The sequence below is a fragment of the Pseudomonas cichorii genome, from assembly GCF_015471405.1.
In the GTDB taxonomy this organism is placed as follows: domain Bacteria; phylum Pseudomonadota; class Gammaproteobacteria; order Pseudomonadales; family Pseudomonadaceae; genus Aquipseudomonas; species Aquipseudomonas serbiensis.
On sequence record NZ_BLVZ01000005.1, the window covers coordinates 403,335 to 448,848 of the forward strand.

General features: G+C 58.3%; 40 protein-coding genes and 1 pseudogene (1 of these 41 running past the window's edge). 23 read left to right on the forward strand and 18 right to left on the reverse strand.

Features of this window, described 5'->3' with window-relative positions; all coding sequences use genetic code 11:
* The 4 genes from mdoH to pip form a co-directional block, all read right to left on the reverse strand.
* A protein-coding gene (gene mdoH / locus JL015_RS09885; RefSeq protein WP_201018335.1) for a glucans biosynthesis glucosyltransferase MdoH crosses the window boundary here: on the reverse strand, positions 1-2,094 show its 5' portion. It extends 489 nt beyond the left edge of the window; the window shows 2,094 of its 2,583 coding nt (coding positions 1-2,094); it begins with the start codon at positions 2,092-2,094; its stop codon lies off the left edge, out of view.
* Positions 2,087-4,033, reverse strand: a complete 1,947-nt coding sequence (locus JL015_RS09890; protein ID WP_201018336.1) for a glucan biosynthesis protein G — start codon at positions 4,031-4,033, stop codon at positions 2,087-2,089. Before JL015_RS09890 ends, mdoH begins: the two co-directional genes overlap by 8 nt.
* 263 nt (positions 4,034-4,296) lie before the next feature.
* The gene (gene dtd, locus JL015_RS09895; protein ID WP_201001439.1) at positions 4,297-4,734 is read right to left on the reverse strand and encodes a D-aminoacyl-tRNA deacylase; all 438 of its coding nucleotides are present in this window, start codon (positions 4,732-4,734) and stop codon (positions 4,297-4,299) included.
* A gap of 89 nt (positions 4,735-4,823) precedes the next feature.
* Positions 4,824-5,795, reverse strand: a complete 972-nt coding sequence (pip, locus tag JL015_RS09900) for a prolyl aminopeptidase (protein WP_201001438.1) — start codon at positions 5,793-5,795, stop codon at positions 4,824-4,826.
* Positions 5,796-6,074: 279 nt separating this feature from the next.
* Between pip and JL015_RS09905 the strand changes: the two genes are divergently transcribed.
* The 6 genes from JL015_RS09905 to JL015_RS09930 all read left to right on the forward strand — a co-directional run bounded on the left by JL015_RS09905 (position 6,075) and on the right by JL015_RS09930 (position 12,863).
* Complete coding sequence (locus JL015_RS09905) at positions 6,075-8,525, forward strand: glycogen/starch/alpha-glucan phosphorylase (protein ID WP_201001437.1); 2,451 nt, start codon at positions 6,075-6,077, stop codon at positions 8,523-8,525.
* A 248-nt stretch (positions 8,526-8,773) separates the two neighbouring features.
* Complete coding sequence (locus tag JL015_RS09910; RefSeq protein ID WP_236250196.1) at positions 8,774-10,123, forward strand: DUF3999 domain-containing protein; 1,350 nt, start codon at positions 8,774-8,776, stop codon at positions 10,121-10,123.
* A gap of 146 nt (positions 10,124-10,269) precedes the next feature.
* Entirely contained in the window at positions 10,270-11,280 is a 1,011-nt protein-coding gene (locus JL015_RS09915) for a class 1 fructose-bisphosphatase (protein ID WP_201018337.1), read from the forward strand.
* A 4-nt stretch (positions 11,281-11,284) separates the two neighbouring features.
* Positions 11,285-11,887 (forward strand): DUF924 family protein, encoded by a 603-nt coding sequence (locus JL015_RS09920; RefSeq protein ID WP_201018338.1) that lies wholly within the window; start codon positions 11,285-11,287, stop codon positions 11,885-11,887.
* Positions 11,888-12,035: 148 nt separating this feature from the next.
* Positions 12,036-12,290 (forward strand): outer membrane protein assembly factor BamE domain-containing protein, encoded by a 255-nt coding sequence (gene bamE, locus JL015_RS09925; protein ID WP_201001434.1) that lies wholly within the window; start codon positions 12,036-12,038, stop codon positions 12,288-12,290.
* A 3-nt stretch (positions 12,291-12,293) separates the two neighbouring features.
* A complete protein-coding gene (locus JL015_RS09930; protein ID WP_201018339.1) occupies positions 12,294-12,863 on the forward strand; it encodes a lipocalin family protein in 570 nt (189 codons plus the stop codon).
* A gap of 43 nt (positions 12,864-12,906) precedes the next feature.
* Here the strand turns inward: JL015_RS09930 and JL015_RS09935 are convergent, their stop codons facing one another.
* A complete protein-coding gene (locus tag JL015_RS09935; protein ID WP_201018340.1) occupies positions 12,907-14,277 on the reverse strand; it encodes a formimidoylglutamate deiminase in 1,371 nt (456 codons plus the stop codon).
* 186 nt (positions 14,278-14,463) lie between these two features.
* On the opposite strand from JL015_RS09935, the gene hutC reads away from it, so the two are divergent.
* From hutC to JL015_RS09965, 6 genes are all read left to right on the forward strand, one after another.
* Entirely contained in the window at positions 14,464-15,174 is a 711-nt protein-coding gene (hutC, locus tag JL015_RS09940; protein WP_201001856.1) for a histidine utilization repressor, read from the forward strand.
* Positions 15,171-15,767 carry a HutD/Ves family protein gene (locus JL015_RS09945; protein WP_201018341.1) on the forward strand — a complete coding sequence of 199 codons (597 nt, stop codon included), beginning with the start codon at positions 15,171-15,173 and terminating at the stop codon, positions 15,765-15,767. The genes hutC and JL015_RS09945 overlap by 4 nt, the downstream gene beginning before the upstream one ends.
* A 34-nt stretch (positions 15,768-15,801) precedes the next feature.
* Complete coding sequence (gene nhaA / locus JL015_RS09950) at positions 15,802-16,977, forward strand: Na+/H+ antiporter NhaA (RefSeq protein ID WP_201018342.1); 1,176 nt, start codon at positions 15,802-15,804, stop codon at positions 16,975-16,977.
* Between the two features lie 106 nt (positions 16,978-17,083).
* Positions 17,084-17,617 carry a DUF3455 domain-containing protein gene (locus JL015_RS09955; RefSeq protein ID WP_122321715.1) on the forward strand — a complete coding sequence of 178 codons (534 nt, stop codon included), beginning with the start codon at positions 17,084-17,086 and terminating at the stop codon, positions 17,615-17,617.
* 104 nt (positions 17,618-17,721) lie between these two features.
* On the forward strand, positions 17,722-18,288 hold the full coding sequence (locus JL015_RS09960; RefSeq protein ID WP_122321717.1) for a sigma-70 family RNA polymerase sigma factor: 567 nt from the start codon (positions 17,722-17,724) through the stop codon (positions 18,286-18,288).
* Positions 18,285-18,986, forward strand: a complete 702-nt coding sequence (locus tag JL015_RS09965; protein WP_122321719.1) for an anti-sigma factor — start codon at positions 18,285-18,287, stop codon at positions 18,984-18,986. The genes JL015_RS09960 and JL015_RS09965 overlap by 4 nt, the downstream gene beginning before the upstream one ends.
* Positions 18,987-19,007: 21 nt before the next feature.
* On the opposite strand, the gene JL015_RS09970 is transcribed toward JL015_RS09965, so the two are convergent.
* The 5 genes from JL015_RS09970 to JL015_RS09990 all read right to left on the reverse strand — a co-directional run bounded on the left by JL015_RS09970 (position 19,008) and on the right by JL015_RS09990 (position 23,835).
* Positions 19,008-20,195: a cyanate transporter gene (locus JL015_RS09970; RefSeq protein ID WP_201018343.1), complete on the reverse strand. Its 1,188-nt coding sequence runs from the start codon at positions 20,193-20,195 to the stop codon at positions 19,008-19,010.
* 284 nt (positions 20,196-20,479) lie between these two features.
* Positions 20,480-21,262, reverse strand: coding sequence for a hypothetical protein (locus JL015_RS09975; protein ID WP_201018344.1), 783 nt, complete (start codon positions 21,260-21,262; stop codon positions 20,480-20,482).
* Complete coding sequence (locus tag JL015_RS09980; protein WP_201018345.1) at positions 21,207-21,635, reverse strand: hypothetical protein; 429 nt, start codon at positions 21,633-21,635, stop codon at positions 21,207-21,209. The genes JL015_RS09975 and JL015_RS09980 overlap by 56 nt, the downstream gene beginning before the upstream one ends.
* Positions 21,636-22,265: 630 nt before the next feature.
* Positions 22,266-23,528 carry a type II toxin-antitoxin system HipA family toxin gene (locus JL015_RS09985; RefSeq protein WP_025262340.1) on the reverse strand — a complete coding sequence of 421 codons (1,263 nt, stop codon included), beginning with the start codon at positions 23,526-23,528 and terminating at the stop codon, positions 22,266-22,268.
* On the reverse strand, positions 23,521-23,835 hold the full coding sequence (locus tag JL015_RS09990) for a helix-turn-helix domain-containing protein (RefSeq protein WP_025262341.1): 315 nt from the start codon (positions 23,833-23,835) through the stop codon (positions 23,521-23,523). The genes JL015_RS09985 and JL015_RS09990 overlap by 8 nt, the downstream gene beginning before the upstream one ends.
* 408 nt (positions 23,836-24,243) lie before the next feature.
* Here JL015_RS09990 and hutU point away from each other — a divergent pair, with 408 nt between their 5' ends.
* The 9 genes from hutU (at position 24,244) to hutG (ending at position 35,474) form a co-directional block, all read left to right on the forward strand.
* Positions 24,244-25,941, forward strand: coding sequence for a urocanate hydratase (gene hutU, locus JL015_RS09995; RefSeq protein WP_201018346.1), 1,698 nt, complete (start codon positions 24,244-24,246; stop codon positions 25,939-25,941).
* A gap of 131 nt (positions 25,942-26,072) precedes the next feature.
* Positions 26,073-27,038, forward strand: a complete 966-nt coding sequence (locus JL015_RS10000) for an ABC transporter substrate-binding protein (RefSeq protein ID WP_201018347.1) — start codon at positions 26,073-26,075, stop codon at positions 27,036-27,038.
* Positions 27,039-27,110: 72 nt separating this feature from the next.
* A complete protein-coding gene (locus JL015_RS10005) occupies positions 27,111-27,962 on the forward strand; it encodes an ABC transporter permease (protein WP_201018348.1) in 852 nt (283 codons plus the stop codon).
* Positions 27,962-28,789 (forward strand): quaternary amine ABC transporter ATP-binding protein, encoded by an 828-nt coding sequence (locus JL015_RS10010; RefSeq protein ID WP_374063405.1) that lies wholly within the window; start codon positions 27,962-27,964, stop codon positions 28,787-28,789. The genes JL015_RS10005 and JL015_RS10010 overlap by 1 nt, the downstream gene beginning before the upstream one ends.
* A gap of 11 nt (positions 28,790-28,800) precedes the next feature.
* A complete protein-coding gene (locus tag JL015_RS10015; protein WP_201018349.1) occupies positions 28,801-30,342 on the forward strand; it encodes an HAL/PAL/TAL family ammonia-lyase in 1,542 nt (513 codons plus the stop codon).
* 69 nt (positions 30,343-30,411) lie between these two features.
* Complete coding sequence (gene hutH / locus JL015_RS10020) at positions 30,412-31,959, forward strand: histidine ammonia-lyase (protein WP_201018350.1); 1,548 nt, start codon at positions 30,412-30,414, stop codon at positions 31,957-31,959.
* A 104-nt stretch (positions 31,960-32,063) separates the two neighbouring features.
* Positions 32,064-33,440, forward strand: a complete 1,377-nt coding sequence (locus JL015_RS10025) for an amino acid permease (protein WP_201018351.1) — start codon at positions 32,064-32,066, stop codon at positions 33,438-33,440.
* A gap of 16 nt (positions 33,441-33,456) precedes the next feature.
* A complete protein-coding gene (gene hutI, locus JL015_RS10030) occupies positions 33,457-34,662 on the forward strand; it encodes an imidazolonepropionase (protein WP_201018352.1) in 1,206 nt (401 codons plus the stop codon).
* A gap of 11 nt (positions 34,663-34,673) precedes the next feature.
* Complete coding sequence (hutG, locus tag JL015_RS10035) at positions 34,674-35,474, forward strand: N-formylglutamate deformylase (protein WP_201018353.1); 801 nt, start codon at positions 34,674-34,676, stop codon at positions 35,472-35,474.
* 69 nt (positions 35,475-35,543) lie between these two features.
* Here the strand turns inward: hutG and JL015_RS10040 are convergent, their stop codons facing one another.
* Positions 35,544-37,781 (reverse strand): heavy metal translocating P-type ATPase, encoded by a 2,238-nt coding sequence (locus tag JL015_RS10040; protein WP_201018354.1) that lies wholly within the window; start codon positions 37,779-37,781, stop codon positions 35,544-35,546.
* 82 nt (positions 37,782-37,863) lie between these two features.
* Here JL015_RS10040 and cadR point away from each other — a divergent pair, with 82 nt between their 5' ends.
* Positions 37,864-38,310 (forward strand): Cd(II)/Pb(II)-responsive transcriptional regulator, encoded by a 447-nt coding sequence (gene cadR / locus JL015_RS10045; RefSeq protein ID WP_201018355.1) that lies wholly within the window; start codon positions 37,864-37,866, stop codon positions 38,308-38,310.
* A 63-nt stretch (positions 38,311-38,373) separates the two neighbouring features.
* Here the strand turns inward: cadR and JL015_RS10050 are convergent, their stop codons facing one another.
* The 5 genes from JL015_RS10050 to JL015_RS10070 form a co-directional block, all read right to left on the reverse strand.
* On the reverse strand, positions 38,374-39,345 hold the full coding sequence (locus JL015_RS10050; protein WP_201001402.1) for a thymidylate synthase: 972 nt from the start codon (positions 39,343-39,345) through the stop codon (positions 38,374-38,376).
* A gap of 52 nt (positions 39,346-39,397) precedes the next feature.
* Positions 39,398-40,204 (reverse strand): prolipoprotein diacylglyceryl transferase, encoded by an 807-nt coding sequence (gene lgt / locus JL015_RS10055; protein ID WP_201001401.1) that lies wholly within the window; start codon positions 40,202-40,204, stop codon positions 39,398-39,400.
* Positions 40,205-40,255: 51 nt separating this feature from the next.
* Positions 40,256-41,038 (reverse strand): sulfite exporter TauE/SafE family protein, encoded by a 783-nt coding sequence (locus JL015_RS10060; RefSeq protein WP_201018356.1) that lies wholly within the window; start codon positions 41,036-41,038, stop codon positions 40,256-40,258.
* Positions 41,039-41,208: 170 nt separating this feature from the next.
* Positions 41,209-43,488, reverse strand: coding sequence for a phosphoenolpyruvate--protein phosphotransferase (gene ptsP, locus JL015_RS10065; RefSeq protein ID WP_201018357.1), 2,280 nt, complete (start codon positions 43,486-43,488; stop codon positions 41,209-41,211).
* Positions 43,489-43,509: 21 nt separating this feature from the next.
* The gene (locus tag JL015_RS10070; RefSeq protein ID WP_025262356.1) at positions 43,510-43,989 is read right to left on the reverse strand and encodes an RNA pyrophosphohydrolase; all 480 of its coding nucleotides are present in this window, start codon (positions 43,987-43,989) and stop codon (positions 43,510-43,512) included.
* A gap of 142 nt (positions 43,990-44,131) precedes the next feature.
* Between JL015_RS10070 and JL015_RS10075 the strand changes: the two genes are divergently transcribed.
* Positions 44,132-44,785 carry an HAD family hydrolase gene (locus JL015_RS10075; protein WP_201001398.1) on the forward strand — a complete coding sequence of 218 codons (654 nt, stop codon included), beginning with the start codon at positions 44,132-44,134 and terminating at the stop codon, positions 44,783-44,785.
* Between the two features lie 12 nt (positions 44,786-44,797).
* Here JL015_RS10075 and JL015_RS10080 read toward each other — a convergent pair whose 3' ends face one another.
* Entirely contained in the window at positions 44,798-45,193 is a 396-nt protein-coding gene (locus JL015_RS10080; protein WP_201018358.1) for a DUF2269 family protein, read from the reverse strand.
* 213 nt (positions 45,194-45,406) lie between these two features.
* Positions 45,407-45,514, reverse strand: a pseudogene (locus tag JL015_RS10085) (threonine dehydratase); the annotation flags it as partial.

Consider the following 45,514-nt stretch of genomic DNA (forward strand, 5'->3'; position numbering starts at 1 on the left):
CATCAGGGAAACCACAATCGGCGCAAGCCACCACAGGAAGCTTGGGTTCAACCAGGCCACCAGCAAGGCCCAGCAGGCACCCAGCAAGGTCTGCGGACCATGGCGCTTGACCGCCTCGATCCATGGCGTGGAATCGTCGTCACGCTGCGGAGAATTCCAGGTCGCCGCCCAGCCCAGGAAAGCAGCCAGCACGAAACGGGTATGGAACAGCATGCGCACCGGAGCCAGCAGCACCGAGAACAGCATTTCCAGCAGCATCGAAACCGTGACCTTGAACTTGCCGCCAAATGCCTTGGCGCCCTTGGCCCAGATCAGAATGACGCTGAGCAGTTTGGGCAGGAACAACAGGACAATGGTGGTCGAGAACAATGCGACGGCTTTTTCCGGGTGCCATTGTGGCCACAGCGGATACAGCTGACGCGGTTCAAGGAAGTAGGTCGGCTCCATCAGGGTGTTCACTGCCAGCAAGGCCGTGGACAACACCAGGAAGAAGAACCATAACGGCGCCGATAGATACGACATCACGCCTGTCAGGAACACTGCACGGTGAACCGGGTGCATGCCCTTGACCAGGAACAGCCTGAAGTTCATCAGGTTGCCGTGGCACCAGCGGCGGTCACGCTTGAGTTCGTCCAGCAGGTTGGGCGGCAACTCTTCGTAACTGCCCGGCAGATCGTAGGCAATCCATACGCCCCAGCCGGCACGACGCATGAGCGCAGCCTCGACGAAGTCGTGGGAAAGAATCGCACCGGCGAATGCCCCCTTGCCCGGCAACGGCGCCAGGGCGCAGTGCTCGATGAAGGGTTTCATGCGGATGATCGCGTTGTGACCCCAGTAATGGGATTCACCCAGTTGCCAGAAGTGCAGACCGGCAGTGAACAGCGGACCATAGACGCGGGTCGCGAACTGCTGCATGCGCGCATACAGCGTGTCCATACCCGAGGCACGTGGCGCAGTCTGGATGATACCTGCGTCCGGGGTGGCCTCCATCAGGCGTACCAGACTGGTCAGGCATTCACCGCTCATCACGCTGTCGGCATCGAGTACGACCATGTAGCGGTAATCGCCACCCCAGCGACGGCAGAAGTCATCGAGGTTGCCGCTCTTGCGTTTTACGCGACGGCGACGACGACGATAGAAGATCTTGCCGAAACCACCGGTTTCGCGACACACGTCTAGCCAGGCTTGCTGCTCGGCCACCGCGATGTCGGTATCGTTGGTATCGCTGAGCACGAAGAAATCGAAACGGTCCAGATCGCCCGTTGCGGCAACCGACTCGAACGTCGCACGCAGACCGGCAAATACCCGTGGCACGTCTTCGTTGCAGATCGGCATGACCAGTGCGGTACGCGCACCGGCTTCGATCGGCTCGTTACCGGCGCTGGCACCAGAGATGCGGTACTTGTCGCGGCCCGTGAGCAATTCGAGAAAGCCCATCAGCGCCGTCCAGAAACCGGCCGAAACCCAGCAGAACAGAATACCGAACAGCAACAGAATGCTGGTCTGCAAGGCGTAAGGCAGTACCTGCCACGCCGTCTGCACAAAGGTCTGGCGAGTGATTTCGTCCAGCGAAACCAGCGACCAGCCCTGATACGGCAGTATGCCTTTCATGTACCAGCCAGCCACGATGGTCTGACCAAGCATCAACAGCAACAGAATGTAACGACGAATCGAGCCGACCGTACGCCAGCGCGCCTTGGGCAGATCACGGGGCAAATCGCTGTGATCGGGCTTGGGCGGGTTGGTCTTGCCGGTCAGACGCCGCCAGCCACGCACCAGAATGTTGGTGCGCCATGGCTCTGGAACAACCTTGGTCCGGCGGATCGGTGGCGTAGCCTTCAGACGAATGCGACCGCTGGCATCGACGTCGAGAAGCTCGGCGTCCTGCAATTCTTCAGCCGTGGACAGCGTCAGGCGACGGCCGACGGACGCCTGGGCGACCTCGGCCTTATCGCTTACCGGCTGCGCGGAAAGACGTTCGTGCAATTCAGCGAACGACTTGCAGCTGGCAAGTTCTGCCCGCTGCTCGTCACTCATCGGCAGGTGTGCCAGGTACTCGTTCAGAGACTCTGGCACGGGTAGAGAATTACTCATCGCTTGGCAACTGGTAGCTCCAGGTCTCGGTCATGACTTGCAACGTCTTGGCCGGCTCCGGATGGGTGGGTGCGGCCTCGGCTTCAGGCTGCTTGATCTCTTTACCTTCAGCATCTTTGGCCACGTCGGCTTTCGCTACGTCAGCCTTGTCAGCTTTTGCTGCATCAGCCTTGGGTGCATCGGCTTTCTTGGCTGGATCAGCCTTGGCGGCGTCAGTCCTGGCTGCATCGGCTTTGGCGACTTCAGGCTTGGCATCACCAGTCTTGGTCGCATCGGCCTTGGCTACGGCGGCGTCAGCCTTGGCAACTTCCTTGGCGGCTGCAGGTTTTGCAGCTTCCTTGGACGCTGGCTTCTTGTCTTCTTTGTCAGCAACAAGCAGCGCAGGTTCCTTGCCCGGCTCGGCAGGAATTTCACGCAACAGGTAGGCACGCATCTCGGTCGGCTTGTTACGGTCCTTGACCTTCACACGCAGAGTCAGGCGATAGCCCTTGGTAACCGGGTTGTAGCGCAGGTTGTTCTCGACCAGTTCGACGTTGTCATCGGTGGTCACCTGGCTGCGGATGGTCTTGTCTTCAGGCAATGCGGCCAGCACCGGACCGACGAAGTCGACCAGGAATGCCAGGCTGCCGTCCGGCTGACGAACCAGGTTGGACTGCCTTACGTCACCGATGGAGCGCTGGGTCTGCTTGACCCAACCCAGATCAGGCGAGTGAATGGCGTTTTCCTGCATGGTCCAGTGCAGACGGTAGTTGAACTCCATCGGCTCACCCGGCGCGGCCAGGGTGTCAGGCTTCCAGAACGCAACGATGTTGTCGTTGGTTTCGTCGGCAGTCGGAATCTCTACCAGATCGACGGTGCCTTTGCCCCAGTCGCCTTTCGGCTCGATCCAGGCACTTGGACGCTTGTCGTAGCGGTCGTCGAGGTCTTCGTACTGACTGAAATCACGGCCACGTTGCAGCAGACCGAAGCCACGCGGGTTCTCGACCGAGAAGCTGCTGACGGCCAGGTGTTTCGGGTTGTTCAGCGGACGCCATACCCACTCGCCATTGGCTGCCTGGATCGACAGGCCGCTGGAGTCGTGCAGTTCACGACGATAGTTAGGCACACGCGACGGCTGGTTGGCACCGAACAGGAACATGCTGGTCAGCGGAGCAACACCCAGCTTGGTGACGTTTTCACGCAGGAACATGCGCGATTTGACGTCGACCAGCGTGTTGGTGCCAGGACGCAGGGTCAACTGGTAAGCACCGGTGGCGCGAGGCGAATCGAGCAGGGCAAAGATCACCAGATGGTTGTCATCCGGGCCTGGTTTCTCGATCCAGAACTCTTTGAAACGCGGAAACTCTTCGCCGGACGGCAAGGCGGTATCGATTGCCATGCCGCGAGCGGACAGACCATAGACCTGACCCTTGCCGATCACGCGGAAGTAGCTCGCGCCCAGCATGGTCATGATTTCGTCCTGCTTGTCATCCTTGTTGATCGGATACAAGACGCGGAAGCCCGCATAACCAAGTTTTTCGGTGGCCTTCGGGTCGACCTTGCTGTCGCCGAAATCGAAACGGCTCGCGTCGTACTTGATCTCTTCGACGGTTGTGGCCGTGACTTCGTTGATCTTGACTGGTGTGTCGAAGTGCATGCCCTGGTGATAGAACGACAGCTTGAACGGCGTCTTGTCGGTCGCCCACTCAGCCTTGTCTTCACGGAAGCGGATTTTCTGGTAGTCCGCGAACTTCATGTCGCGCAACTCGGTGGGCAGATTGCTCTTGGGAGCCTCGAACTTCTGCCCGGCCATTTCTTTGGCCTTTACCGCTACATCATCAAGATTGAACGCCCATAGCTGGCCTGAACCCAACAGGCAGACAAGAGCCGAGCTTGCCAAAAGCGCACTACGCAACCGCTTGACAGGTGTCTTTGGAGCATCACAGGGACTAACAATCACGAGCAACCCTCGCCGAAAACAGATGAAAAAACCAACGGCCAGCTATCAGATGCCGGGTTGGCGAGCATTGTTCCGACTCCGAATGGGCTTAATGATTCCCCAATCAATGTCAGAACCCGCTTCTGAATACGCAGTGGACCAACTCTCGTCGGTCCCCGTAGCGCGCGATTATCCAGTAGCTCGCGTCACAACGCATCAGTTATGACAAAGAATTTCTCACGCGCAGGACTAATAAATCCGGGGCAGGCAGAGAATTCATCTTGTCAGGTATCAAGCAAAAATGTCACAGGGCCATCATTCACTAAATGAACCTGCATGTCCGCACCAAATTGGCCCGCAGCAACCACCGGATGCGCGATCCTGGCCTGTGACAATAAATAGTCGAACAACTCGGCACCCAATGCCGGTGAGGCGGCCTTTGAAAAGCTCGGGCGCATGCCGCTTTTGGTATCCGCCGCCAGAGTGAACTGCGAAACCAGCAACAATCCGCCGCCTACATCACGCAATGAAAGGTTCATCTTGCCTTCATCATCACTGAACACTCGATAGTTGAGCAGCTTATGCAGCAACTTATCGGCACTGGCCTGTGTGTCTTGAGGCTCTACACCCACAAGGACCAAAAGTCCTTGATCGACAGCACCCACAACTTCCCCAGCTACTTCCACACGCGCACTTTGCACGCGCTGCAACAAGCCTTTCATCAATAAGAAATCCCATCATTCAAACGGCGTAGGAGCGAATTCATTCGCGAAAGACGGCCTCTTCACGGATGAATCCGCTCCTACAGGGGTTATGCCTCTTCTGGCGGCAGGTCCAGCAAGCGGCGGGCGATCTGCGAAGCCGCACGTACCAGCGCGTCGGTAATGCCTGGCTCGGACGCCGCATGCCCGGCATCACGAATGACCTGCAACTCACTGTTGGGCCACGCCTGATGCAGCTCCCAAGCGTTATCCAGCGGGCAAATTACATCGTAGCGGCCATGAACGATGATGCCAGGCAGATGCGCGATCTTGGGCATATCGCGTATCAACTGGTTTTCTTCCAGGAAGGCATTGTTGGTGAAGTAATGACATTCGATGCGCGCAATGGACAAGGCACGTTGCGGCTCGGAGAAACGGTCGACGACCTGCGGGTTGGGCCGCAAGGTCGCGGTGCGGCCTTCCCAGGTGGACCATGCCTTGGCGGCATGCATCTGGGCGATCTGATCGGCACCGGTCAGGCGCTTGTGAAAGGCCGCCAGCAGGTTATCGCGCTCATCCAGCGGAATCGGCGCCACGTAATCCTGCCAGTAATCAGGGAACAGGCGGCTGGCGCCGGACTGATAGAACCACTCGATTTCCTGCGCACGGCACAGGAAAACGCCGCGCAGTATCAAGGCGTGGACACGCTCGGGATGCGTCTGGGCGTAGGCCAGCGCCAGGGTCGAGCCCCACGAGCCGCCGAACAGCACCCATTTATCGATCCCCAGATGTTCGCGAATGCGTTCCAGGTCTTCTACCAGATGCCAAGTGGTGTTGCTCTCAAGGCTGGCATGCGGAGTCGAACGACCGCAGCCGCGCTGATCGAAAGTGATGATGCGGTACAGGTTCGGATCGAAATAGCAGCGACTTTGAGCATCACATCCCGCACCCGGCCCGCCGTGAATGAACACAACTGGCAAGCCTTCTGGAGAGCCGCTTTCATCGACATAGAGCACATGCGGCTGTTCCACGGCCAGATCGTGCCGGGCGTAGGGTTTGATCTGCGGGTACAAAGTCTGCATACATGCTCCATAAGTCCAGTTCAGAGGCGTCTATTATTCTGCCGTTGGGCATCATAAACCCGAAACGATGAATGAGCATGCTGCACATTCAAGATCAGGCTGGAACGATCAATGCAAGCGTTTTGCCAATTGCACAGGTTCGCGAACCAGCGCCTTGCGACCGGGTCGAAACGTTTGCGTTCTGCCTGGTTATTTAAAATTTTTTCAGGAAATAACTGACGACACGCCTACAGTCAAAGAACCCACTTTTCACTCGTCTGACTACTTGAGGTCGTACCGATGTCTCAGGAACCACTTGTTCGTGACGCTGATGTGGCCGCTTTTCGCGCCGCTGTTCTTGCCAAACTCACCTATGCAGTGGGCAAGGACCCTGACCATGCGTTTGAGCATGACTGGTTTGAAGCTGTAGCACTGGCTGCTCGCGACCATATGGTCGAGCACTGGATGGACCATACGCGGCAGATTTATCGCAAGGTCCAGAAGCGCGTTTACTACCTGTCCCTTGAATTCCTGATCGGTCGGCTTCTGTACGACAGCCTGAGTAACCTCGGGCTGCTGGAAATCGCTCGCGAGGCGATGACCGAACTGGGCGTGGATATCGAACGCATACGCCTGCTGGAACCGGATGCAGCCTTGGGCAATGGTGGCCTGGGTCGTCTGGCAGCCTGCTTCATGGAAAGCATGTCGACACTGGGCATCGCCGGTCATGGCTATGGCATTCGTTACGAGCACGGCCTGTTCCGTCAGGCGATCGTCGACGGCTGGCAGCAGGAGCAAACGGAGAACTGGCTGGACTTCGGCAACCCATGGGAGTTCGAGCGCCCCGAGGTGGTCTACTCCATCGGCTTCAGCGGCAGCGTGGAAACCGTACTCAATGAGTCGGGTGAAGCGCGGCAGGTATGGCGTCCGGCTGAAACCGTGCGCGCCATTGCCTATGACACCCCCGTTGTGGGCTGGCGTGGCGCCAGCGTCAACACCTTGCGTCTGTGGCGTGCGCGGGCAGTGGAAGATCTGCATCTGGAGCGCTTCAACGCAGGCGACCACTTCGGTGCGGTTGCCGAAGTGGTGCGGGCCGAAAGTATTTCCCGCGTGCTCTACCCCAACGATGCAACGGAGGCGGGCCAGGAACTGCGCCTGCGTCAGGAGTACTTCTTTGTATCGGCGTCGCTGCAGGACCTGCTGCGTCGCCATCTGAACATGCATGCAACCCTGACGGATCTGCCGGAACACGCCGCCATCCAGATGAACGATACCCACCCGTCGATTGCCGTGGCCGAGCTGATGCGCCTGCTGATCGACACCCACGGTATCGCCTGGGATGCAGCATGGAAAATCACGGTCGGCACGCTGAGCTACACCAACCACACCCTGTTGCCCGAGGCACTGGAAACCTGGTCGGTGGGCCTGATGGAGCGCATGTTGCCGCGCCACATGCAGATCATCTATCTGATCAACGCTCAGCACATCGACACCCTGCGCGCCAAAGGCGTTCATGATTTCGACGTCTTGCGGGCCGTGTCACTGATCGAGGAAGACAATGGTCGCCGGGTACGCATGGGCAACCTTGCGTTCCTGGGCTCCCACAGCGTAAACGGTGTTTCTGCGCTGCATACCCAACTGATGCGCAAGACCGTGTTCGCCGAGCTGCACAAGATTTACCCGGAACGGATCAACAACAAAACCAACGGCATTACCTTCCGCCGCTGGCTGTACCAGGCCAACCCGAAGCTGACCGAAATGCTGGTCGAAGCTCTGGGCGAGGATGTACTGGACAATGCCGAGACACGCCTGATCGAACTGGAGCCGTTCGCGGAAAAAAGCTCGTTCCGCAAACAGATGGCAGACCAGCGCCTGCACAGCAAGCGCGCACTGGCAGCCATCATCCATGAACGCCTCGGGATCGTGGTCAATCCGGCTGCGATGTTCGATGTGCAGGTCAAGCGTATCCACGAGTACAAGCGCCAGCTGCTCAACCTGTTCCACACTGTTGCGCTGTATCAGGCCATTCGCGCCGAGCCCGGCACGGACTGGGTGCCTCGGGTGAAGATCTTCGCCGGTAAGGCAGCAGCCAGCTATCACTCGGCCAAACTGATCATCAAACTCACCAACGACATCGCCCGTACCGTCAACAACGACCCGACCGTGCGTGGCCTGCTCAAAGTGGTGTTCATGCCCAACTACAACGTCAGCCTGGCCGAAAGCATCATCCCGGCAGCCGACCTTTCCGAACAGATATCCACTGCAGGCCTGGAGGCTTCGGGTACCAGTAACATGAAGTTCGGCCTCAACGGCGCGCTGACCATTGGCACGCTGGACGGCGCCAACGTGGAAATGAGCGAGCAGGTCGGCCTTGAGCATATGTTCATCTTCGGCATGACATCGCAGCAGGTCGGAGCCCGCAAGCAAACCGGTGATTTCAGTGCCTACGCCGATGTGGCAGCATCCGGTCGCCTCAATGATGTGCTGCAAGCGATTCGCGGCGGTGTGTTCTCGCCGGACGATCCGAACCGCTATGCGGGCCTGATCGATCAGTTGCTGGCGTACGACCGCTTCCTGGTCTGCGCCGACTTCGACTCGTACTGGGCCGCCCAGGCCAAGGTCGAAGAGCGCTGGCACGACTCCAAGCAATGGTGGCGTTCGGCAGTCCTCAATACCGCGCGCATGGGCTGGTTCTCGTCAGACCGCACCATCCGCGAGTACGCAGGCGAAATCTGGAAAGCGCTGGACTGACCGGACCAAGACCGCCCATAACCCGCGTAGGAGCGACTTCAGTCGCGAATGAATTCGCTCCTACGCAACTTTTGCCCCTGACTCACTTCCTTTTGTTCACAGGTATTGGCATATCGCTATCGGTGGTGGGATATTTCACACACTACCGCGGAAACATTCCGATCAAAAATCGGCGCGGAAACAGGTTCAGACTCTGACATAGAGCCTACCCAACCGTGAGGAACACGTTCGTGAGTCGTCCGCTCGTCATCAAAATCGCTGTGCTCGGCGCAGCCCTGTGTGCGGCGATGACCGTCAGCGCTTTGGAAAAACCGGCGGATTTCACCAGCAAGACGCCCTTGACCCTGATCGGCCAAGGCCCGCTCTATCGCATCGAATTACCTCTCGCACTGCAATTGAATGCGCTTCAGAGCAATCTGAACGATCTGCGAGTATTCGATGCCGCCGGCCAGGCTCAAGCCTATGCTCTGGTCCGCAAACAAGCGCCACGCGAAGAAGATCCAGCGTTGACGCCTGTGAACTGGTTCCCGCTGTACACCACCGCCGAGGCGGGCGATGCCGTACCGATCATTCGCAGCGAACGGTCGAGCGACGGTGCAATCATCGATGTCCAGCCACAGAGCGACATCGAAGCCGGTGAAGAAATACTGCGCGGCTGGCTGCTGGATGCCACCACGGTCAAGGCGCCCCTTGAACAGTTGCTGATCGACTGGAGCGCCGAACGCGAGGGCTTCCAGCACTTCAGCATCGAAGCCAGCGATGATCTGCAGAACTGGCAGGCCTGGGGCGAAGGACAAGTGGCGCGACTGACGTTTTCCGATGAAATGGTCGAGCAGCGAGAAGTCGGCCTGCCCGGCCAGAACGCCCGTTATCTGCGCCTGCTGTGGCGCTCGCCACAAAGCGCACCCACTCTGGTTTCTGCGTACCTGCTGAGCGCCAGCCCCGAGAACGCTCCGGCGACATTGACCTGGTCGCCATTGATCAGCGGTGTCGTTGAACAACCCAATGAATATATCTGGCAGTTGCCGACCGACCTGCCAGTGGAGCGGGTGAAAGTTGATATCACCCAAGACAACAGCCTGGCACCCGGTACGCTTTATGGACGACTCGATGCAGGGCAGGAATGGCAGGTCATCAGCAATGGCTTGCTGTACCGACTGACTCAGAACAATGGAGAGATCGTTCAGGACCAGTTGCAACTCACGGGACACAAGGTCCGGCAACTGAAACTGGTCGTCGATGATCGCGGCGGCGGACTGGGAGCAGAAGCGCCCAGATTGAGCGTTGCCGTTCCTGCAATCCAGGTGGTGTTCCAGCCTGTGGGCAACGGGCCGTTCACCCTCGCCGTCGGTAATGCATCGGCTCCGGCTACAGGCCTGCCAGTGACGGCACTGATTCCCGACTTCAATCCGCAAAGACTGGCAGCCCTGGGCAAGGTCAGGCTGGCGACTGCACCTGCAGCCAACGCAGCCGTTCCTGTGCCGCCAGTTGCCGAGAGCATCGACCTCAAACGCCTCGGTCTGTGGGCTGTGCTGGTACTGGGTACGCTGTGTCTGGGCTGGATAGCCATCAGTTCTCTGCGCGCCTCAAAACATTGACACATCGCAGCTTTAACCCCGGTTTTGCAGCTACGCTGAGCTGGCGTATGAACTCAATTACCCATAAGCCAGTCTGATAGCAGTATTACGTCGCCACTCGCGTTAAACTGCGCGGGTTTTTTCATCCCCCATTTTCGGAGCTATCCATGTCCCGCGTTACACTGAGTCGCTTTTTGATTGAGCAGACCCGCAGCAACAATACTCCTGCCGATCTGCGCTTCCTGATCGAAGTAGTGGCGCGAGCATGCAAGGAAATCAGCCATGCCGTCTCCAAAGGCGCGCTGGGTGGCGTACTGGGCAGCATGGGCACCGAAAACGTACAGGGTGAAGTGCAGAAAAAGCTCGACGTGATCTCCAACGAAATCCTGCTTGAAGCCAACGAATGGGGCGGTCACCTGGCCGGCATGGCGTCCGAAGAAATGGACAATGCCTACCAGATTCCGGGCAAATACCCGAAAGGCGCCTACCTGCTGGTATTCGACCCGCTGGACGGCTCTTCCAACATCGATATCAACGCCCCGGTCGGCACTATCTTCTCGGTACTGCGTTGCCCTAACGAATACCTGAGCCAGAACGAAGCCCTGAACGAAAAGGCCTTCCTGCAACCGGGCACCGAGCAGGTAGCCGCCGGTTATGCCATCTATGGTCCACAGACCATGCTGATCCTGACCCTGGGCAATGGCGTCAAAGGCTTCACCCTGGACCGCGAAATGGGCAGCTTCGTGCTGACCCACGAAGACATCAAGATCCCGGAGTCCACTCAGGAGTTCGCGATCAACATGTCCAACCAGCGTCACTGGGAAGCGCCGGTACAACGCTACGTCGACGAATTGCTGGCTGGCGAAGAAGGCCCGTTGAAAAAGAACTACAACATGCGCTGGGTCGCGGCGATGGTCGCAGACGTACACCGCATCCTGACCCGTGGCGGCCTGTTCATGTACCCACGTGACAGCCGTGAGCCTTCCAAGCCGGGCAAACTGCGCCTGATGTACGAAGCCAACCCGATGTCCTTCCTGGTCGAGCAGGCAGGCGGTGCATCCACCGACGGCCATCAGCGCATCCTCGACATCCAGCCTGAAGGCCTGCACCAGCGTGTAGCCGTTTTCCTGGGTTCCAGAGAAGAAGTCGAGCGCGCCACGGCGTACCACAAGGAATAAGACCATGTCCGCTCCCTGGCTGCCTCTGCTGCAATGGTGGTTCGGTTCTGCCGAGTCAGCCAGCGAAGCGGTGAAAGCCAGGGAATCGCTCTGGTTCGGCAAGAATCCGGACAATGACACCGAAGCCCGCAAGCGCTTCGGTGTTCTGGTCGAGCAGGCCTTGTCGGGCGGCCTCAAGGAATGGGCAGAAAACCCCAAGGGCTGGCTGGCGCTGGTCCTGCTGCTCGATCAACTGCCGCGCATGATCCATCGCGATACGCCCAAGGCATTCGCTGGCGATCAACGCGCCCAGGCACTGGTGCAACACGGCCTGAAACTGGGCCGGGACCAGCATCTGGAACCGCTGGAGCGCACCTTCATCTATCTGGTGCTGGAACACAGCGAAAACCTGGATGTGCAGGACCAGGCCATCGCCTGCTTCAGCAAACTACTACCGCTGCTCCCTGCCACAGATCGCGATTATTTCAATCACAGCCTGGATTACGCTGAGCGTCACCAGAAAGTCATCGCCCGGTTCGGTCGCTTTCCCCATCGCAACGAAATTCTCGGCCGTGCTTCGACCGATGAAGAGATCGAGTTTCTCAAAGAGCCCGGCTCAAGGTTTTAAGAGCTTTCGCGAAGCTCCACACATCGAACATCCTGCCCCAAGGGAACCAGATCACGGTTTTCTCTTCTAAGCTTTCGGCATTGCGCCAGCATCGGGTCGGAGAGCCTGTTGCTGCGACGCAGCCCCCTTCCGTTCAGGAGCTTCATCCATGTCTTTGCGCTCTCTCGCGTTACTGTCGTTTTGCGTGCTGCTGGCTGCCTGCAGCAAAATCACTCAGGAAAACTACTCAAAACTTTCCGCTGGCATGCCCAAGGCTCAGGTCGAAAACCTGCTGGGCAGCCCGACTGAATGCTCGGGCGCACTGGGAATGTCCAGTTGCACATGGGGCGACCAGAAAACCTTTATCAGCGTGCAGTACGCTGGTGACAAAGTACTCATATTCTCGGGCCAAGGTCTGAAATAACCCATGATCAAGCTACTTCTACGCTTTGGCATTCTCGTCATGGCCAGCTTCCTGGCCATTGGCTTCGCCCATTCGGCTGACAATCTCGATCCAAAAACCGTCGACAGCGTTGATCTCAACCGCTATCAGGGCACCTGGTATGAGCTGGCACGGCTGCCGATGTTCTTCCAGCGCAACTGCGCACAGTCCGAAGCTCATTACCTGCTCAAGGCTGACGGCAATATTGCCGTGACCAACCGTTGCAGGACCATCGAAGGCAAATGGCAGGAAGCCACAGGCACCGCATCGCCGCAAGTACCGGGCAAGACCGACAAACTGTGGGTGGTTTTCGACAACTGGTTCTCGCGACTGCTGCCGGGCCTGGCCAAGGGTAATTACTGGGTCCTGGCACTCAGTGACGACTACAAGACTGCAGTGGTCGGCAATCCTGATCGCAAGTACCTGTGGCTGCTGTCCCGAACGCCAACAGTGCCGGAGTGGGTCAAACAGGAAATGCTGAGCAAGGCGCGCCAGCAGGGATATGACACCAGCCGGTTGATCTGGCGTGAGGATGACTCAAAGATCGGCAAGTGATCTGCATCCATGGAGGGGGCACGAGCCCCCTTCGTGAATGAATTCACTCCTGCCCCAGCAACTCTCGAAGCACCTGCGCAAACGCCCGGCTACTTTCCTCTTCTGCCGCATGGCGCCCTTCGCGCACCACCCAGCGGCCATTGACCATTACATCGCGAACCTGACGATCAGCGCCCGCAAACAGCCAGCGGTTGAGGATCGTATCGCCGGATGCGGTTGCCAGATACGGGTCTGAACCATCCAGCACTAGCCAGTCTGCGCGATGCCCGGCTTCAAGCTTGCCGATCTTCTGCCCCAAGGCCTGTGCGCCACCCGCCAGTGCTGCATCGAACAGGGTCCGGCCCACCATCGGCTGATCGCTGCGATAGAGCCGGTTGCGGCGCTGGTCTCGCAGGCGCTGGCCATATTCCAGCCAGCGGAGTTCTTCGACCACACTGAGCGAAACATGGCTGTCCGAGCCAATGCCCCAGCGTCCGCCCTGAGCGATGTAATCCACTGCGGGGAAGATGCCATCGCCCAGGTTGGCTTCGGTTGTCAGGCACAAACCCGCCACGCTGCCACTTTTCGCCATGAGGCTGACTTCATCCGGTTCGGCATGGGTCGCATGCACCAGACACCAGCGCGGATCCACGGCTACGTTTTCATACAACCATTGCAACGGGCGTCGGCCACTCCAGCTCAGGCAGTCATCGACTTCCTTTTGTTGCTCGGCGATATGGATATGTACCGGACACTGCCGGTCGCTGGCTGCCAACACGTCGCTGATCTGTTGCGCAGTAACGGCGCGCAACGAGTGAAAGCAAAGACCAAGACTCTGGGACGCCTGACTGGCAATGACCGGCTTGAGGCGGTCCTGCAAATCAAGATAGCTGTCGGTGCTGTGGATAAACCGGCGTTGCCCTTCGTTCGGCGCTTGCCCACCAAACCCGGAATGGCTGTAGAGCACCGGCAGCAGGGTCAGGCCGATGCCCGCTGAAGTGGCGGCCTGGCTGATCTGCAAGGCCAGTTCGGCAGGGTCGGCATAAGGCTTGCCATTGGTGTCCTGATGGACGTAGTGAAACTCTGCAACCGAGGTGTAACCGCCCTTGAGCATTTCAATATAGAGCTGTCGGGCGATGACACCCACCTGCGGCGCACTGATCTGCCCGACAAGACGATACATGAGGTCGCGCCAGGTCCAGAAACTGTCGCTGGGGTTGCCCGCCACCTCCGCCAGCCCGGCCATCGCCCGCTGGAAGGCATGGGAGTGCAGATTCGGCATGCCAGGCAGCAACGGGCCGCTGACAGACTCGGCGCCCTGCCGGTCAGCATTGGCCTGCACCGAACTCAACAAACCATCGGAACTGACCTCCAGACGGACATTATCGGCCCAACCACCGGGTAGTAATGCGCGCTCGGCAAAGAAGGCTGGCATTGACTTCAAACCTCATCACTGTAATTTGTATATACATATACAGACGTTCTGATGCCCGGTAAACCTTCGCACGCTTGCCGTACCGTAGGTTAATGGTTAGCTTGGGCGCTATTTCGTAGCTGAACCACCCAGAACAAGGACCCGCACGTGCCGACTCCACCCGCCTCTTCCACCTTGGCATCCCAGATGGGCGAAAGTCCGGCACCGCTCTATGCCCGCGTCAAACAGATGATTGCCCTGCAAATCCAGAACGGCACCTGGCCGCCGCATCATCGCGTGCCGTCGGAAAGCGAACTGGTGACCCAACTGGGTTTCAGCCGCATGACCATCAACCGGGCCTTGCGCGAGCTGACCGCCGAAGGCCTGCTGGTGCGCATGCAGGGCGTCGGCACTTTCGTCGCTGAACCCAAAAGCCAGTCGGCACTGTTTGAAGTCAACAACATCGCTGACGAGATCGCCACGCGAGGCCACAGGCACTCCTGCAAGGTCATCATTCTCAAGGAAGAATCCGCCGGCTCCGAGCGGGCTCTGGCACTGGACATGCGCGAAGGCCAGAAGGTGTTTCACTCACTGATCGTACACTTTGAAAACGATATCCCGGTGCAGATCGAAGACCGCTTCGTCAATGCACAGGTGGCACCGGACTACCTCAAGCAGGACTTTACCCGGCAGACGCCTTACGCCTATCTGTCGCAAGTCGCGCCGCTGACCGAGGGCGAGCATGTGGTCGAAGCGATACTGGCCGACGCCGACGAGTGCCAGTTGCTGCAAATCGATGCAGGCGAGCCTTGCCTGCTGATTCGCCGCCGGACATGGTCAGGACGTCAGCCGGTTACCGCCGCTCGCCTGATTCACCCCGGCTCCCGCCATCGCCTGGAAGGACGCTTCACCAAATGACCCGGACCAGAACCCTGCGCGCCATCGATTACCCTCGCATGCCCTGGAAAAACGGCGGCGGCAGCACCGAAGAAATTGCTCGCGATGGCGGGCAGGATCTGGAAGGCTTCGGCTGGCGCCTGTCGATTGCCGATATCGAAACGTCTGGCGACTTTTCGGTGTTTGCCGGTTATCAGCGGATCATCTCGGTGATTCAGGGCGCCGGCATGACGCTGGATATAGACGGTGTCACCAGCCGCCCCTTGCTGCCAACCGACCCGCTGGCCTTCAGCGGTGACAGCCAGGTCAGTTGCGCCCTGCTCGACGGCCCTATTCGTGATTTCAACCTGATCTATGCTCCACAGCGTTACAGCGCTCGCCTGCACTGGATCGACGTACGCCAGCCACAACGAATATTCAGTTGCGCCAGCACCTTTTTGCTGTTCAGCGTTGCCGAGCAGATCGGCGTCAGCGTAAATGACGGGCTCTGGGAAATCCTTGGCAGAAACGACTGCCTGCAAGTGGACAACCCAGGCGGCCTGCTGGAAATCGAGTTGCAAGCACCCAGCGCCAGCCGCTGCTGCCTCATCGAGTTGAGCGCCTTGCGCGCTTGAACCGCCAAATCAAGATCCTGTTTCAAGGACGAGCATGACCCAATTCCCTCCAAAGGAAACACCTAGAGCCGTTGCCATTCTGGCCAGCTTCCTGTCATCGGAATCGGCAGGCGGCATTGTCCTGATGGGCGCGGCGCTGGCTGCACTGATCGTTGCCAACTCACCTCTGGCTCCCGGCTACTTCGCCATTCTGCATAGCGTCTGGCTGGGGCTTTCCGTCGAGCTATGGATCAACGACGGGCTCATGGCGATCTTCTTTCTGATGGTCGGCCTGGAAATCAAACGCGAAGTACTCGCCGGCGGGCTCGCCACGTGGGAACAACGCGCTCTGCCCGGTTTTGCAGCGGCAGGCGGCATGCTGGTCCCGGCGTTGATCTATATAGCGATCAACTGGGGCAACCCGCAGACCATCAGCGGCTGGGCGATCCCCGCGGCAACCGACATTGCTTTCGCACTCGGGGTTTTGTCATTACTGGGCAACCGGGTGCCTGTGTCCCTGAAAGTGTTCCTGGCAGCGCTGGCGATTCTCGACGATCTGGGGGCCGTGACCATCATCGCCTTCTTCTACAGCTCGGGCCTGAATCTGCCCATGCTGCTGGCGTCCTTCGTGACCCTGGCAGTGCTGGTTGCGATGAACCGCCTGAAGGTGCGGCGCTTGTTGCCGTACCTGATACTGGGCGCGCTGCTGTGGTTCTTCGTGCTGCAATCGGGCGTGCATGCCACGCTGGCAGGTGTTGCGCTGGCGCTGTGCATTCCCTTGGGCAAACCAGAGGAAGAAGCGCGCTCGCCACTGCTGTTTCTTGAAGAAAAGCTGCATTACTGGGTCGCGTTCGCCATCGTGCCGGTGTTCGGATTCGCCAATGCGGGGGTTTCACTTTCAGGCATTTCTGCAGAAAACCTGCTGGACCCTGTACCGCTCGGGGTTGCGCTGGGGCTGTTCGTCGGCAAGCAGATCGGTGTTTTCCTGGCTGCGGCGCTTGCGATCCGGGCCGGGCTTGCGGTTCTGCCACAAGGCAGCAACTGGGTGCAGCTCTATGGCGTGGCGCTGCTTTGCGGCATCGGTTTCACCATGAGCCTGTTCATCGGCAACCTCGCTTTCCCCGGCGCAGTGCATCTGGTGGACGAGGTAAAAATCGGCGTTCTCATGGGTTCGGGGTTTGCCGCGATTGCAGGTGTGCTGCTGTTGCGCAGCCGTTTCAGTCGGCCCTGAAAAAATATTTTCAAATCACTGCATCCAGATTGTTTTCTCGCGGGTAGTACATACAGCAGCCACTTCGAGTTGCTGAGCGCGGTTAAACAATCTGGAGATTTTCTGCATGAACGCAAAACGTTTGCTCTGCCTTGCAGGTAGTACCCTGGCTCTCACTTGCCTGACTTCTGTTGCCATGGCTCAGACCTCCCTACCCGAAAGCGTACGGGTCCCGGACGGTCACAAGATCACTCTGGAAACCACCGGCGTGGGCGAGATCACTTACGAATGCCGCGCCAAGGCCAACTCTGCTACCGAAACCGAATGGGTATTCGTCGGCCCCAAAGCTGTCCTCAATGATCGCAGCGGCAAACAGGTCGGCACTTACTACGGCCCACCGGCTACCTGGGAATCCAAAGACGGCTCCAAGCTGACCGGCACTCAAGTGGCCGTTGCACCTTCCAGCGCGGGCAACCTGCCTTACCAACTGGTCAAGGCCAATCCGGCTGAAGGCAAGGGTGCCCTGACCGGTACGGCCTACATCCAGCGCGTGGCACTGAAAGGCGGCGTTGCACCAGCCACTGCCTGCTCGGCCAGCAACAAGGGCGCGAAGGAAGTGGTCAAGTACCAGGCTGACTACATCTTCTGGGCCAGCAAGTGATCAAAGCCATTCAATGGGGTGCCGCGCAGTCAGTAGTCTATGCTGCTACGCGGGAGCCTTGTGATGTCAACGAGGCAGCAATCATCCATTGATGGCGGATCGACGTGTCTTCACACGAATCTCTCTTTGACTACGAAGCCACGCTGCATGCCTGCGCCCGCGGTGAGCGCCAGGCATTGCAGCGTCTCTATCAACAGGAAAGCGCCCGGCTGCTCGGCGTCGTCGTGCGGCTCGTGCGTGACAACGCACTGGCGCAAGACATCGTGCATGATGCATTCCTCAAGATCTGGACCCATGCGGCAAGCTTCGATCAGGCAAGAGGTTCGGCACGCGGCTGGATTTTCAGCGTGACCCGTCATCTGGCGCTCAATCGCCTGCGCAACCATGCCCGGGAAGTACGCCTGGAAGACGATGGCAGCGAGGACCACCACGAAGCTGCCACCCTTGAAGGCTGGCAGGAAACCGGCGATGCCTTTGACTGGCGCGTCAATCCGGGACGGATTCAGTTCTGCCTGGAACAGCTTGAACCGGTGCGACGCAACTGTGTTTTTCACGCTTACGTGGACGGCTATTCGCATCAGGAAATCGCGCAGAAAATCGGCGCGCCCTTGGGTACGGTCAAAGCCTGGATCAAGCGCAGCCTTACGGCTTTGCGGGAGTGTATGGGATGACTCGGCCTACAAATGAAAACATCAATGAGCTGGCCGGCGAGTACGTGCTCGGCACCTTGTCTGCCCAGCAAAGAATCGACATCCAGAACCGGCTGGCACATGAGCCCGATTTGCAGGCCGCAGTCGATGCCTGGGAGGAACGCCTGCTGCCGCTGACGGCAATGGCCGAACCTGTGACGCCCGCGCCGGGACTCTGGAGCCGTATCGAACGCAGCATCACCGAGCTCTCCGCCAACAGAACCGAACCGCAACGTACACGCTGGTGGGACAGCCTTTCGATCTGGCGCGGGCTGGCCGGGGCCGGACTGGCCGCATCGCTGGTGCTGGGCACGATGCTTTTCATACAGCCATCGCAGGCACCGTCCTACCTGGTCGTACTCGTCGCCCCACAGGACAAGGCGCCTGGCTGGGTCGTCCAGGCCAGCAACTCGCAGGAAATCCAGCTCATTCCACTGGGCGAAACCCAGGTCCCTGCGGACAAGGCCCTGGAGTTCTGGACCAAGGCTGACGACTGGCAAGGACCGGTATCACTCGGCTTGGTAAAACCGGGCCAGACCCTGCATATACCGCTCGATAAATTGCCACCGCTGCAACATAACCAGTTGTTCGAGCTGACACTGGAGAAGTCCACGGGCTCGCCTGTTGGTAAACCGACCGGACCGATACAGTTTATCGGGCGGGCGGTGAAGGTGATTTAACCTGCTGCACCGGCCCCACCTTCAACGGATGCGTTCCTTGTACTGGCGAGGATTGAACCGCAACACAATCCCGATCATCACCACCATCACCGCTGTCAACGTCCACCACGCCCCCTCGAAACTCCCCGACTGGTCACGGATGACGCCAGCCAGCAGAGGAGACAGGCCAGCTATCAGATAGCCGATGCCTTGCACAAAGGCGGTCAGGCTTCCGGCACGGGCCGGGTTATCGATATGGTCCATGGAGATGATCAAACTCATCGGGAACAGACCGCCGATCCCCAGTCCCAGCAGACAAGGCCACAGCATGGTCAAGTGTTCAAAGGACAGAATAAGGCCGCTGAAACCGGCAATGATCAGCAGCAACAAGGCAGCCAGCGCCCAACGTTTGTCCCGAGTCTGATTGACCATCGCAGGCACCGCCAGACCGGCCAGCACTTCCATCGCTGTCAAAAATCCCAGCACCAGCCCGGCGTCCTGCTCGCTCCAGCCTCTTTCCACGTAATAAGGCGCAAGCCAGGCCAGCACACAGGTGTAGGAAGCCGTGCCAAGGCCGAAGAACACGGCCAACAACCAGGCGCGTGGATTGCCGAAAAACGAGTCACTTTTGCCTTTGGGAGCGGCTTCGACGACCGGAATCGCCGAGCGTTGAAACGTCCACAGGACCAGCGCCAGCAACGCGAGCACACCCCATATCGCCAACGAAACCTTCCAGCTACCGCTCTGCTTGAGCACGAAGGGCGAGAACGACGCCGCCAGTGCAGCACCGCCCATGATCGAGGTGACATACAGGCCCATGAACAGGGACACGTTGTCCTTGAAACGGGTCTTGATCAAGGCCGGCATCAACGCCTGAATCATCGCGATCCCCAGTCCAGAGAGGACTGCACTCACGATCAACTCCAACGCGCCATCGATGGACAGCCGGGACGCACTGGCGATACCAATCACTAGCAGCGACAACCCGATTGCCCGATGCTCGCCCAATGACTGAGCCAGCCGCATCCCGAAAAACATCCCGAGCCCCATCGCCATCACCGGCAACATGGTCAACAGCGAGGCCAGGCTAAAACTGAGGGGAATATCACCCCGAATAGCCGACAGAAGCGGCCCGATGGCCGCCATGCCGGGCCGAAGATTCAACGCCACCAGCACGACACTGGACATCAACCAGAAAGCGTGAGTGGTTGAAGCACGAATGTTTTCCATCACACGACCTTGCCATCCCTAAAGACACGATTAGGCCGCGCAGCCTGTGCATGGGACAAATTAAAATCTGGGGGGATGTATTGAGAAATTAGGTTGGTGGGTTGCAGGAATGTTAAGGAATGAGCTCTGCAGAACCATGAATAGCCCTGTAGAGCTCAAAAAACCAAATCGCAACACTAGTTATGACGAAACTTACAAAGCAGGCACCAAGAAGGATACCGGCCTTAATACACACACTATGCAATTAAAAATCGCCTGCAAAAATCTTTAAACAAACCATATAATCACCCAAGAAACCTTGAATACCTTACATAAACACCATGCCGATCAACAGGATTTTGATATTTACGAATCCCTGGATCGCTACTATATAGAAACACTGGGCTAGGTGGGTCGTTAGGGACATGGCGAACTAACCAAGGAGCACGACTTTCATCATTCCTAGACGATAAATATGCAGTCTCACGCCGCAACCCTAGGGCTTCCCTAACACACTCCTTTTGTGCACTCCTCACATTCTTGCAACTAACAGCCAAACAAATATCTTCATGTGACGGATAGAGAGCTATTCCAGCTTTAAAAACCCCCACATCAAGCTCATGATATGCAGCTGGCGGCACAGAGGAATGAGCCTGAGGTAAACAACGTAAACCTGACTGGCTTATAAACCAACTAAGGGTATAAGCCTCAACCGAAATCCACGCCTCCAAATCATCACTACCTGCACAACTCATTAAAAAATGAGAAAACTTCTTCCGATTGGCAGAAGCAGGACTAAGAGCAATCACAACCTCATGACTGAGTCCTTTACCATTTAACGGAGCAACATGTTTAATTGAGGTACCGGCCTGCCTAGAGTACGCCCTCAAAACCCTCCACAAGACCTGTAATTCAAACAACTTATCAATAGAAACCTTTGACCGCAATGAAATAGGTAAAGCGCTAGTTTTTGAAGCGATATTGAATAGCTTTTCTATTTTATCTATCAACCCCGAAGGAGTAGGAGGCTTTTTACTCTTCACTATTAAACTCTTCTTCTGACGGAATAAGCCCTTTAAAATATCCATATAACTCTTGCTGACGCACAGGAACTTTTTTCTTTAACTGGGCCTTTAATCGAAATGGCTTATCAAAGCCGACAATCACTGCATCCGAAATAGGTTGCTCAAGCAAAGATGATAACCCATCAAATATCTCTTGTGCAGTCGCTTTTGTAGCGGGGAATGCAAGAGAAAAAAGCATTGCCAATGCCTCCTCAAATATCCACTTAATATCCGAATCTTCAGACTTAGGTGACAATCGCTCGGCATCACCGTCAGGATCAACGTTATTATCTTCAGTACTGAGATCTGTTCTCCGCGCCAACTCATGAAACTCTGCTTCTTTAGGCCCACGATACGCCACTGCAAGCTCATGAATACGCTGGATAGCTTTTACCATTTCCTCCTTGGTCACCATCACCCTACTGCCCTCATCGAAATATTTTTAACATTGGAGTAATGCTCCAATGGATACCAGCCTGCTTGCATAGCAAGTCGACGCCAATAATAGCACTATGCCAACACCAAAACACCTAGCCATAAAGCAAACAGCCACAACGTCTTCAAATACTTTGACAGAAGCAAAAGCAATTAATATAGCCACTAAAAAATCATGCATGCACCTGATCAACCTACTGCGCATTTTCAGAACAAAGCTTTTACCCACAATTATTCCTTGACGAAGGATCATTGAGTATAACTACATATTTGCAAATTCCGTTTCGAGAAAACCTACAAGATACCAATCACCACCAAGATCCTCGCCTTTAACGTCTAAAAATTTTGCGCACAAACCTAAATAACACCCAATGGTAGTCACAGTTACTTATTATTTATCTTTATTTAATAACCTCAAAGAGATGACATTCTAGACAAGTGACATCCAACTCTACCCAAAGACTAACGGACAAGATCAATAAATTATAAACCGCGCAAAAAAACCGAAGCTCCCACTAGCCACCTCTATAGTCCTCCGGAGGGGGTAGCCCCAACCAAAAACTCAATTATCCTCTATCTGTATAGTTATCCCTTATCGAAGCCGACGGATGTTGTCGTTGATCTGATACTGGATGGTACTCAGGGTTTCTGAAGTGATTTGCTGGGGGAACCTGTTTTTGGCCATGGCCGTAAAGTCGCTGGCAACGTCACAGACTTTCTCAATGACGGAGCCTGTCTCACGAGATGAAAGCCCAACCTCTTGTCTTCCAAGAAGAACAAGGCTCTTTCGGCTAATATCCAGAGCTTCGCCCATCACGTCCATTTGGTGATAACCACCCGGTCCGTCGCAGAAGGTCACGTCATAGGCAGGAGCCAGCGTCCATTCGCCGGTTGACGACATGATGTACGCGAAGTTCTTGGGATGATCGTCTCGGTTGTTGAATACGACATTGAAAACAATCCTCTCATAAGCGATCACTTGCTCTCGTACATCGTTGGTACACATCAAGGTCGCACGCAGAAAATTGGCATAATCCAGAGATCCTGGGGTCTGGAAGTCGGCTCCGGTAAAGGCAGCCAGACTCTGCATGGGGATTCGCATACCGGCTTGTCGATCAAACCGTTTTGTAGCGAAGGCCGTCTGGCCATTGGGGAGTTTGAAGTACTGCGTTTGCGGTGTATCAATACCGCACTTGTGCAAACATTCGGAGTAAACCGCTTCGATTGCACAAACTTCGGGATGCTCCTGCCTGGCCGGGAACTTGATCAACCAAGCCTCCAGGTCAGGTGCAGCAGTAATGGTGAATATATCACTTGCGGGAGCACGATAGAGTAAGGCTTTTGGCCTAGCCCCTTGGGGAGAACCCCCCATTTGCAACAGCCTCTGCAAGAACTCTCCACCTTCACCATTGAGCACGTCCTGGACCTCGACAGCCAGTCGGGCAAGGGGAATATCTTCTTGCGATATAGATGCCTCTGGCACCATCGGCTCAAATGACATCGCGCCCATGGCATTGGCACCGATGTAAGTCAGGCGTTCCAGAGGACCAATACGTACAGGATTGAGACCACGGCGCTTGAACAGGCGATCCATCAACAGCATGCCCCAGCCGTCAGGCAGGGAATCATAGATAGGGCCGGGCAGCCCCAACTGGTGAGCGGGAAAGTCTGTACGCAGTTTGGGTCCACTTAAGGGAAGCTTGTAGGCCGACAGTTCAAGCCCTCTGTTCTTCGCCTCATCACTGAACTCAAATGCAATCAGCGGGCGTCCGTTAATAGCGGTCGATGAAACAAGTGTGCCCCAACGCCAATGTTCTCCCCAGCCATCGTAGTAGACGTCGACCTGCTTATGCATTGTTGGGTTTCCTCTTGGCACGGTGGCGACTGGCGCTGTTTTCATAGCGGAGAATGTCGTCAAGGCTTTCCAGCTTAGGCTGGAACAGCCCTTCCAGCTCGTTGATACGTCCAAGCACCATTGCTACACGGACCAGACTCTCGAATGCAACGTTTCGGCCTGCTTCCAGATTGGACACAGTGTTGACGCCAATGCCTGCGCGCGCAGCTACATCTGCTTGTGTCATCTGCTGCGCCAGTCGCTCTTTGCGCAACCGCTCGCAGAGCAATTTGACAAGCTCGTCGGGTCTTTTGAATTCTAAATCCATAATATTGTGTCTTAGATCGTATTTTTTGACTTAACCCACAATACTACAGATTTATAAAAACACCTTCGCGACTATCACCGCCAAGCCCCAGCACATGGCAAACCCACCACCCTGCTGTTACCCATCGCCCCAAAATCGTGCAAGGCATCCCGTCAGTAACAAGTCGTCCTCTCTGATAACCAGCACACCTGAAACACCTGAAACCCAATGTTTACAGGTGCTTCCAACCTTCCATCGATCCACGCACCAGCCTCCATGCAAAGTTGGTCTATCAATTGCACATGCTTGTATGTACAAGTAGAGACAGGTTATAAATACCCCACGCTCTACCCGACAGAATTCGCCTGAGTGCCAGGCACCACTCGCCCGTCATCGGGCTGGTTTGGATTGATCGCTGAGGATTTTTTTGTGACCGACAATAATCAAGACCGCAAGCAAGACTGGACCCGCCATCGTGACGTCGAAGTGCGGGCTGCCCGTGGCACTCAACTGACAGCAAAGAGCTGGCTGACCGAAGCCCCGCTGCGCATGCTGATGAACAACCTTGATCCTGAAGTGGCCGAAAATCCGAAGGAGTTGGTAGTTTATGGCGGGATCGGGCGTGCGGCGCGTAACTGGGAGTGCTACGACAAGATCGTCGAGAGCCTGACCCGGCTCAACGATGATGAAACCCTGCTGGTGCAATCCGGCAAGCCGGTCGGTGTGTTCAAGACTCACAACAATGCGCCGCGTGTGCTGATCGCCAACTCGAACCTGGTACCGCACTGGTCAAGCTGGGAGCATTTCAACGAGCTGGATGCCAAAGGTCTGGCCATGTACGGCCAGATGACCGCAGGCAGCTGGATCTATATCGGCAGCCAGGGCATCGTTCAGGGCACTTACGAAACCTTCGTCGAAGCCGGTCGTCAGCATTACGACGGCAGCCTGAAAGGCCGCTGGGTGCTGACCGCAGGCCTGGGTGGAATGGGTGGCGCACAGCCGCTGGCCGCAACACTGGCCGGAGCTTGTTCGCTGAACATCGAATGCCAGCAGAGCCGCATCGACTTCCGTCTCAAGACCCGTTACGTCGATGAGCAAGCCACCGACCTGGACGACGCCCTGGCGCGTATCGCCCGCTACACCGCCGAAGGCAAGGCCATCTCCATCGCCCTGTGCGGCAACGCTGCTGAAATCCTGCCGGAAATGGTCCGTCGCGGCGTGCGCCCGGACATGGTCACCGACCAGACCAGCGCTCACGATCCGCTCAATGGCTACCTGCCCAAAGGCTGGAGCTGGGAAGACTACCGCGCACGTGCGCTGACCGAGCCGGCCGCCGTCGTCAAAGCGGCCAAACAGTCCATGGCCGAACACGTCGAAGCCATGCTGGCGTTCCAGAAAGCAGGTATTCCAACCTTCGACTACGGCAACAACATCCGTCAGATGGCCAAGGAAGAAGGCGTAGCCAATGCCTTCGATTTCCCCGGCTTTGTGCCCGCCTACATCCGGCCATTGTTCTGTCGCGGCGTAGGCCCTTTCCGCTGGGCGGCCCTGTCGGGCGATCCGCAGGACATCTACAAGACAGATGCCAAGGTCAAGGAACTGATCCCGGACGATGCGCACCTGCATAACTGGCTGGACATGGCCCGCGAACGCATCAGCTTCCAGGGTTTGCCAGCACGTATCTGCTGGGTCGGCCTGGGACAGCGCGCCAGACTCGGCCTGGCGTTCAACGAAATGGTCCGCAGCGGCGAATTGTCTGCTCCCGTGGTGATCGGTCGCGACCATCTGGACTCCGGCTCGGTCTCCAGCCCCAACCGTGAAACCGAGTCCATGCAGGACGGTTCCGACGCAGTATCCGACTGGCCGCTGCTCAACGCCCTGCTCAATACCGCCAGCGGTGCGACCTGGGTGTCGCTGCATCATGGCGGCGGTGTCGGCATGGGCTTCTCTCAGCATTCGGGCATGGTGATTGTCTGCGACGGCACCGATGAAGCGGCCGAGCGCATTGCCCGCGTTCTGCACAATGACCCGGCGACAGGCGTCATGCGTCACGCCGATGCCGGTTACCAGATAGCGATTGATTGCGCCAAAGAGCAGGGCTTGAACCTGCCGATGATCGGGCGTTAAGGGCATTTGCCATGGGTGTGGCGGCTCAGAGCCGCCACATCGAAAAAGTCAGGATAGACACTGATAACGCCCACAGGCCGGATGCCTACTTGAAGCTGCCGTCATCCCTTTCAGGCTTTGGAGCATCGACAATGAAAATGAAAAAAGCGCTGTTAACCACTCTGGTATCTGCTGGCCTGCTGGTCAGTGCCGGTGCAAGTCAAGCGGCCGGGTGGTGCGAGTCAGGCAAGCCGGTCAAGTTTGCCGGTCTGAACTGGGAAAGCGCGATGTTGCTGACCGACATTCTTCAAGTCGTCCTGAGCAAAGGCTACGGTTGCAGCGTGGATGCGTTGCCGGGCAATTCCATAGCCATGGAAAACGCCCTGAGCACCAATGACATTCAAATCTTCGCAGAAGAGTGGATAGGCCGCAGCGAAGTCTGGAACAAGGCCGCAGCGGCTGGAAAAGTCGTAGGCGTCGGCGCGCCCGTGGTCGGCGCAGTCGAAGGCTGGTACGTGCCGCGCTATGTGATTGAAGGCGATGCCAGGCGCAAGCTGGAAGCCAAGGCACCGAACCTGAAGTCAATCGCAGATCTGGCTCAATACTCAGCCGTGTTCAGGGATCAGGAAGAACCCGGCAAAGGCCGCTTCTACAACTGCCCCGCCGGCTGGACCTGCGAGCTGGAAAACAGCGAAATGCTCAAGACCTACGGCCTGGAAAGCAAGTACACCAACTTCCGCCCAGGCACCGGCCCGGCACTGGACGCGGCTATTCTGTCCAGCTACAAGCGCGGTGAGCCGATCCTGACGTATTACTGGTCGCCCACTCCGTTGATGGGGCAAGTCGATCTGGTTCGTCTGGAAGAACCAGGCGTCAACAAGACCATCGATATCAAGGTCGGTGTGTCCAAGGCTTTCCACGAACAGGCACCTGAACTGGTCGCCGTACTGGAGAAGGTCAACCTGCCTATCGACCTGCTGAACCAGAACCTGGGACGCATGGCCAAGGAGCGGATCGAATCGCCGAAACTGGCGAAGATTTTCCTCAAGGAACACCCGGAAGTCTGGCACAAGTGGGTCAGCGAAGACGCTGCGAAAAAGGTTGAGGCCTCTCTGTAAACCCCGGAGCAGATTATCTGCGCAGGCACAGGCGACATGTGCTGTGCCTGACAACTTGATCGAGAGCACCTTATGTTTCCCGAAAGTTTTACCTTCTCCATTGCCAACTGGGTCAACGACGGGGTTGATGCGCTGGTCACCGAGTACGGCGATGTGTTCCGGCACATTTCCGATACCTTGCTGTGGGCCATCGTCAATCTGGAAAGCCTGCTGCGTATGGCGCCCTGGTGGCTGGTGCTGATGATCGTCGGCGGTATTGCATGGCATGCGACCCGGAAAATCGTCACCACCGCATTGATTGTCGGCCTCCTGTTCCTCGTCGGCGCTGTCGGGCTGTGGGACAAGCTGATGCAGACATTGGCGCTGATGCTGGTCGCCACGTTCATCGCGGTGTTGATCGGCATTCCTCTGGGCATTCTTTCGGCACGCAGCAACCGCCTGCGCTCGGTGCTGATGCCGCTGCTGGACATCATGCAAACCATGCCCAGCTTCGTTTACCTGATCCCGGTGCTGATGCTGTTCGGCCTGGGCAAGGTCCCGGCGATCTTCGCTACCGTGATTTACGCCGCGCCGCCGCTGATTCGTCTGACCGACCTGGGTATCCGTCAGGTCGATGGCGAGGTGATGGAGGCGATCAACGCCTTTGGTGCCAATCGCTGGCAACAACTGTTCGGCGTGCAACTGCCACTGGCGATGCCAAGCATCATGGCCGGGATCAACCAGACCACCATGATGGCGCTGTCGATGGTCGTGATTGCTTCGATGATCGGTGCCCGAGGTCTGGGCGAGGACGTTCTGGTGGGTATCCAGACCCTCAATGTCGGGCGCGGCCTGGAAGCCGGTCTGGCCATTGTCATTCTGGCGGTTGTCATCGACCGCATCACGCAGGCCTATGGCCGCCCACGGCATGAGGCGAGCAAATAATGAGCCTGGAACCGAACAAAATCGTCGTCAAAAACGTGTTCAAGATATTCGGCAGCCGCTCGAAAGAAGCGCTGGCGATGGTGCAACAGAGCAAGAGCAAGGATCAGGTGCTGGCCCAGACCGGCTGTGTGGTCGGCGTCAACGACCTGTCGCTGTCGATCGGTAGCGGCGAGATATTCGTCATCATGGGATTGTCGGGCTCGGGCAAATCGACGCTGGTGCGCCATTTCAATCGCCTGATCGATCCTACCAGTGGCGAGATTCTGGTGGATGGCGAAGATATCCTGCGGTACGACATGGAAGCCCTGCGCCAATTCCGTCGTCACAAGATCAGCATGGTGTTCCAGAGCTTCGGCCTGCTGCCGCACAAGAGTGTGCTGGACAACGTGGCGTACGGCCTGAAGGTGCGCGGCGAGAGCAAAGCGCTCTGCCAGGAGCGTGCGCAACACTGGATCACCACCGTGGGCCTCAAAGGCTACGAAAACAAATACCCGCATCAGCTCTCTGGCGGCATGCGTCAGCGCGTTGGTCTGGCACGGGCACTGGCGGCCGACACCGACATCATCCTGATGGATGAAGCGTTCAGCGCTCTCGATCCGCTGATCCGCGCCGAGATGCAGGACCAGTTGCTGGAGCTGCAATCGACGCTGAAGAAAACCATCGTGTTCATTACCCACGACCTGGACGAAGCCGTGCGTATCGGCAACCGGATCGCGATTCTCAAGGATGGCCGCCTGATTCAGGTCGGAACGCCCAAGGAAATCCTTCACTCGCCCGCCGACGATTACGTTGATCGCTTCGTGCAACGGCGCGCAGTCACTCTTTAAGGATGGTGTCGATGTCACGAGCCAGACAGATTGTTTTCGGTGATGCCCCGACAGGCTGGCAGGACGTGGTGGCCGTGGCTCGTGATGGCGCGCACCTGATACTGTCGGAGCAGGCCTGGGCGCGCATCGACAATGCCCAGGCCATCGTCCAGCGCATCGTTGCCAGCGGCGAACGGGCTTACGGTGTGAATACCGGCCTCGGTGCGCTGTGCAATGTCTCACTGGCAGACGAACAACTCAGTCGCCTGTCGCGCAACACATTGCTCAGCCATGCCTGTGGCGTAGGCGCACCACTGCCCGACGAGCAGACGCGGGCCATCATCTGTGCCGCGATTCTCAACTACAGCCAGGGCAAGTCCGGCATCCATAGACAGGTTGTGCAAGCGCTGCTGGCCTTGCTCAATCAAGGCATCACGCCGCAAGTGCCATCGCAGGGGTCGGTGGGTTATCTGACCCATATGGCGCACGTCGGCATTGCGCTGCTAGGTGTGGGTCAGGTCAGTTATCGCGGGCAGATCATTTCGGCGCAGCAGGCATTGAGCGAAGAAGGCCTGTCCCCCGTCGAGCTGGGTGCCAAGGACGGGCTGTGTCTGGTCAACGGTACACCCTGCATGACCGGCCTGAGCTGTCTGGCCATTGCCGACGCCACGCGCCTGACACAATGGGCAGACGTGATCGGTGCCATGACCTTTGAAGCACTGCGCGGCCAGCTCGATGCCTTCGATGAAACCATCATCGCTCTCAAACCACATCCGGGTATGCAACAGGTCGGCAAGAACCTGCGCAGCCTGCTGGCGGGCAGCGAAGTTCTCGCCAGCAGCCAAGGCATTCGTACCCAGGATGCACTGAGCATTCGTTCGATACCACAAGTGCATGGCGCAACGCGGGACCAACTGGCCCACGCGATCAGGCAGGTCGAAACCGAGCTGAATGCAGTCACCGATAACCCCTTGCTGCTGGGCACTCCAGAGGATTACCGCGTGGTGTCGCAAGCCAACCCGCACGGCCAGTCAGTCGCCATGGCGGCAGATCTGCTGTGCATGGCGGTTGCGGAGCTGGGCTCGATTGCCGAGCGGCGTCTGGATCGGCTGATCAACCCGGCCGTCAGCGGCTTGCCGGCTTTTCTGGTCAGCCAGCCGGGCGTCAATTCGGGGATGATGATCGTCCAGTACGTGGCCGCTTCGCTGTGCGCAGAAAACCGCCAGATGGCACAACCGGCGGTGGTCGATAACTATGTCACCTCGGGCTTGCAGGAAGATCATCTGAGCCTGGGCACCAGCGCTGCCTTGAAGCTGCACAAGGTACTGGGCAACGCGACGCAGATTCTGGGCATCGAATACCTGCTGGCGGCCCAGGCGTTCGAGTTTCTCAAACAACAGCGTTTCGGGGCAGGTACCGGCATGGCCTGGCGCGCGCTGCGCGAGCAGATCCCCGCTTACGACGAAGACCGCTGGCTGGCCCCGGATATTGCCAGCAGCGTAGCCGTACTCAAGAACGAAGAAGTGCTGGAGAGGATTTTCCGGCACTGTCGTGAACAGACGACAACCCCATGACAACAGGGCTGCAAGGCGACGCGCTGCAAAAAAGCAGTCGCCTGACATCAATCAAGGAGTAGCTGCATCGTGACCAAACCATCTGCCAAGTCATTGAATCTGATCCCGGGCCAACTGACCCTGGCGCAACTGCGTGCAATCTATCAGCAACCGGTAACGCTGAAGCTCGATAGCAGCGCCGATCAGCAGATCGAAGACAGCGTGGCCTGTGTGGAGCGCATTCTCGCCGAGAACCGCACGGCCTATGGCATCAACACCGGTTTCGGCCTGCTGGCCTCGACCCGCATTGCCAGCGAGGACCTGGAAAACCTGCAACGCTCTCTGGTGCTGTCCCATGCCGCCGGTGTCGGGCAGCCGATCAGCGACGATCTGGTGCGCCTGATCATGGTGCTCAAGGTTAACAGCCTGAGCCGTGGTTTCTCCGGTATCCGGCGTCTGGTGATCGATGCCTTGATCGCCCTGATCAATGCCGAGGTCTATCCGCATATCCCGCTCAAGGGTTCGGTCGGTGCTTCCGGTGACCTCGCGCCACTGGCCCATATGTCTCTGGTACTGCTGGGCGAAGGCAAGGCTCGCTACAAAGGCGAATGGCTCGATGCCGTCGATGCGCTTGAAGTTGCAGGCCTGAAACCGCTGACTCTGGCTGCCAAGGAAGGTCTGGCATTGCTCAACGGAACGCAGGTTTCCACCGCGTTCGCACTGCGCGGCCTGTTCGAGGGTGAAGACCTGTTCGCCGGAGCCATGGCCTGCGGCGCTCTCACCGTGGAAGCCGTGCTCGGTTCGCGCTCGCCTTTCGACGCCCGCATCCATGCCGCTCGCGGTCAGCGCGGTCAGATCGATGCAGCAGCCTGCTATCGCGACCTGTTGGGGGAAAGCAGCGAAGTGTCCGAGTCCCATCGCAACTGCGACAAGGTTCAGGACCCGTACTCGCTGCGCTGCCAGCCACAGGTCATGGGTGCCTGCCTGACCCAGTTGCGTCAGGCTGCCGAAGTGCTGGAGATCGAAGCCAACGCCGTCTCCGACAACCCGCTGGTATTCGCTGCCGAAAACGATGTGATCTCCGGCGGCAACTTCCACGCGGAACCGGTTGCCATGGCCGCCGATAACCTGGCGCTGGCCATCGCGGAAATCGGTTCCCTGAGCGAACGCCGCATTTCGCTGATGATGGACAAGCACATGTCGCAGTTGCCGCCCTTCCTGGTGGCCAACGGCGGGGTCAACTCCGGCTTCATGATCGCCCAGGTCACCGCTGCCGCCCTGGCCAGTGAAAACAAGGCTTTGGCCCATCCACACAGCGTCGACAGCCTGCCGACTTCAGCCAATCAGGAGGACCATGTTTCCATGGCTCCGGCAGCCGGCAAGCGGTTATGGGAAATGGCAGAAAACGTTCGCGGGATTCTTGCCGTAGAATGGCTGGCTGCATGCCAGGGTCTGGACTTGCGCAACGGCCTTAAAACCTCTCCGAAACTGGAGCAGGCCCGTGCCGCGCTGCGCAGCAAAGTACCGCCCTATGAGAAGGATCGTTTTTTTGCACCGGACATAGAAGCTGCCAGCCAGCTGTTGTCCTCAACTTGCCTGAACCAGTTGGTTCCTGCACGTCTGCTACCCAGTCTGTGATGTACCGCGAGCCTGGCAGGGCTCGCAATGGTAGTTCGCTGCGGGAAGCCGAAAGCAGGTGTTCTCGCAGCTATTTGCCATACCCAGTAATGAGATGGACGGAAATGACGTCAAAAGATGGTTTGAAACGCGGGTTATCCGCCCGCCACATTCGCTTCATGGCTCTGGGCTCTGCCATCGGCACAGGGTTGTTCTATGGTTCCGCCGCCGCGATTCAGCAAGCGGGGCCTGCGGTTCTGCTGGCTTACCTGATCGGCGGCGCGGCGGTCTTCATGGTCATGCGCGCCCTGGGCGAGATGGCCGTGCATAACCCGACCTCCGGCTCGTTCAGCCATTACGCCAGCCGCTACCTCGGCCCTCTGGCGGGTTTCGTGCTGGGCTGGACCTACGCTTTCGAGATGATCATTGTCTGTCTGGCCGATGTCACCGCGTTCGGGATCTACATGGGCTTCTGGTTCCCGGAAGTGCCACGCTGGATCTGGGTGCTGGGCATCGTGTTCCTGATCGGCGCGCTCAACCTGTGCAACGTCAAGGTCTTCGGTGAAACCGAGTTCTGGCTATCGCTGCTCAAGGTCGGCGCCATCGTGGCGATGATCGTCGCAGGTTTCGGCATCATGCTGTTCGGCATCGGCTCATCCAGCGGTGACAACACCATCGGCATCAGCAACCTCTGGACCCACGGCGGCTTCATGCCCAATGGCATTGGCGGCCTGATCGCCTCGCTGGCCGTGGTGATGTTCGCCTTTGGCGGCATCGAAATCATCGGCATCACGGCCGGCGAAGCCAAGAACCCGCAACGCACGCTGCCACAGGCCATCAATGCCGTGCCGCTGCGCATTCTATTGTTCTACGTCCTGACGCTGTTTGTGCTGATGTCCATCTACCCATGGCCGCAGATCGGTACCCAAGGCAGCCCGTTCGTGCAGATTTTCGACAATCTGGGCATCGCCTCGGCAGCGACCATTCTCAATATCGTGGTGATCTCGGCAGCGGTGTCGGCGATCAACAGCGACATCTTCGGCGCGGGCCGCATGATGTATGGCATGGCGCTTGAAGGTCAGGCACCTGCCGGTTTCGCCAGGCTGTCGCGTCAGGGCGTGCCATGGATGACGGTCGTGGTGATGGGCGTGACGCTGCTGGCTGGCGTGCTCCTCAACTACCTGATCCCCAAGGACGTCTTCCTGCTCATCGCTTCGCTGGCCACCTTCGCCACGGTCTGGGTATGGCTGATGATCCTGCTGACCCAGGTCGCCATGCGCCGTTCCATGCCCCCCGAAGAAGTCGCACAACTGAAGTTCCCGGTGCCGTTCTGGCCTTATGGGCCGGCTGCCGCCATCGTCTTCATGCTGTTCATCTTCGGCGTGCTGGGCTATTTCCCGAACAACCGGGCTGCGCTGATCGTCGGCGCGATCTGGATTGTGCTGCTGGTTATCGCCTACTACCTGTGGATAAAACCCAGACATACCAAAAACACCCAATGACCCAAGGAGGCCCGGGATGACAACACTCTGGAAGAACTGTCACATCGCAACCATGGCGCAAGGCAACTACTCGATCATCGAGGATGCCGCCATCGTGACCTCTGGAGAGTTCATCCACTGGATCGGGCCTCACAATCAGCTCTCGGAAACTGATTTTGGCAGCACCGTAGACCTGGGCGGCGCCTGGGTTACTCCGGGCCTCATCGATTGCCACACCCATACGGTGTTCGGTGGCAATCGCAGCGGTGAATTCGAGCAGCGCCTGCAAGGTGTGAGCTATGCCGACATCGCCGCTGCGGGTGGCGGCATTGCCAGCACCGTGCGGGCAACACGAGCGGCCAGCGAAGACGAATTGTTCGCCAGTGCCAAACGGCGTTTGAAGCATCTGCTTCGCGACGGCGTGACCACGGTAGAGATGAAGTCCGGCTACGGCCTGGATCTGCCAAGCGAACGCAAGATTCTCAAGGTGATCCGTCGCCTGGGCAGCAGCCTGCCCGTCACCGTGCGCAGCACATGCCTGGCTGCCCACGCCCTGCCACCGGAATACGCCAACCGCGCAGACGATTACATCCGGCATATCTGCGACGAAATGCTTCCAGCACTGGCCGAGGAAGGTCTGGTGGATGCCGTGGATGCGTTCTGCGAGTACCTGGCGTTTTCGCCAGCTCAGGTCGAGCAGGTGTTCATCACCGCAAAGCAACTGGGCTTGCCGGTGAAACTCCACGCCGAACAGCTTTCGTCACTGGGCGGCTCAAGCCTTGCGGCGCGTTATCAGGCCTTGTCGGCGGACCATCTGGAGTTCATGACCGAAGACGATGCCATTGCCATGGCTGCTGCCGGAACCGTCGCCGTGCTACTGCCGGGCGCCTATTACTTTCTGCGCGAAACCCAGTTGCCGCCGATGGAAGCCCTGCGCAAGCATGGCGTGCCTATCGCCATCTCCACCGACATGAACCCCGGTACCTCGCCCGGCCTGTCACTGCGCCTGATGCTGAACATGGCCTGCACACTGTTCCGCATGACGCCCGAAGAAGCCCTGGCGGGCGTCACCCTCAATGCTGCGAAGGCACTGGGCCTGGATAAAACCCATGGCTCGCTGGAAACCGGCAAGGTAGCGGACTTCGTCGCCTGGAACATCGAACGCCCTGCCGATCTGGCCTACTGGCTGGGCGGCGATCTGGACAAACGTATCGTGCGCCACGGCGTCGAATCATCGATCTGAAGGAGAGCCCTGTGGATAACGTTCTGACATTCAAGCGTGGCCGGGTCCCGCTGCTGATCAGCATGCCTCATGCCGGCTTGAAGCTGACACCGGCAGTCGAAGCCGGGCTGGTGGACGAAGCCTTGAGCCTGCCGGATACCGACTGGCACATCCCGCAGCTGTACGACTTCGCCGCCGAACTGGGGGCCAGCACCCTGGCTGCCGAGTATTCGCGCTTCGTCATCGACCTCAATCGCCCGTCCGACGACAAACCGCTGTATGCCGGTGCGACGACCGGGCTGTTTCCTTCGATCCTGTTCGACGGCGTGCCGCTGTTCAAGGACGGCCAGGAACCCGACGCGGCCGAGCGCGCCAGCTACCTGCAACAGATCTGGGTACCTTACCACCAGACCCTGGAGCAAGAGCTGCAACGCCTGCGCGATGAGTTCGGTTATGCGCTGCTGTTCGATGCCCACTCCATTCGCGGCCACGTCCCGCATCTGTTCGACGGGCGACTGCCGGACTTCAACCTCGGCACCTTCAACGGTGCCAGTTGTGATCCGCAACTGGCAGGCAGGCTGGAAAGCCTGTGTGCAGCGGCCAAGGACTACAGCCATGTGCTCAATGGCCGCTTCAAGGGCGGCCATATCACCCGCCATTACGGCGACCCGGCCAACAATATCCACGCCGTACAGCTGGAACTGGCGCAGAACACCTACATGGAAGAGTTCGCCCCTTTCCATTACCGCCCTGATCTTGCTGCGCCGACCCAAGAGGTATTGAAGGGGTTGCTGGAGACCTTTATTGCCTGGGGGCAGGAGAGGTTTGGTTGATTACGCTTTCGCGAATAAATTCGCTCCTACGGTAGGAGCGAATTCATTCGCGAAAAAACCCCAAATTGCTCACTTCTTGAGCAATCTCAACCCGTTGAATACCACCAGCAAGCTCACGCCCATGTCGGCAAACACCGCCATCCACATGGTCGCCATACCCGCAAAGGTAATCCCCAGGAAGAACACCTTGGTGACAATCGCCAACGCAATGTTCTGTTTGAGAATTGCCGAAGTATCGCGTGACAGTCGGATAAACGCCGGGATCTTGCGCAGATCGTCGTCCATCAGTGCGACATCAGCAGTTTCAATGGCCGTGTCGGTGCCCGCCGCTGCCATGGCGAAACCGATCTCCGAACGGGCCAGCGCAGGTGCATCGTTGATGCCATCGCCCACCATGCCGACGCGATGCTTGCGGGTATACAGGTCTTCAATGGCCTGCAACTTATCCACAGGCAGCAGATTGCCCTGAGCCTGATCGATCCCCACTTGCGCAGCGATGGCCTTGGCGGTGTGCGGGTTGTCACCGGTCAGCATCAGGGTCTTGATACCAAGCTCGTGTAACTGGGCGATAGCCTCGCGGCTGCTGTCCTTGACCGTATCGGCGACCGCGAACAGCGCCAGCGGGCCAGAGGTATCCAGCAACAGAACCACGGTCTTGCCTTGTATTTCCAGCGCATCGAGCCTGGCTTCAAGCTCCGGCGAGCACAGCCCCAGTTCTTCGACCAGACGGTGGTTGCCCAAGTGGTAGAGCCGGCCATTGATCTCGCCTTTCACACCACGCCCCGGCAATGCCTCGAACGCACTGACCTCATGCACGCCCTGCCCTTGCCCCGACGCCTTGGCGATGGCCTGGGAAACCGGATGATCGGAACGACCAGCCAGGCTGGCAGCAATGGCTGGCGCATTGTCGGCGACAGTCACATCCAGTGGTAGATAGTCGGTCTGCACGGGCTTGCCGTGGGTGATGGTGCCGGTCTTGTCGAGGGCCAGGTAATCGAGCTTGCGGCCCATTTCCAGATAGACGCCACCCTTGATCAGGATCCCCTTGCGGGCCGCAGCGGCCAGACCGCTGACGATGGTCACCGGGGTAGAAATCACCAAAGCACAAGGACAGGCAACAACCAGCAACACCAATGCCCGGTAGATCCAGTCAAACCAGGCACCGCCGAAGAACAGTGGCGCAACAAGGGCCACGGCCAGTGCGGTCAGGAAAACCACCGGTGTGTAGATTCGCGAAAAGCTATCGACAAAACTCTGGGTCGGAGCCCGCGCGCCTTGAGCCGCTTCCACCGCATGGATGATCCGCGCCAGCGTGGAATGGCTCGCGGCAGCCGTCACTCGGTACTCAAGCGACCCGGACTGGTTGATAGTGCCGGCAAACACCTTGTCACCCACGGTTTTTTCCACAGGCAGGCTTTCGCCTGTAATCGGCGCCTGATCGATGGTCGAGTTACCCGACACCACCTCGCCATCAAGGCCGATCCGCTCACCCGGCCGAACCCGCACGATAGCGCCCAATTCGACGCTCTTGACCTCGGTTTCAACCCAGCTTCCATCACTCTGCCTGACGGTCGCCACATCGGGCGTCAACTGCATCAGACTGCTGATGGCGTTACGAGCACGATCCAGAGACTTGGCCTCGATCAGTTCGGCCACGGTAAACAGGAACATCACCATCGCCGCTTCAGGCCATTGGCCGATCAGGACCGCGCCGGTCACCGCGATGCTCATCAAGGCGTTTATATTGAGGTTGAAGTTCTTCAGCGCGATCCAGCCCTTTTTGTAGGTGGTCAGGCCGCAACTGAGGATAGAAACAATGGCCAGCAGCGCAACGACCCAGGTTGGGCCAAGCTGAGCGAAATGGACGATTTCGGCGCCCAGCGCCATCACGCCGGACAGTGCCAGAGGCCACCAATGCTTTTTCGGCGCAGGTGCCGCGGGCACATCCTGGCTCGCGCCTTCCTCGATGGGGTCGGCCTGCATGCCCAACGCACCGATGGCTTCACGAATCGGTTCGGTCGTCGGCAGGTCATGCCAGACGCCAAGGATGCGATTGATCAGGTTGAATTCCAGCTTATGCACACCGGGCAGCTTTCCCAGCTTGTTCTGGATCAGAGTCTGCTCGGTCGGGCAGTCCATCTGCTCGATGCGGAAACTGCTCAAACGCCCACTGGCTGCGGGCGCCTCATCAAAAGTGACAGTGGCAGGCGCGGCTGCGCCGGAGCAGCAGGAATGAGCATGCGCAACGTGCTTGTGCCCGTCTTTATGATCATCGTGCTTTGGAGAAATATCTGTAATCTGGCCCATGGTCCGCTCCCGGGATCTACTTGTTGCCAAGTGAACACCCTGTAGCCACTATAGGGTCAAGCGCTCAAACGAGATGAAACATATGAAGATCGGCGAACTGGCGAAGTTGACGGATTCTCAGGTTGAAACCATTCGTTATTACGAGCGTGAAGGCCTGCTGCCTGCACCGGCCCGCAGCGACGGCAATTACCGCTTGTACACCCAGGCGCATGTAGAGCGGCTGTCGTTCATCCGCAACTGCCGCAGCCTGGACATGACGCTGGAAGAAATCCGCAGCCTGCTCAACCTGCGCGACAGCCCGCAGGACCAGTGCGAAAGCGTCAACGCACTGATCGACGAACACATCGAACACGTCAACGCCCGCATCGCCAGCCTGCAAGCCTTACAGGAGCAACTATTGGACCTGCGCCGCCGTTGCGGCGACGGCAAGTCAGACCACTGCGGGATTCTGGAACGGCTGGAAGTGACAGGCGCAGTGGCGGCTGCCGAAGGCGAGCCATCCCATGTGGGCAAGAGTCATGGGCACTGAAGCTGCAAGCTATAAGCCTCAAGCAGCTTGTAGCTTGCAGCTCAAAACTTGCAGCTTTCCCACCTATACCGCCATCGGTGCTGTCATCGCCGGATGGTGCTCGTAACCTTCCAGCGAGAAGTCGGAAGGTTCGATCAGTTCCAGCCATTCAGGCTGATAGACACCGGTCTTGGCAAACTCGGGCACGCGGTCCGAGATGACCAGTTTCGGCATCGGGAACGGCTCACGGGTGAGCTGTTCGTTGAGCATGTCCAGGTGGTTCTCGTAGACGTGGGCATCACCGATGAAATAGGTGAACCAGCGCGGCGTGTAGCCGGTCAGGCGGCCGATCAGGCTCAGCAGTGCAGCGCCTTCGGTCAGGTTGAACGGCGTTCCGAGGCCCAGATCGTTTGAGCGAATGTACAGCGTCAGGGAGATTTCCCGGGTCTGCGGGTTCGGGTGCAACTGGTAAAGCAGGTGACAAGGTGGCAAGGCCATCTCATCGAGCTGCGCGCAGTTCCAGCCGTGGAACAGGATACGGCGGCTGCCCGGATCCTTGATGATGGTGTCGACGCACTGGCGAATCTGATCGATGGCCTTGTACAGCACCACAAAGCTCTGGCCATCCTCTTCGGACTCTGCGATCTGCTTGTAACCCTGGCTGACGGCCAGTTCAATCGCCGCCGCATTGCTGGTTTCAATACGCTTGTAGGCCGGCCATTTGCGCCACTGCACGCCGTAGATCTCGCCCAGATCATCCTCGCCCTTGCGGAACGGGTTGTTCAGCCACTGAGCGTTCTCGTTGGCGTTCTGATCCCAGACCTTGCAGCCCAGTTCGCGAAATTCGGCTGCATTGCTGACGCCACGCAGGAAACCGACCATTTCGCCGATGGCCGACTTGAAGGCCATACGCCGTGTGGTGATCGCCGGAAAACCTTCCTGCAGGTCATAACGCAGCATCGCGCCGGGGAAACTGATGGTGTTCACGCCGGTACGGTTGGACTGCAAGGTCCCGTGCTTGATCACATGGGCGACTAGTTCAAGATATTGCTTCATAAATTACCTGCATCGTTGAACACGCCGGGCAACATCACCCGGCGTTTCAGTATTAAGCCGCTGCCTTGGCAGGTTCGCGCTTGTAGGCCAGCCAGATCATGGCCAGACCAGCGATAATCATCGGCAGACTCAGAATCTGCCCCATGGTGACCCAGCCCCACGCCAGATAGCCCAATTGCGCGTCCGGCACGCGGACGAACTCGACGATAAAGCGGAAGATCCCGTAAAACAGGGCGAACATGCCGGAAATGGCCATGGTCGGGCGCGGTTTGCGTGCATAGAGGTTGAGAATGATGAACAGCGCCACGCCTTCAAGGGCGAACTGATACAGCTGCGATGGATGACGCGCCAGTTGCGCCGGGTCGCTGAACGGCGGGAAGACCATGGCCCATGGCACATCGCTTGGCTTGCCCCACAACTCGGCATTGATGAAGTTGCCGATACGCCCGGCACCCAGACCAATCGGCACCAGCGGAGCAACGAAGTCCATCAGTTGGAAGAAAGTCTTGCCATTGCGTCTGCCAAACCACCAGGCCGCCAGCATCACGCCGACAAAACCGCCGTGGAAGGCCATGCCGCCTTTCCAGACTTCAAAGATCAACAGCGGATTGGCGAGATAAGCCGACAGGTCGTAGAACAGCACATAACCCAGACGCCCGCCGACAATGACGCCCATGGCCAGCCAGAAAATCAGGTCGGAGAGTTTTTCCTTGGTCCAGGTCGGATCGAAAGCATTCAAGCGACGCGACGCAAGCAGCCATGCGCCACCTATGCCGACCAGATACATCAGTCCATACCAGTGAATTTGCAGCGGGCCGAGGGATACGGCTACCGGGTCAATCTGCGGGTAAGGCAGCATTGCAACTCCTCAATTGGAACGCTCTTGCGAGCGACTGAATCCGAAAGACAGCTAAATCAGGAAACTGGTGCCCACGCATAACAGCAGCGCAGCGAACAGTCGTTTCAATAGACGTGGCGGCAGTTTATGCGCCAGCCGGGCGCCGAAGCGCGCAAAAAACATACTGGTGACCGCAATGCCAAGCAGCGCGGGCAGGTAAACGAAGCCCAGACTATGCGGTGGCAGCTGGGGATCGTGCCAGCCCAGAATCATGAAACTTATTGCACTTGCCAACGCGATAGGAAAGCCGCACGCCGCTGAAGTTGCTACCGCCTGTTGCATGGACACGCTGCGCCAGGTCAGGAACGGCACGGTCAAAGAGCCGCCGCCGATCCCGAAAATCGCCGAAGCCCAGCCGATCACCACACCTGCCGCTGTCAGGCCTGGCTTGCCGGGCACGCTACGGCTGGCCTTGGGCCGCAGATCCAGCGCCATCTGCAAGGCGACCAGCAGGGCGAACACACCAATGATCTTCTGCAGATAAGGCCCGGCAATGTAACTGGCTGTCAGCGAGCCGAGGCCTGCGCCCACCAGAATGCCCACCGTCAGCCATGCAAAGATCGGCCAACGCACCGCGCCCATGCTGTGATGAGCGCGAACGGAGTTGATCGACGTGAATACGATAGTCGCCAGAGAGGTCCCGACCGCCAGGTGAGTCAGCACCGACGCATCGAAACCTTGCAGGCCGAAGCTGAGCACCAGCACCGGAACGATAATGATGCCACCGCCAACGCCAAACAGGCCGGCCAGCACACCCGCACAGGCACCCAGGGCCAGATAGAGCACAAATTCCATGGGAGCCCCCAAAATCAGTCCGGCATGTTACCGGAGCACGGCTTGATGCTCTAGCGGTGGGCGATGAAACGTGGAGGGGCTGAAACGCATCGCGGGCAAGCGCGCTCCTACGGACACCAAACCTGTGGGAGGGGCCTTGGCCGCGACAGATCGATACAGTCGAAGCGGCCTCAATGCCCTTTGACCGACCCCGGATTGATCATCCGGGACAGGCCCAGATTGCGCAGCGCCAGTTGCAGCGAGCTGCTGATCACTTGCGGGTTGTCGTTGGTCATCAACTGGGCCAGCAGTTCCTTGGCCTTGCTGAGGTTGATCTGGCGCAGCATCCATTTCACTTTCGGCAGGTTGGTGGCGTTCATCGACAGGCTGTCAAAGCCCATCGCCATCAACAGCACAGCCGCAGCAGGATCGCCCGCCATCTCGCCGCAGATACTCACCGGCTTGCCTTCGGCATGGGCATCGCGCACGACGCTTTGCAGCGCTTGCAGCACCGCCGGGTGCAGGTAGTCGTAGAGGTCGGCGACACGCGGGTTGTTGCGGTCAACCGCCAGCAGGTATTGGGTCAGGTCGTTGGAGCCCACGGACAGGAAGTCCACCTGACGGGCCAGGTCGCGGGTCTGATAGACAGCAGCCGGAATTTCGATCATGACGCCTACAGGCGGCATCGGCACATCGGTGCCTTCGTCGCGGACTTCGCCCCATGCGCGATGGATAAGGTGCAAGGCCTCTTCCACTTCATGGGTGCTGGAAATCATCGGCAGCAGAATACGCAGGTTGTTCAGACCTTCACTGGCCTTGAGCATGGCGCGGGTCTGCACCAGGAAGATTTCCGGGTGGTCGAGGGTGACGCGAATGCCGCGCCAGCCCAGGAACGGGTTCTCTTCCTTGATCGGGAAGTAGGAAAGCGCCTTGTCGCCGCCGATATCCAGGCTGCGCATGGTCACCGGCAGCGGATGGAAGGCCGCCAGTTGTTCACGGTAGATGGCCAGCTGTTCCTTTTCGCTCGGGAAACGCTGGTTGATCATGAACGGCACTTCGGTACGATACAGGCCCACACCCTCAGCGCCACGCTGTTGGGCACGTGCGACGTCAGCCAGCAAGCCGGTATTGACCCACAGCGGCATGCGATGACCATCCAGCGTCACGCAAGGCAGCTCGCGCAGGGCATCGAGCCCTTGGGACAGCTGGCGCTCTTCCTCCACCACTTTGGTGAACTGCTGACGCATGATGTCGCTGGGGTTGGTGAAGACTTCACCGTGATAGCCATCGACGATCAGGTCGATGCCATCCACCTTGGAATAAGGGAAGTCCACAAGGCCCATGACCGTGGGAATCCCCATGGCCCGCGCCAGAATCGCGACATGGGAGTTACCCGAGCCCTGTACCGACACCAGCCCGACCAGCTTGCCTTCCGGCACTTCACCCAGCATCGCCGGTGACAGTTCTTCACTGACCAGAATGGTGTTGTCGGGGTAGACCAGTGCCTGCTGCCGGGCTTCCTGAAGGTAACCCAGCAAGCGGCGACCCAAATCCTTGACGTCCGATGCACGCTCGCGCAAGTAGGCGTCGTCCATCAGCTCGAAACGGTTGACGTGCTCGTTCACCACCGAACGCAAGGCACCCTGCGCCCATTGGCCGGTCTTGATGATATTGGTCACTTCGCTACCCAGCGAAGCGTCGTCGAGCATCATCAGGTAAACGTCGAACAGTGCCAGCTCTTCAGGCCGCAACTGGGTCGCAAGCTTGGCTGACAGGGTACGCATGTCATTGCGCACGCCTTCCAGCGCATTCTGGAACAGCGCCAGTTCGGCATCGATATCAGTGACAGCTTTATCGGGGACCACTTCCAGATCGGCGGGTGGCAACATGACCACCGCCACGCCAACCGCCGCACCGGGCGAACCGGCCACGCCGACAAACTTGGCTTCCTGGATACCCTTGCCCTGACGACCCAGACCGCGGATCGAGCCAGTGGCTTCGGCATGGGCGATTACGCCTGCCAGTTGGGCACTCATGGTGACGAGGAAGGCTTCTTCCCCTTCGTCGAACTGACGCCGCTCCTTTTGCTGGATCACCAACACGCCAACCACACGACGGTGATGGATGATCGGCGCGCCCAGGAAAGAGGCATAACGCTCTTCACCGGTTTCGGCAAAGTAGCGATAACGGGGGTGATCGGCAGCGTTTTCGAGGTTCAGCGGCTCTTCGCGGGTACCGACAAGGCCCACAAGGCCTTCGTTCGGCGCCATGCTCACCTTGCCGATGGAGCGCTTGTTCAGACCCTCGGAAGCCATCAGCACAAAACGGTTGGCTTCGGGGTCAAGCAGATAGACCGAGCAGACCTGGCTACCCATGGCCTCCTTGACGCGCAACACAATAATGCCCAACGCCGCCTTGAGATCCTTGGCGGAGTTTACTTCCTGGACGATCTTGCGCAGCGTATTGAGCATGGCTCGGGGTCGAACTCCGTGTCAGTCGCGCGATAAAAGGCGCGGGGCAAGCTCTTTGAGTGCGCGTCGATACACCTCGCGCTTGAATGTCACCACTTGGCCTAACGGATACCAATAGCTGACCCAGCGCCAGCCATCGAACTCCGGTTTACCGGTCAAATCCATCCGCACCCGCTGCTCGTTGGAGATCAGGCGCAGGAGAAACCATTTCTGTTTTTGGCCGATACATAGCGGTTGGCTATGAGTACGGACCAGTCGTTGCGGCAGACGATAGCGCAACCAGCCTCGGGTACAGGCCAGAATCTGCACATCCTGTCGTTCCAGCCCGACTTCTTCATTCAATTCACGATAAAGCGCGTCTTCCGGCGTCTCCTGAGGGTTGATTCCACCCTGCGGAAACTGCCAGGCATCTTGGTTAATACGCCGAGCCCATAGGACCTGACCAGCATCGTTTGTCAGAATAATCCCGACATTAGGACGGAAACCATCGGGGTCGATCACGGCAACAACCTCGCAAACGCATGTCGCCGCATTGTTCCACAAAGGCGATCAAAGCAGCAACGAGCCTTAGCACCTTATGTGAAGTCTTGTGAAAACCTCGTATTCTTGTGCTCTTTTTTCAGTTATTTCAGCGAGTAACCACATGCGCCTGGCTTTATTCGACCTCGACAACACACTTCTGGGCGGTGACAGCGATCACGCTTGGGGCGATTACCTGTGCGAACGCGGCATCCTCGATGCCGTGGCCTACAAAACGCGCAACGACGCATTCTATGAAGATTACCTGGCCGGCACGCTCAACCTGACCGACTACCTGAATTTCAGCCTTGAAATCCTGGGTCGCACAGAAATGGCCCAGCTTGATGAATGGCACCGGGACTTCATGCGCGACTGCATCGAACCTATCGTACTGCCCAAGGCGCTGGAACTGATCGCCAAACACCGCGACGCAGGTGACAAACTGGTGGTCATAACCGCCACAAACCGCTTCGTCACCGCGCCAATCGTCGCCCGCCTGGGGATCGACACCTTGCTGGCGACCGAGTGCGAGCAGATCGACGGGCGCTATACCGGCCGCACGACAGGTATACCCTGCTTCCGTGAAGGCAAGGTGACTCGGCTCAATCATTGGCTTGAAGAGAACGCATTCAGTCTGGAAGGCAGCTATTTCTATAGCGATTCCATGAATGACCTGCCATTGCTGGAACAGGTCGCCCATCCAGTGGCCGTGGACCCGGACCCGAAACTGCGTGCAGAAGCAGAGAAGCGCGGCTGGCAGGTGATTTCCCTGCGTTGAGAAATGCCGCGATCAAGCCGGTTTGAAGACCATCAGACCGGCCATCACTATAAGGCAGACGGTGGTAATGACTGCCAGCGCCAAGGTGAACCGCAGATTGCCAGCCTTCCCGGCCAGCCGACTCACCAGCCAGACCCAACTGAAAAGCCCCACAACATAAAGCACGCTACTGGCCAGCACCCACGTCTGCCCCAGTGACCAGCCGAGCAGATGAACCAGCCACCAGCCGCTGAAAGGCAGGATCGCCAGGCAGACGGCCATCAGCAGCCAGACAAACAAGGCCGGGCGTTGCAAAAGGCGGTCATGAACATGCTTCTTGATGACCCAGAAAGCCAGCCCGAAGGCGCTGAGCAACCATAGCGTGATGGCGGCTATATGCAGGGTTTTCAGCGCTGTGATGTATTCCATTGCGGACATCCCTTGCTGGCGAAGCTGTATTGAGCGTAGCAAATCAAGGTGGAAATCGGGTGGCTGGAATCACAATCCGTGGGAGGGGGCCTTGGCCGCGACAGCATAGTTTCAGGCGCTGAAAACATGTTGCCTGTAAGCAAGTCGTCGCGGCCAAGGCCCATCCCGCAGGTGATATGCATGCCTTAGATCAGCATTACACCCACAGATCGCTTACCCCAGAAACAGCTTGTACGCCGGATTCTGGCTCTCATCCCAATACGGATAGCCAATCTCCTCCAGCGCTGCGCCCACCAGATGCCGTTCCTCTTCCGGCACCAC

Bases quoted from the DNA above. Each gene is read 5' to 3' on its own strand.
- hutI (WP_201018352.1), top strand. From the start codon at position 33,457: ATGACAACACTCTGGAAGAACTGTCACATCGCAACCATGGCGCAAGGC.
- JL015_RS09970 (WP_201018343.1), bottom strand. From the start codon at position 20,195: ATGGAAAACATTCGTGCTTCAACCACTCACGCTTTCTGGTTGATGTCC.
- ptsP (WP_201018357.1), bottom strand. From the start codon at position 43,488: ATGCTCAATACGCTGCGCAAGATCGTCCAGGAAGTAAACTCCGCCAAG.
- JL015_RS09935 (WP_201018340.1), bottom strand. From the start codon at position 14,277: ATGCCAGCCTTCTTTGCCGAGCGCGCATTACTACCCGGTGGTTGGGCC.
- JL015_RS09955 (WP_122321715.1), top strand. From the start codon at position 17,084: ATGAACGCAAAACGTTTGCTCTGCCTTGCAGGTAGTACCCTGGCTCTC.
- JL015_RS10010 (WP_374063405.1), top strand. From the start codon at position 27,962: ATGAGCCTGGAACCGAACAAAATCGTCGTCAAAAACGTGTTCAAGATA.
- dtd (WP_201001439.1), bottom strand. From the start codon at position 4,734: ATGAAAGGCTTGTTGCAGCGCGTGCAAAGTGCGCGTGTGGAAGTAGCT.
- JL015_RS09920 (WP_201018338.1), top strand. From the start codon at position 11,285: ATGTCCGCTCCCTGGCTGCCTCTGCTGCAATGGTGGTTCGGTTCTGCC.
- cadR (WP_201018355.1), top strand. From the start codon at position 37,864: ATGAAGATCGGCGAACTGGCGAAGTTGACGGATTCTCAGGTTGAAACC.
- nhaA (WP_201018342.1), top strand. From the start codon at position 15,802: ATGACCCAATTCCCTCCAAAGGAAACACCTAGAGCCGTTGCCATTCTG.
- JL015_RS09985 (WP_025262340.1), bottom strand. From the start codon at position 23,528: ATGCATAAGCAGGTCGACGTCTACTACGATGGCTGGGGAGAACATTGG.
- JL015_RS10060 (WP_201018356.1), bottom strand. From the start codon at position 41,038: ATGGAATTTGTGCTCTATCTGGCCCTGGGTGCCTGTGCGGGTGTGCTG.
- JL015_RS09990 (WP_025262341.1), bottom strand. From the start codon at position 23,835: ATGGATTTAGAATTCAAAAGACCCGACGAGCTTGTCAAATTGCTCTGC.
- JL015_RS10040 (WP_201018354.1), bottom strand. From the start codon at position 37,781: ATGGGCCAGATTACAGATATTTCTCCAAAGCACGATGATCATAAAGAC.
- JL015_RS10075 (WP_201001398.1), top strand. From the start codon at position 44,132: ATGCGCCTGGCTTTATTCGACCTCGACAACACACTTCTGGGCGGTGAC.
- JL015_RS10005 (WP_201018348.1), top strand. From the start codon at position 27,111: ATGTTTCCCGAAAGTTTTACCTTCTCCATTGCCAACTGGGTCAACGAC.
- bamE (WP_201001434.1), top strand. From the start codon at position 12,036: ATGTCTTTGCGCTCTCTCGCGTTACTGTCGTTTTGCGTGCTGCTGGCT.
- JL015_RS10015 (WP_201018349.1), top strand. From the start codon at position 28,801: ATGTCACGAGCCAGACAGATTGTTTTCGGTGATGCCCCGACAGGCTGG.
- JL015_RS09945 (WP_201018341.1), top strand. From the start codon at position 15,171: ATGACCCGGACCAGAACCCTGCGCGCCATCGATTACCCTCGCATGCCC.
- pip (WP_201001438.1), bottom strand. From the start codon at position 5,795: ATGCAGACTTTGTACCCGCAGATCAAACCCTACGCCCGGCACGATCTG.
- JL015_RS10050 (WP_201001402.1), bottom strand. From the start codon at position 39,345: ATGAAGCAATATCTTGAACTAGTCGCCCATGTGATCAAGCACGGGACC.
- JL015_RS10000 (WP_201018347.1), top strand. From the start codon at position 26,073: ATGAAAATGAAAAAAGCGCTGTTAACCACTCTGGTATCTGCTGGCCTG.
- JL015_RS09915 (WP_201018337.1), top strand. From the start codon at position 10,270: ATGTCCCGCGTTACACTGAGTCGCTTTTTGATTGAGCAGACCCGCAGC.
- JL015_RS09980 (WP_201018345.1), bottom strand. From the start codon at position 21,635: ATGGTAAAAGCTATCCAGCGTATTCATGAGCTTGCAGTGGCGTATCGT.
- JL015_RS09930 (WP_201018339.1), top strand. From the start codon at position 12,294: ATGATCAAGCTACTTCTACGCTTTGGCATTCTCGTCATGGCCAGCTTC.
- lgt (WP_201001401.1), bottom strand. From the start codon at position 40,204: ATGCTGCCTTACCCGCAGATTGACCCGGTAGCCGTATCCCTCGGCCCG.
- JL015_RS09965 (WP_122321719.1), top strand. From the start codon at position 18,285: ATGACTCGGCCTACAAATGAAAACATCAATGAGCTGGCCGGCGAGTAC.
- JL015_RS09975 (WP_201018344.1), bottom strand. From the start codon at position 21,262: ATGGATATTTTAAAGGGCTTATTCCGTCAGAAGAAGAGTTTAATAGTG.
- JL015_RS10025 (WP_201018351.1), top strand. From the start codon at position 32,064: ATGACGTCAAAAGATGGTTTGAAACGCGGGTTATCCGCCCGCCACATT.
- hutC (WP_201001856.1), top strand. From the start codon at position 14,464: ATGGGCGAAAGTCCGGCACCGCTCTATGCCCGCGTCAAACAGATGATT.
- JL015_RS09905 (WP_201001437.1), top strand. From the start codon at position 6,075: ATGTCTCAGGAACCACTTGTTCGTGACGCTGATGTGGCCGCTTTTCGC.
- JL015_RS10080 (WP_201018358.1), bottom strand. From the start codon at position 45,193: ATGGAATACATCACAGCGCTGAAAACCCTGCATATAGCCGCCATCACG.